The sequence below is a fragment of the Peribacillus sp. 05N428 genome (genome assembly GCF_056397085.1).
In genome coordinates this window covers 1-47,451 of the sequence record NZ_JBFTMS010000034.1, presented here as the reverse complement: position 1 = coordinate 47,451, position 47,451 = coordinate 1, and the positions used below count along the sequence as shown (strand labels likewise).

General features: G+C 40.6%; 41 protein-coding genes, 1 tRNA gene and 2 pseudogenes. 36 read left to right on the top strand and 8 right to left on the bottom strand.

Translation table 11 applies throughout. From position 1 onward, the window contains the following. The 3 genes and pseudogenes from AC1DIV_RS23165 to AC1DIV_RS23155 form a co-directional block, all read left to right on the top strand. Nucleotides 1-507, top strand: a pseudogene (locus AC1DIV_RS23165) (hypothetical protein); the annotation flags it as partial. A gap of 285 nt (nucleotides 508-792) precedes the next feature. After that, nucleotides 793-864, top strand: a tRNA-Val gene (locus AC1DIV_RS23160). Nucleotides 865-1,298: 434 nt separating this feature from the next. Beyond that, nucleotides 1,299-1,715 carry a hypothetical protein gene (locus tag AC1DIV_RS23155; protein ID WP_054397148.1) on the top strand — a complete coding sequence of 139 codons (417 nt, stop codon included), beginning with the start codon at nucleotides 1,299-1,301 and terminating at the stop codon, nucleotides 1,713-1,715. Nucleotides 1,716-2,483: 768 nt separating this feature from the next. Here AC1DIV_RS23155 and AC1DIV_RS23150 read toward each other — a convergent pair. Beyond that, on the bottom strand, nucleotides 2,484-3,620 hold the full coding sequence (locus tag AC1DIV_RS23150; RefSeq protein WP_323599144.1) for a site-2 protease family protein: 1,137 nt from the start codon (nucleotides 3,618-3,620) through the stop codon (nucleotides 2,484-2,486). A gap of 618 nt (nucleotides 3,621-4,238) precedes the next feature. Here AC1DIV_RS23150 and truA point away from each other — a divergent pair. Both truA and AC1DIV_RS23140 read left to right on the top strand, forming a co-directional pair. Continuing rightward, entirely contained in the window at nucleotides 4,239-4,976 is a 738-nt protein-coding gene (truA, locus tag AC1DIV_RS23145) for a tRNA pseudouridine(38-40) synthase TruA (RefSeq protein ID WP_340875340.1), read from the top strand. 110 nt (nucleotides 4,977-5,086) lie between these two features. Beyond that, the gene (locus AC1DIV_RS23140; protein WP_340875342.1) at nucleotides 5,087-5,611 is read left to right on the top strand and encodes a type 1 glutamine amidotransferase domain-containing protein; all 525 of its coding nucleotides are present in this window, start codon (nucleotides 5,087-5,089) and stop codon (nucleotides 5,609-5,611) included. 101 nt (nucleotides 5,612-5,712) lie between these two features. Here the strand turns inward: AC1DIV_RS23140 and AC1DIV_RS23135 are convergent, their stop codons facing one another. After that, nucleotides 5,713-6,405 (bottom strand): DUF421 domain-containing protein, encoded by a 693-nt coding sequence (locus tag AC1DIV_RS23135; RefSeq protein ID WP_340875345.1) that lies wholly within the window; start codon nucleotides 6,403-6,405, stop codon nucleotides 5,713-5,715. Nucleotides 6,406-6,730: 325 nt separating this feature from the next. On the opposite strand from AC1DIV_RS23135, the gene AC1DIV_RS23130 reads away from it, so the two are divergent. The 4 genes from AC1DIV_RS23130 to AC1DIV_RS23115 all read left to right on the top strand — a co-directional run bounded on the left by AC1DIV_RS23130 (nucleotide 6,731) and on the right by AC1DIV_RS23115 (nucleotide 11,700). Next, complete coding sequence (locus AC1DIV_RS23130) at nucleotides 6,731-8,833, top strand: YhgE/Pip domain-containing protein (RefSeq protein WP_340875348.1); 2,103 nt, start codon at nucleotides 6,731-6,733, stop codon at nucleotides 8,831-8,833. Nucleotides 8,834-9,114: 281 nt separating this feature from the next. Next, complete coding sequence (locus tag AC1DIV_RS23125; RefSeq protein ID WP_057278916.1) at nucleotides 9,115-9,957, top strand: ABC transporter ATP-binding protein; 843 nt, start codon at nucleotides 9,115-9,117, stop codon at nucleotides 9,955-9,957. Further along, on the top strand, nucleotides 9,890-10,642 hold the full coding sequence (locus AC1DIV_RS23120; protein ID WP_034314377.1) for an ABC transporter permease: 753 nt from the start codon (nucleotides 9,890-9,892) through the stop codon (nucleotides 10,640-10,642). Before AC1DIV_RS23125 ends, AC1DIV_RS23120 begins: the two co-directional genes overlap by 68 nt. 41 nt (nucleotides 10,643-10,683) lie before the next feature. After that, nucleotides 10,684-11,700: an aliphatic sulfonate ABC transporter substrate-binding protein gene (locus AC1DIV_RS23115; RefSeq protein WP_072272640.1), complete on the top strand. Its 1,017-nt coding sequence runs from the start codon at nucleotides 10,684-10,686 to the stop codon at nucleotides 11,698-11,700. A 116-nt stretch (nucleotides 11,701-11,816) separates the two neighbouring features. Here AC1DIV_RS23115 and AC1DIV_RS23110 read toward each other — a convergent pair whose 3' ends face one another. Continuing rightward, complete coding sequence (locus AC1DIV_RS23110; RefSeq protein ID WP_340875354.1) at nucleotides 11,817-12,755, bottom strand: DHH family phosphoesterase; 939 nt, start codon at nucleotides 12,753-12,755, stop codon at nucleotides 11,817-11,819. Nucleotides 12,756-13,208: 453 nt separating this feature from the next. Here AC1DIV_RS23110 and AC1DIV_RS23105 point away from each other — a divergent pair, with 453 nt between their 5' ends. The 3 genes from AC1DIV_RS23105 to AC1DIV_RS23095 are packed head-to-tail and all read left to right on the top strand — an operon-like array spanning nucleotide 13,209 to nucleotide 15,956. Further along, nucleotides 13,209-14,396 carry a CaiB/BaiF CoA transferase family protein gene (locus tag AC1DIV_RS23105; protein ID WP_034314369.1) on the top strand — a complete coding sequence of 396 codons (1,188 nt, stop codon included), beginning with the start codon at nucleotides 13,209-13,211 and terminating at the stop codon, nucleotides 14,394-14,396. A gap of 14 nt (nucleotides 14,397-14,410) precedes the next feature. Further along, nucleotides 14,411-15,616, top strand: coding sequence for an acyl-CoA dehydrogenase family protein (locus AC1DIV_RS23100; RefSeq protein WP_340878469.1), 1,206 nt, complete (start codon nucleotides 14,411-14,413; stop codon nucleotides 15,614-15,616). A gap of 28 nt (nucleotides 15,617-15,644) precedes the next feature. Next, nucleotides 15,645-15,956, top strand: coding sequence for a DUF3870 domain-containing protein (locus AC1DIV_RS23095; protein ID WP_034315474.1), 312 nt, complete (start codon nucleotides 15,645-15,647; stop codon nucleotides 15,954-15,956). A 238-nt stretch (nucleotides 15,957-16,194) separates the two neighbouring features. On the opposite strand, the gene AC1DIV_RS23090 is transcribed toward AC1DIV_RS23095, so the two are convergent. Then, complete coding sequence (locus AC1DIV_RS23090) at nucleotides 16,195-16,452, bottom strand: hypothetical protein (protein WP_048682991.1); 258 nt, start codon at nucleotides 16,450-16,452, stop codon at nucleotides 16,195-16,197. Nucleotides 16,453-16,549: 97 nt separating this feature from the next. Next, nucleotides 16,550-16,627, bottom strand: a pseudogene (locus AC1DIV_RS23085) (CotG/ExsB N-terminal domain-containing protein); the annotation flags it as partial. Nucleotides 16,628-16,781: 154 nt separating this feature from the next. Here AC1DIV_RS23085 and AC1DIV_RS23080 point away from each other — a divergent pair. Beyond that, entirely contained in the window at nucleotides 16,782-17,873 is a 1,092-nt protein-coding gene (locus tag AC1DIV_RS23080; protein WP_340875358.1) for a CotH kinase family protein, read from the top strand. A 146-nt stretch (nucleotides 17,874-18,019) separates the two neighbouring features. Further along, a complete protein-coding gene (locus AC1DIV_RS23075) occupies nucleotides 18,020-18,991 on the top strand; it encodes a TRM11 family SAM-dependent methyltransferase (RefSeq protein WP_439126800.1) in 972 nt (323 codons plus the stop codon). A 136-nt stretch (nucleotides 18,992-19,127) separates the two neighbouring features. On the opposite strand, the gene AC1DIV_RS23070 is transcribed toward AC1DIV_RS23075, so the two are convergent. Continuing rightward, the gene (locus AC1DIV_RS23070; RefSeq protein WP_063577030.1) at nucleotides 19,128-20,324 is read right to left on the bottom strand and encodes a M14 family metallopeptidase; all 1,197 of its coding nucleotides are present in this window, start codon (nucleotides 20,322-20,324) and stop codon (nucleotides 19,128-19,130) included. A 187-nt stretch (nucleotides 20,325-20,511) separates the two neighbouring features. Then, complete coding sequence (locus tag AC1DIV_RS23065) at nucleotides 20,512-21,477, bottom strand: MBL fold metallo-hydrolase (protein WP_340875362.1); 966 nt, start codon at nucleotides 21,475-21,477, stop codon at nucleotides 20,512-20,514. A gap of 309 nt (nucleotides 21,478-21,786) precedes the next feature. Between AC1DIV_RS23065 and AC1DIV_RS23060 the strand changes: the two genes are divergently transcribed. Beyond that, the gene (locus AC1DIV_RS23060) at nucleotides 21,787-22,764 is read left to right on the top strand and encodes a 2-hydroxyacid dehydrogenase (protein WP_340875364.1); all 978 of its coding nucleotides are present in this window, start codon (nucleotides 21,787-21,789) and stop codon (nucleotides 22,762-22,764) included. 558 nt (nucleotides 22,765-23,322) lie between these two features. Next, the gene (locus AC1DIV_RS23055; RefSeq protein ID WP_439126799.1) at nucleotides 23,323-24,555 is read left to right on the top strand and encodes a multidrug effflux MFS transporter; all 1,233 of its coding nucleotides are present in this window, start codon (nucleotides 23,323-23,325) and stop codon (nucleotides 24,553-24,555) included. 50 nt (nucleotides 24,556-24,605) lie between these two features. Here AC1DIV_RS23055 and AC1DIV_RS23050 read toward each other — a convergent pair whose 3' ends face one another. Continuing rightward, a complete protein-coding gene (locus AC1DIV_RS23050) occupies nucleotides 24,606-25,391 on the bottom strand; it encodes an SDR family oxidoreductase (RefSeq protein WP_340875367.1) in 786 nt (261 codons plus the stop codon). Between the two features lie 206 nt (nucleotides 25,392-25,597). On the opposite strand from AC1DIV_RS23050, the gene AC1DIV_RS23045 reads away from it, so the two are divergent. The 20 genes from AC1DIV_RS23045 (at nucleotide 25,598) to AC1DIV_RS22950 (ending at nucleotide 47,270) form a co-directional block, all read left to right on the top strand. Further along, nucleotides 25,598-26,596, top strand: coding sequence for a Gfo/Idh/MocA family protein (locus tag AC1DIV_RS23045; protein WP_340878470.1), 999 nt, complete (start codon nucleotides 25,598-25,600; stop codon nucleotides 26,594-26,596). A gap of 81 nt (nucleotides 26,597-26,677) precedes the next feature. After that, nucleotides 26,678-26,986: an iron-sulfur cluster assembly accessory protein gene (locus AC1DIV_RS23040; protein ID WP_057278928.1), complete on the top strand. Its 309-nt coding sequence runs from the start codon at nucleotides 26,678-26,680 to the stop codon at nucleotides 26,984-26,986. 21 nt (nucleotides 26,987-27,007) lie between these two features. Beyond that, nucleotides 27,008-28,129, top strand: a complete 1,122-nt coding sequence (locus AC1DIV_RS23035) for an NADH-dependent flavin oxidoreductase (protein WP_340875369.1) — start codon at nucleotides 27,008-27,010, stop codon at nucleotides 28,127-28,129. Nucleotides 28,130-28,388: 259 nt separating this feature from the next. Next, the gene (locus tag AC1DIV_RS23030) at nucleotides 28,389-29,798 is read left to right on the top strand and encodes a GH1 family beta-glucosidase (protein ID WP_340875371.1); all 1,410 of its coding nucleotides are present in this window, start codon (nucleotides 28,389-28,391) and stop codon (nucleotides 29,796-29,798) included. A 493-nt stretch (nucleotides 29,799-30,291) separates the two neighbouring features. After that, the gene (locus AC1DIV_RS23025; RefSeq protein ID WP_260088914.1) at nucleotides 30,292-31,932 is read left to right on the top strand and encodes a SulP family inorganic anion transporter; all 1,641 of its coding nucleotides are present in this window, start codon (nucleotides 30,292-30,294) and stop codon (nucleotides 31,930-31,932) included. A gap of 84 nt (nucleotides 31,933-32,016) precedes the next feature. Then, nucleotides 32,017-32,430 carry a MerR family transcriptional regulator gene (locus AC1DIV_RS23020; protein WP_052137486.1) on the top strand — a complete coding sequence of 138 codons (414 nt, stop codon included), beginning with the start codon at nucleotides 32,017-32,019 and terminating at the stop codon, nucleotides 32,428-32,430. 245 nt (nucleotides 32,431-32,675) lie between these two features. Further along, the gene (locus AC1DIV_RS23015; RefSeq protein WP_340875372.1) at nucleotides 32,676-34,190 is read left to right on the top strand and encodes a carboxylesterase/lipase family protein; all 1,515 of its coding nucleotides are present in this window, start codon (nucleotides 32,676-32,678) and stop codon (nucleotides 34,188-34,190) included. A gap of 32 nt (nucleotides 34,191-34,222) precedes the next feature. Further along, on the top strand, nucleotides 34,223-35,509 hold the full coding sequence (gene kynU / locus AC1DIV_RS23010) for a kynureninase (RefSeq protein WP_340878473.1): 1,287 nt from the start codon (nucleotides 34,223-34,225) through the stop codon (nucleotides 35,507-35,509). Nucleotides 35,510-35,523: 14 nt separating this feature from the next. Further along, nucleotides 35,524-36,873, top strand: a complete 1,350-nt coding sequence (locus AC1DIV_RS23005; protein WP_340875376.1) for an amino acid permease — start codon at nucleotides 35,524-35,526, stop codon at nucleotides 36,871-36,873. 17 nt (nucleotides 36,874-36,890) lie between these two features. Continuing rightward, nucleotides 36,891-37,736 (top strand): tryptophan 2,3-dioxygenase, encoded by an 846-nt coding sequence (kynA, locus tag AC1DIV_RS23000; RefSeq protein ID WP_340875380.1) that lies wholly within the window; start codon nucleotides 36,891-36,893, stop codon nucleotides 37,734-37,736. Between the two features lie 14 nt (nucleotides 37,737-37,750). Continuing rightward, entirely contained in the window at nucleotides 37,751-38,377 is a 627-nt protein-coding gene (kynB, locus tag AC1DIV_RS22995) for an arylformamidase (RefSeq protein ID WP_048682948.1), read from the top strand. A gap of 16 nt (nucleotides 38,378-38,393) precedes the next feature. Then, complete coding sequence (gene nadD / locus AC1DIV_RS22990) at nucleotides 38,394-39,047, top strand: nicotinate (nicotinamide) nucleotide adenylyltransferase (RefSeq protein ID WP_340875385.1); 654 nt, start codon at nucleotides 38,394-38,396, stop codon at nucleotides 39,045-39,047. Nucleotides 39,048-39,314: 267 nt separating this feature from the next. Beyond that, nucleotides 39,315-40,346 carry a sulfate ABC transporter substrate-binding protein gene (locus AC1DIV_RS22985; protein WP_340875389.1) on the top strand — a complete coding sequence of 344 codons (1,032 nt, stop codon included), beginning with the start codon at nucleotides 39,315-39,317 and terminating at the stop codon, nucleotides 40,344-40,346. A gap of 69 nt (nucleotides 40,347-40,415) precedes the next feature. Beyond that, the gene (gene cysT / locus AC1DIV_RS22980; protein ID WP_340875391.1) at nucleotides 40,416-41,255 is read left to right on the top strand and encodes a sulfate ABC transporter permease subunit CysT; all 840 of its coding nucleotides are present in this window, start codon (nucleotides 40,416-40,418) and stop codon (nucleotides 41,253-41,255) included. A 10-nt stretch (nucleotides 41,256-41,265) separates the two neighbouring features. Next, nucleotides 41,266-42,150 carry a sulfate ABC transporter permease subunit CysW gene (gene cysW, locus AC1DIV_RS22975; RefSeq protein WP_340875393.1) on the top strand — a complete coding sequence of 295 codons (885 nt, stop codon included), beginning with the start codon at nucleotides 41,266-41,268 and terminating at the stop codon, nucleotides 42,148-42,150. A 10-nt stretch (nucleotides 42,151-42,160) separates the two neighbouring features. After that, nucleotides 42,161-43,225: a sulfate/molybdate ABC transporter ATP-binding protein gene (locus AC1DIV_RS22970; protein WP_340875395.1), complete on the top strand. Its 1,065-nt coding sequence runs from the start codon at nucleotides 42,161-42,163 to the stop codon at nucleotides 43,223-43,225. Between the two features lie 514 nt (nucleotides 43,226-43,739). Continuing rightward, on the top strand, nucleotides 43,740-45,140 hold the full coding sequence (locus AC1DIV_RS22965) for a C40 family peptidase (protein ID WP_340875397.1): 1,401 nt from the start codon (nucleotides 43,740-43,742) through the stop codon (nucleotides 45,138-45,140). Between the two features lie 198 nt (nucleotides 45,141-45,338). Beyond that, nucleotides 45,339-45,773 (top strand): hypothetical protein, encoded by a 435-nt coding sequence (locus AC1DIV_RS22960; protein WP_340878474.1) that lies wholly within the window; start codon nucleotides 45,339-45,341, stop codon nucleotides 45,771-45,773. Then, nucleotides 45,761-46,060, top strand: coding sequence for a YxcD family protein (locus AC1DIV_RS22955; protein WP_340875400.1), 300 nt, complete (start codon nucleotides 45,761-45,763; stop codon nucleotides 46,058-46,060). Before AC1DIV_RS22960 ends, AC1DIV_RS22955 begins: the two co-directional genes overlap by 13 nt. A 235-nt stretch (nucleotides 46,061-46,295) precedes the next feature. Then, the gene (locus tag AC1DIV_RS22950) at nucleotides 46,296-47,270 is read left to right on the top strand and encodes an aldose 1-epimerase (RefSeq protein WP_340875403.1); all 975 of its coding nucleotides are present in this window, start codon (nucleotides 46,296-46,298) and stop codon (nucleotides 47,268-47,270) included. Nucleotides 47,271-47,451 lie beyond the last annotated feature (181 nt).

Sequence of the window (47,451 nt, the reverse complement as noted above, 5' to 3'; positions counted from 1 at the left end):
GCAGCGTTAACTCCCTCTGTAAAAGTTTTATTCCAAACTGAACAGTTTGATTTAGCAGATGAATATAATCCGCACATATCAACATTTATTCCAACTAAGGATGGAATTTATGAGATAACAGCAAAAGTCTCGTTTTGTCCGTCAAAAAGGAAAAGCGATGATTCCTCAAAAAACAAAAAAGATAATTGCAAATGTGATTATTGCAGTAAAAATAGTTGCAACTGTGATTATTGCAGAAAACATCATTCTTCAAAAGACAAAAAAAAGAATTCTTCAAAAGAAGGATATGTCGCATCCATTTCCATTAACGTAAATGGAGATAATTTAGATATTGTTAATGACTTCTTGGAAAAATCAAGACCTATTGGACTATCGGTTACTACAATCCTTCAGTTACAAGCAGGAGATCGGGTACAAGTATTATTTAGCGCAGATGCAAACGGAGAAATTTTAGCAGAAGCATCTTTAACAAACTTTCAGGCTGCTAGATTCCCTTCTCCAATGTAAAGATCTTTCTGCTTTAGTCTTAGATTGAGTAAATGGACATCATATTTGTTAATTAAAGTTGAGTAAATGTATGATTAGGAGCCTTTGATTCTATTTCGAGAAATTTTTGGGGTAAGAACGAACTTTCAGGGATTAACTTCTAAGACCGCACTTTACGGAAAAAAACTTTTTTAGCAAAACTACTTGTTTTATTTTGAATACCACTATATAATAAATCTTGTTCAGAAAAGAAGTCAGCAACTAAGTAAGTTTTAAACCAAGCTCTAAAGAGCTTGATTTACATACGACTTGTTAGCTCAGTGGGAGAGCACTTCCTTGACAGGGAAGGGGTCGTGGGTTCGAATCCCTCACAGGTCATCAACTAACAAAGGCTTAAATCCTTGATATAACAAGGATTTGGGTCTTTTTTTTGTTTACACAGATATAGTTCATTATGTATTAATTACTTAATTGGTGGCGGATAGAGAAGGATTTGAACGTACTACAGGTCAATTATTTGTAATAATTAATATTTCAAGGAACTGTAGGTAAAGCCTTTTGCATATTCAGCTAACGATGGAGGTTAAAAACAAGACCGTATTTTTGGCTTTTCTTTAAAAGGTACATAATTATATTCTTCGGTAAAACCCACTTTACTATAATGTGTTGGATTACTCACTACCAAATACCATGCACGGGAATTTTTAAATGTGTGATTTTAATACCTCAACAGTTTATTATATTGATAAAGGATGAAGAATTTAATCTGCTACTATAATTTGGTAAGTCTTTAAAAGGGAAGTGATTGTTAAATGCTTTATATAAGCGATATCGAAAAGATAATTAATAACACATTAAATGAGCACAATTTGGATATTATTTATGAATTTGACAATAATCTAAGTGCACCTATGAGTTATAACGTATCGACCAATACTATAAAATTCAATTACCTTCAAGTTAACGGTTATAAAGGGAAAATTAGAATTAAAGAGACTGAGGAAGACTTTGTTAAAATTATTCTTTATCGTATGATTGGTTATTATTTAGATTTTAAGAAAAACAAACATGATTTAAGGATTTTAATGTATGGTCACGAAGAAGAAAAAGAAAAGCTGAAATCTGAAATAGAAACTAATGCTTGGGATTATGGGAGAACATTAATACCTGAACAACTATTGGAGTCATATGATAAAGTTCGTGAATTGGACAAAATGTTAATAAATTAATGTACTCTAAGAAAATGGAGACCCGACTTTAAACTAAAACAAGAAAAAGAAGCCTCCTTGGAGAATCTCTCTGGCTGAATTTTGAGTGAGAAATTAAACTGATATCCAATAAGACAAGACCCAGAGAAAGAGGAGTTGTCTTAGAAAGATTGATGAATAAACAAATAGAAAATCAAGTTCAAAGTTCGTGCTCGATTTTTAAGAGATATCGATTACTTGACATAAGAAATTCACTGGACTGAACATACTTCTGAAGAAAGGTTTTAATGAACAACATATACTAGATAAAGAGGAAAGAGATTATTGGTAAAGCGTCTCCAAAGAACGATTGCGTAGATAAGTATTATGACCTGCTCATCCAACGATTTGTTCATGGCAGTAACATAATTACGATGTTTTTATCCAACCAAACTTGAAGCAATTTAATCGAGAACAGTTTCTTGCTATATATGATGGTATTAATAGAAACCGTCAATGGTATGGGGATAGATTTGGATGCTTAGTGCTATCATTGTAATTTTGGTTTTATTAATATTTCCTTTTGTATATTTGATTTTAGGAACTGAGATATTTGGTGTTTAATTTTTGATAATCCTGATGATCTTTCTTCGATTAACAGGGGCTTTAGTTCTATAGGGTGTAATAAAAGAGAGTACAAGAAGTAGTCTCTTTTATTTATACATAATTAACATTAATGTTTCACAAGCCTAAATAAATGGACAGTCAAAGGGGGGAACTCATAAAGTGAGGTCCCCCTTTCATAATGTATTACGGTAATAAAGTTTTATATTGTTCCATTAAATCACCTGCATATAAGCTAGTTATCATTAAGAAAATGGCAAGCCCAATGTATAATGAGAACCAGATGACTTTTGTTTTGAGACTCGATGAGTAATAGGATTTCTCTTTATCCCTAATTTCAGTTTGTTCTTGCACTTCTTTAAAGAACTTTGCTGCTATTCGTTCATACGTGCCTATATTTTCAAAATCGGTCGGTCCGTTCTGGTATTCATTCGAATTAGCAGCATCCATTAAGGATCTATAAATACTTAATTTTACCTCGGTCAGCTGTTTTTCTTTTAGCTTATTATCATCAAATAGCGGGATATGCCAACTCTTCATGTTGTTAAACTTTTCATATTGTTGGCTTGATTCCATATTCCAAATATTAACCAGGCGAATTTTTTCTTCATCTGTTGCAGCTGCATATTGTTCTAGTTGCCTTAATCCAAATTGATTCAATTCAATGATGATGTCTCTTTGATTTCTGGTTGTCTCGCTACGAATTTCTTTCCACCACTTAGAAATACCCAATAATAAGAAAAGAATTAAGAATGGATTTGGATGGAGAAACAAATATACAACCATCCCGATAATCCCTACTACCCAAAGCTTTGTGGAGATGACTCCCACTATACGTCCTCCATCAAGAGGATGCACAGGCATTAGATTAAATAGGTTAATCATGGCTCCCAGTGTAATAACTAAAAGCCAAAATGGATTTTCCGTCATCATAAATAGGGGGATGGCTGGTAGAAATGCTAATGTACCTAATAAAGGACCACCGAAGGCAAGATAAGCTTCTTGGTTAGCATTCTTGGGTTCTTCTTTAAGGGCAATTAATGCTCCGACAAAAGGGATGAAAATGGCATTGGATGTTTTGATGCCTTTTCTCTTTGCAGCAAGTAAATGCCCCATTTCATGGATGTAAATTAGATAGACTAGGGCTACGGCAAATTTCCAACCGTAAACCAAGGCATACGCACCTAATGAAACGAAAATAGAAATCAGGGAACCTACTTTTGCTATTTTCAATAGCGCAAACAACCATTTCATTTTCCCCAGGAAAAATAACCCGATGGCCCCCAAACTTAACCATCCTTTTTTCGATATAGATTCTTTCAAAATGTACCTCCTAGAGTAAATGGGAAAACAGATGACCCCAGTGACACTATGTCTATCTGAGCTCCTTCTTGATTTATCATCTTGCTAATATCCTTATTATATCGTATTAGATCATACATTTCTTATCATATTAGTAATATTTTTCTAGAATATTAACTTTCAAGTATTACATTTTTTTATAATTAAGATAGAGTTCTGTCCTTAATATTTAGGGCCCTCACAGGTCATCAACTATCAAAGGCTCAAATCCTTGATATAACAAGGGTTTGGGTCTTTTTTATTTTTAATTTCCATTTATCATTCCTGTGTGTTTTTACGCAGTGCATAGAAACTGCATGTGAAGGTGAATCGTTCGTTGCATGACGCTAGCCACTTTGGTACACTATGCAGAAGTGCATTTCAGCTAGGATTTACTATCGCATGTAGATAAGATGCTATCGTCTTTACATAATTTGGTCTTTGTAAGCGATGGGGTGCTCCCGAACGAAATATGGTACAAAACTTTAACAATATAAATGTTTTTCTAGGAAGACCATCTGTCCCCTCATACAGCAGGAGTTGTATGGGGGCTTGTATTTTACTGAGAATTTTCTGTTTAGATGAAATAAGGAGGAAGCAATGAACAATTATAAATTGACCATTCAATATGATGGCGGGCGCTATAAAGGCTGGCAGCGGCTTGGTAATAGTGATGATACGATTCAAGGGAAAATAGAAAATGTATTAACGGAAATGGCAGGGGAAAAAATCGAGATCATCGGATGCAGCAGAACGGATGCCGGTGTTCATGCCCTTGCTCAAATCGCCAATTTTAAGATCGGTGAAAATCTGACTGAAGTTGAAATCATGAATTATTTGAATAGATATTTACCAAGAGATATCAGCATTGTCGAGGTTACGCTAGTCCCTGAACGTTTTCATGCCCGTTATAATGCTAAGGATAAAACCTATTTGTATAAAATCTGGAACGAGCCATATACAAATCCTTTCATGCGAAAGTACAGTATGCATGTAGAGGAAAAGCTGGATATCACTAGAATGAAAAAAGGATGTCAATATTTTGTAGGTGAACATGATTTCACTGCTTTTTCAAATGCAAAATCCAAGAAAAAATCCATGGTACGTGAAATATATTCCATTGATATAGAAGAAGATGCCGGTTTCATCGAAATTACAGTACGAGGCGATGGATTTCTTTATAATATGGTTAGAAAGATTGTCGGGACGTTGATAGAAGTTGGGTTGGGTGAAATAGATGCTGAAAATATACCAAGTATTATTGAGTCAAAAGAAAGAATCCAAACGGGCCGTATGGCGGAGGCAGCTGGGTTATACTTGGTAAAGGTTGATTTTTAGACCGGTTATTGATGCATGTGTTAATGCATGTAATGTGTACAGGCAGTAGAAAAAGGGAAGTAATAGGGAAGAATGGTAAAGCGGAAAGTACGAAAGAAGGAGAGATTTTCATGAGATTAGCAGGAAAGAAAATAATCAGTCTTGTGCACCATGATTTTGAAGATTTAGAACTCTGGTATCCGATTTTACGTTTAAAAGAAGAAGGGGCGATTGTTCATCTCGCCGGAGAAAAGGCGAATGAAACATACATTGGAAAATATGGTGTACCAGCCATATCTGATTATGAGTATGGCAGTATCAAAGCTGAAGAATATGATGCCATTCTTGTACCAGGCGGTTGGGCACCCGACAAAATTCGCCGGTTTCCTGAAGTGATAACGCTTATCCAAAGCATGGAAGAAAATAAAAAACCCATTGGGCAAATTTGTCACGCTGGTTGGGTGTTGATATCCGCGAAAATTTTACAGGGGAAGAATGTAACGAGTACACCTGGCATTAAAGATGATATGGAAAACGCAGGGGCAACTTGGATAGATGAGCCCGTCGTCGTAGATGGAAACCTTGTGTCAAGCAGACGTCCACCTGATCTGCCGGATTATTTAAGAGAATTGATAAACGTGATTGAAAAGGGTTAAATCCATAGTACGGTGAAAAAGTGGTTTTTCCTTCTGGAAAAACCACTTTTTCTATCCATACCCGAATTTATTTTTTAATGCTGATTTTGAAATGCTAAAGATCATACCCTTGATTGATCCTTAATCAAATCAATATACAAATTTCCTTTTGTCCCTACGACAGCATACGAGATATCAAAAACAGCAAGGTTTCTTTTTTTGAGCTCAGCCATCAGCCATTCGTCATTGTAGGTTTCTTTGGATAAGTTATCATATAAGATCTTCCCCTCATAGACCAGTTCAATCGGTACAGAACCTGCTGGGGGCAGTATTGGTAAATCCTGCTTGGTAGCATTTTGGTATTGTTCTTTTTTTAATACAGAGAGTGAGCCATTTATCTCTAAAATGGCACAATCAACTTCATCTATGTTGAAAATATCTTTTCCCCGCAAAGCCTGTTTAAGAGAATCCAGTGAATACCCCATCCGTTCCATTGACTCTTCGAGAATCCTTCCTTTTTGAATTAAAGTGGCAGGTTCTCCAGCAATCCATTTCCCGAAACGTGGATTTCGAACCGCTAGATGATTGAGCATGAAAACGATGGTACCCATAATAATGATTGCAATGATAAAATACAGGAATTTAATTTTAATATTGAATGCTAGATTTCCGGCAATTGTCCCCATCGTAATGGAAGCGATATAAAGGTGATAGGTCCTCTGGGCAATTGTTTGTTTACCGAGGAGTTGGACAAATATCCATAATAAAATAAAAGAGGTAAAGGTTCGAAAGATGATTTCAACAGATTCCGACATGGTGATTACTCCCTTACAAAACTCCCGACAGTTCATTTGTGATAGTATGTTCTTGTATCTTGCCGTTTATTCTGTAAAGGAAAATGAGGTAACCGTCTTTGATAAGGGAACCAGTATTACAATTGGTATATTTAATTTAACGGTTACGATAAACAACTTTTCTTATAAAACAGGCATTCATATAAGTGTAATATCAGGAAGCAAGCCGCTCATTACTTGCTTCTTTTTTATTTGGTTTGATGAATCCATGGATATGTTTACTTAGTATCGATTAAGAAATTTCTTCGAATAATAGTATCAAAATACATTTGCACGGGGGTATGTTTTGAGAAATATTCAGGAAATTTTCATTGACGATTTAAAAAGCATTTATAAAAATTTCTTTGTTTGTATCGTAATAGTCTTTCTCATGTTCATTCCTTCCATTTATGCGTGGTTTAATATTGTCGCATCATGGGACCCGTATGCAAATACGGAAGGAATTCTTGTCGGTGTTGCCAATAATGATAAAGGTGCGGAGTTAAATGGCGAAGCCGTGAACATAGGCAAGGAAGTAATGGAAGGGTTAAAGGAGAATAAGGATCTGGGCTGGAGGTTCACATCGGAAAAAGAAGCGATAGAAAAGGTGGAAAAGGGTGATTATTATGCATCCATCATCATTCCGGAGAACTTTTCCGAACATATTGCGACGATCATGACCGATGACCCTAAGAAGGCGGAGATTGATTACTATGTTAATGAAAAAATCAATTCCATTGCTCCTAAAATTACGGCAGCGGGTGCCAACAGCATTGTGGACAATGTGAGCAAAACCTTTATCAAATCAGCCAGTGGGAGTATCCTTGCAATCTTTAATGAACTGGGAATCACCTTGCAAAACGAGTTGCCGACAATTCAAAAAATGAAAAATATGGTTTATTTATTAGAGGCTGAACTGCCTGAGCTTGAACAAAATATCAAAACCGTTCAAACACATGTCAAAAAGGCTGAAGATATCATTAAGAGGGTCAATGATGGCCTGAATTCGATAGAAGGAATAACATCACAGAAGGACAAATTGGTATCGGACGTTTCTAGTTATGTAGATTCAACAAGGCAGGCATTCGAGGGAATCAGTCCCCTTTTGAAAAATGATATTGCGAACATCAGGAGCGATAATGAATCCATTTTAGTGCTGGCAAACCGGTTAACGGGTCAGGATTTACCTGACAATGAGTCGGATCAGCTAGTGGAACAAGGGGTAACGAGGATAAATAAAGAGTTGTACCTTTTGGACAGTATGTATAATTTATTGGTGAGAGTCAATCAATTTAATGAGAAAAACGTTCTTCAGCCAGAAATACAGCTGGTAGATGAACTAAGGGATAATGCTTCGAACCAACTTCAAGCGCTGAATGACCGAGCATACGGCAATCTTATCGAACTTGGCAGGAACAATGATCAAGTCTTGGCAAGCTTCCAGGAGAGCTATTCAAAGGAAACGGGGCCAAAATTCAATGAAATCTGGAATGAAACAGAAGCAATATTGAATAATGTCCAGCTTACGATGGAGGAGGGAACCAAGGTTCTTCCTGAGGTGAGGACGCTGTTGAATGAGACCAATCGAACATTGGAAACACGTACAGCGGATATTGATAAGTTACAGAATAAGTTTCCGGAAATCGAAACGAAAATAAAGGCTCTGGCTTCTAAAATGAGGGAAATTGATAAGTCTTATAATATGGAAGAAGTGATCGATTTCCTAAGGAATGATATTGAACAAGAAAGTGAATTTTTTTCAGAACCAGTTCTGCTCAATAAACACAGTCTCTTTCCGATTCCGAACTATGGATCCGCCATGTCTCCTTTCTTTACGGCACTTTCCCTTTGGGTCGGCGGTACAATATTGATTTCCATGCTTAGCGTGGGTGTTTCTCAAAAGGTCTACAGCCCGTATCAAATTTATATCGGGCGGTATCTTATATTTTTCATCATTGGGGTAATGCAGGCTCTTAGTGTTTCCATTGGGAATATCGTCCTTATCGGTGTTTATGTAGCTGATAAATTTGAGTACATCCTGTTTTCCGTTCTGATAAGTACGGTATTTACACTCATTGTCTACACCTTCGTTTCCGTTCTTGGAAATATTGGAAAAGGGATAAGCGTCGTCTTGATGGTCCTTCAAATATCAAGTTCAGGCGGTACCTTCCCCATTCAAGTCACACCGCCCTTTTTTCAGCATATTAACCCTTTCTTGCCGTTCACCTATGCTGTGGGTTTGCTTCGTGAATCTGTTGGGGGAATAACCTGGAGTGTAGCTGGCAAGGACATTTTTATCCTGATTCTCTTTTTAATAATCACGTTCATCTTAGGTGTCATTTTGAAAAAGCCTCTGCATGCAAGGACACAAAAGATGAAGGATAAATTGTATGGAAGCAGGATTTTTTAAGGTCGGTGCTGGAGACCGCGGTTAACTGAAGTTAAAAATTTATGGATATAATCAGCCTGAACCCTTACAAAGGGCTCAGGTTTTTTTATTTGCTGATTGGGATTTGTTCATTTGTATTTTTGTGTAAGTCTGGAATATTTATCAATACATCGACAATTGAATAGAAAGATACCGATAAATTAGAATTTTTGCATTTTTATAGTTGACAAAAACCATTGGATTAATCATTATTAAGAAATAATGTTTAGTAAATCGATGCGATATAAAAGTGGGGTGACTTTATGTATTTAACAATAGATGGCATTGAAAAAAGTTTTAAGAATGAAAAGAAAGAAAGCATAAAGGTGCTCGATAAGATAAACATAGAGGTCGAGAAAGGAAGCTTCGTTTCGATCGTCGGCCCTTCAGGATGTGGTAAATCCACGCTCCTTTATCTGATTGCCGGCCTTGATAAGGCAGATGTGGGTGAAATACGTGTAGCTGGGAAAAAAGTGGTGAAGCCAGGTCCGGAACGGGTTGTCGTGTTTCAGGAGGCGGGGTTATTTCCTTGGCTGACAGTACTTGAAAATGTTACATACGGATTGAAGATAAAGAAAATGCCCAAAGAAGAGGCAAAAGCCAAGGCATTGGACATTTTAAAGATGGTTCACCTCAGCCGATATGTTGACTCCTATCCTCATCAACTCTCAGGAGGAATGAAACAGAGGGTAGCCATCGCAAGAGCGTTGGTGATGGAACCGGATATCCTGTTGATGGATGAACCATTCTCCGCACTTGATGAGCAAACGAGGATGGTTTTGCATAAAGAGCTGCTCGAAATCTGGAGAAAAACTAAAGTGACGATCTTTTTCGTTACCCATAATATTCGCGAGGCTGTTCAGCTTTCCGAAAAAATTATCGTCTTTGCTACCCGTCCCGGGAAAATCAAAGAGACGATTTCCGTTCCTTCAATGAAAGATGGAGTTATGCCGGATAGTGTAACTTTGCATACAGAACAAAGGGTTCTATCGATTTTGCAGGAGGAAATTGAAAAAGTGCTGAAGGAGGAAATGGGGAATGATTACAGCTTTAAGACGAATCATATTCATCGCGATGATAGCGGGGATATGGGAAGTCACATCTAGACTTTCCAGTCTTCCGGATTTCATGTTTCCGAGCCTGACTCAGGTTTTGGAAACTCTGTTTAAGGGACTGATGAGCGGACAAATAACCGAAGCCATCGGAAAAAGCCTTGGCCGTATCCTGATCGGCTTTATGATTGCCATTATAGTAGGTCTGATATTAGGATATTTCATTTGGCGCTTTAAATTGGTCGAAGACACTTTAGGATTCGTCGTGACGGCATTACAGTCCATTCCGAGTATCGTGTGGTTCCCTTTGGCGATCATTTGGTTTGGATTGAATGATTTTTCGATCCTCTTCATCGTCACCATCGGCGCAACTTGGACGATGACGGTTAATGCAACCAGTGGCTTCCGGAATGTACCCCAGTTGTATCAGCGGGTTGCCAAAACATATGGATCGACCGGATTTCATTTTCTTCGTACCGTGATTTTACCAGCATCCGTCCCGCAAATAATATCCGGTCTCCGAATTGCATGGGCCTTTTCCTGGCGTGCATTGATGGCAGGTGAATTACTTGGCGGGGGAGGCGGTCTTGGCCAATTGCTGGAAATGGGAAGATCACTTGGTCAAATGGATTTGGTCATCTCCGTGATGATCATCATCGCAATCATCGGAACAATCGTGGATAATGTTGTCTTCTCCCGTCTTGAACGTAATGTTCAACTGAAATGGGGAGTGAAGTAACGGTAGTTTAATAAAATAATAGTTATAAAGGAGAGAAAAATATGCTGAAAAAATCATTCTTTGCCCTTATTCTGTCTGTTTTGTTAATCGGAATAGTAAGCGGATGCACTCAATCCAGCAGTAATGATGAAGAAGGGGAAGGGTCCGGGGGGAAATCCGTGAAAATTGGTTATTTTCCTAACCTAACCCACAGTGCAACGATCATTGCACTTGAAAAAGGCTTTTTCGAAGAAGAGTTCGGTAAAGATGTCAAGATTGAAACCAAAACAGTGGCCAATGGCGGATTATTCATGGAAGCAATGGCCACAAACGCCATTGATGTCGGAACGGTCGGTCCTGGTCCATTGCTTAACTTTTACGTAAAAAACCCTGAATACCACCTGATCTCCGGGGCTGTTAATGGAGGTGCCGTACTTGTGGCTAGCGAAGGCAGCAAGGTCACGGATTTAAAAGATTTGGCCGGTAAAAAGGTAGCGATTCCCGTCATTGGAAGCACACAGGATGTCATGCTTAGGAAGGCCCTTCAAGATGTAGATTTAAAACCGACTACAAATGGGGGCACAGTTGAACTGTATGCGGCAGCACCTGCTGACACAACCGCCCTTTTTGTTCAAAAGTCTGTCGATGCAGCAGCGACCCAGGAACCATGGGGGTATGTATTGGAAAACCAGGCAAAAGGTAAGCTGGTGCTTGACTGGGATCAATTTGCATGGGGAAAAGATTCACCTAACACGGTAGTGGCTGCAAGCCAGAAGTTCTTGGATAAAAAGGGGCTCGCTGCTTCCTATTTGAAAGCGCATGAAAAAGCGGTGAAGTTCATACAGGAAAACCCTGAAGAAAGCCAAGAACTGGTTATTAAGCATTTGAAGGAACTGACTGGAAAAGAATTAAGCAAAGAAGAAGTGGCTTCAGCATTTTCACGCCTTGAAGTGACAACAGAAGTTAATGAGCAAGTCATTCAAGAAATGGCCGACATAAGTAAAGAAGCCGGTTATATCCCTAGCAGTGATATAAAAGGCATGATCGATTTATCAATTCTTGAAGAAGTGTCCAAATAACAAGCAAGCGCCTCAGCCATCCTGGCTTTGGCGCTTTTTTTAAAAGGCCGGATTTATCCATTTTAATTAAGCGGGAAATAATCCTGATATAAACACCTCAGGTCATGAACGCCCTGTTATGGACAGACTTGATCCAATGCTTGGATAACATGATCAACCTCCTCCCAGGAATGGATGGTAGCGCCTGAAGCCAGTGAATGTCCTCCACCATTGAATTGACGTGCGACCGATGTGATGGGAATATTCCGTGAACGTATCCTGACACGGATTTCAGAAGGGTATTCGATGAAGAAAGCCCAGATTTTATTGTCCCTGACACTTGATAGCGTATTGACTAAATTCGAAGCTTCGAGTCGATCCACCCCATACATATTTAAAAGCTCGTCCGTAATAATGAAGTAAGCTACCCCTTTATCAGTTACCTTGAAGCTCATGAGAATGTCTTTTTGAAGTCGGGAAGCGTTTTTCGCCTTAACATTAAGGCTGTTATGGATTCTTTCTGGCTGAATATTATAGATTCTTAAGTGCGAAACCATTTTTAATGTCCTGGGAGTGGTATTCCCATTCGTGAAATTCCCTGTATCACTAAGTATTCCTGCATAAAAAGATTTAGCCGCTTCTTTATTCATGATGAAGCCTTCTGGAAATTCCAAGAATAAATCAACAAGCATTTCACTTGCAGAGCTATAAGAAGGGTCGACCCAAGAAATATCACCGAATTGTTCGTATTCGGGGTGGTGATCAATTTTGATCAGCATGTCTCCATGATCATATCGGGAATCACTGATCCGTGAAATGTTGGCAGTATCACAAACAATCACTAAGGCATCTTTGTATTTGTTATCGGAAATGACATCCATATCACCTATGAATAGAAGCTTATCCACTTCCTCGCCTACCGCATAGACTTCTTTAGAAGGGCAGGAGTGCTTCAATAGCTTCTTTAAACCGAGTTGTGATCCCAATGCATCCGGGTCCGGATTTACATGACGATGAATGATGATTGTGTGGTATTTCTTGATCGCTTCGATTATTTCCATTTTTTTATTTTCCATAGCGCCATCCCCTTTTTAACCTTTCCTTGTCTGCCGAGTGACAATTGATAATATGTAAAATTCATATATTGACAGTTATACCTATTCAATCATCACATGCCAAACGAATAAAGGCAATTCCGATTACTTTGGATGGGGGGGGAGTGGAAGTATACGGGAAGTATGCGAAAGAGTATTCCGGGAAATGTAATAAAACACTCAAACAAAATTATTGCAAAATTCAAAAAATGCAACTATACTTAATTTACCAAACCGATGACAACAAGTTACCTTGTTGCATGGCCGGCTTGACATAAAAAACTGGAATCCATAAAAATTGACTTGGTTCACTTGATCTTCCTTTGCAGGAAGACGGTTCGTGGATAAGGGTCAGTGAAACATTCAATGTAATGACATTGTTGGTTTTGCTGGCTCTTTTTTGTGTATCCATGACAGTTTGAAAGGGGTGATGATATGAATGGAGCTTTGGAGGGAGTCAGGATTATCGATGTATCCCGTGTTTTGGCGGGGCCGTTTTGTTCAATGATTCTCGGCGATTTGGGTGCCGATGTCATTAAAATCGAGCATCATGAGTCAGGTGATGAAACGAGAGGGTGGGGGCCGCCATTCGCCGAAGGGGAAAGCGCTTACTATTTATGTGCCAATCGAAATAAGCAAAGCATGACCTTGAATTTAAAATCTGAGGAAGGAAAAGAGATTTTCCGGAAGCTGGTGGCTTCAGGGGATATAGTGATTCAGAATTTCAAGACAGGCACATTGGGAAAACTGGGGTTGGGTTATGAGGATTTAAAGGAAATCAACCCCAAACTGATCATGGCCTCGATTACAGGATTTGGTTTAACCGGTCCTTATAAAGATTTGCCAGGCTATGATTATATCATTCAAGCGATGAGTGGTTTGATGAGCATCACCGGAGAGAAAGATGGGAGTCCCGTGAAGGTCGGAGTGGCCATAGCTGACATATTGACTGGCTTGTATACATGCATTGGCATTTTATCCGCTTTACATCATAGGGATAAATTGGGGGAAGGACAGGAAATTGATATTTCATTAATGGATTGTCAGGTTTCTTCATTGGTGAATGTCGCCAGCAACTATTTATTCAGTGGCTTGACCCCTGAAAGAATGGGGAACCAACATCCAAATATCGTTCCATACCAGACGTTCGGGACAAGGGATGGAGAGCTTGTCGTGGCTGTGGGAAATGATGATCAGTTCAGGAGATTTTCAACCGTTATAGGCAGACCTGATTTAGCGGAACAGGAACAGTTTAAACATAATGAAAAACGTTTGCAAAACAAGGAAGAATTAATACCGATAATAGAGGATTCGTTGAGAGGTAAGACAAAGAAGGAATGGAAAAGGCTGTTTGATGATGCAGGGATACCGAATGGTCCGATTAATGATATAGCAGAGATGTTCGAGGATCCGCAGATCATCGCAAGAGGCATGTTGGTGAGCATGGAACATCCCACAATCGAAGATCTTAAAGTGACGGGATCGCCCCTGAATCTTTCAAAAACACCGGTTACCATGAGAAAGCATCCGCCACTCTATGGCGAGCATACCGATTCCATTTTGGCTGAAATAGGATATAGTCCAGATCAAATAAGCAAATTCAAGGAAAATAAAATTATTTAGGAGGAATTTTAATGATGAATTTCGAATTAACAGAAGAGCAGCAAAGTGTGAAGAAAGTGGTAAGGAAATTTGTGGATAAGGAAATTATTCCATATATTCAAGAGTGGGATAGGCAAGGTCAATTCCAGCCGCATATTTTAAAAAGGTTAGCTGAATTGCAGTTGATGGGCGTGTGTATACCCGAAGAGTATGGCGGGGTCGGAATGGATTATAATACCCTAGCCATCGTTTGTGAAGAGCTGGAGCGAGGAGATACGGCTTACCGAACTGCAGTTTCTGTACATACAGGGTTGAATAGCATGACCCTGCTTCAATGGGGGACGGAAGAACAAAAACAGAAATATTTAGTACCCCAGGCAAAAGGAATTAAGATTGGTGCTTTTGGGCTGACTGAACCGAATGCAGGGTCTGATGTAGCGGCAATGAAAACAACGGCAAAACGTGTTGGGGACCATTATATCTTAAACGGGTCAAAAACATGGATTTCGCTCTGTGATTATGCAGATCATTTCCTCATTTTCGCCAAGACGGATCATGATGCCGGTTCAAGGGGAATCACTGCCTTTATCGTGGAACGGACTTTCGAGGGAGTGGAGTCGAAAGCCATTAAAGGGAAATTAGGAATTCGTGCGGGGAATACAGGCGAGATCTTTTTAACGGATGTAAAAGTTCCGGTGGAGAATAGGCTTGGTGAAGAAGGTGAGGGCTTTAAAATTTCCATGTCGGCATTGGACAGCGGCCGATTTACAGTTGCCGCAGGTGCTGTAGGGTTAATTGAAGCAAGCCTGGAAGCAAGCTTGAAGTATTGCCATGAACGAAGCACATTCGGAAAAGAGATTGGCAGGCATCAGCTCGTTCAACAGATGATTGCCAAGATGACAGCAAATTTAGAGATTTCCAGATTGCTGGTCTTTAAAGCGGGCACCTTGAAAAATCAAGGAAAAAGGAATACGAAGGAAACATCACTTGCCAAGTGGATATCATGTAATGCTGCTAATGAAGCGGCCAATGATGCTGTTCAAATTCATGGTGCCTATGGCTACTCGGATGAATATCCAGTCGAACGTTTTCTGCGGAATTCAAAAGCTCCGGTCATTTACGAAGGGACCCGTGAGATTCACACTGTAATGCAGGGTGAATACGCACTTGGCTATAGACAAGATAAAGAGCTTCGCAAGCAATTGCCTGCATGGCCCTTCGAGCAAGTTTCCGTACATTAACTATAGATAGAGGAGATCAGAACAGATGATGAACACATACTTTATTGCAGGGCATGCAAAACTTCCTCAAGGGATGGCAGCGAGAAATATATATGATTCAATCACGATCACGGTGGAGCTTGACTTTAAATATGGAGTAATAGTCGAGGCTTCCTGTACGCTTGCTACAGAGCATGGCAGGGAATTCATCCGTCAACTGCTGCGCGGTTATTGCCTGAAAGATGGTATCGAAGAATTGATTGATCGTGTGCAAATTCATTATCGTGGAAAGGCTGGTCAAGCCATTCAAGCAGGGCTGAAGGATGTGTATGCACAGTTCGAATTGGTCTCCGTTAAATAAGTGAAACCGGAAGGGTCCTACCGTATGTAAGAGGGTAGGATCCTTTTATTATAGGTACAGGTTCTAAACAGGATTATGCTAGAGTCGGAATAACCGTTGCAGGTAAGGAGAGACATTTAGATGGTTATAACTGTACGTGATAATTATAAAACACAAAACTCGTCATTATACGACGAGTTTTGTGTATTTAAAATGTTAAGGTAAAGCTTAATGACCAGTGAAAAATATTGATTGTGCATTAAAACGGATTCGAGAAGCTAGAAGCACCATTTCCGTTTATTGCGAAAGTTATTGCAGCAGAGCCACCTGCAGTTGTTGGAGGAGCACCGGTTTCTGCTTGTGCGCCTTTGTCTGCTGCATGTAGATCTCCTTTTCCAGCAAGAGCCCCTTTGCGTTCCGGAAGTTGATCGTTTCCAGCAAGAACCCCTATGAGTATTCCTGCTTGTGCGCCTTTGCGTGCGGCAAGTGGAACTGCTCGTGCGCCTTTGAGTGCCACGAGTGGACCGATTCCTGCCCATGCAACGTTTAGTGCTGCAAGAAGAGCACCCTTTATTGTTATTTGTACGTGAATGTCTGCCTATTGGATGTGGGTCATTAAACATGAAATCGCTTAACCCCATGGAATTGGCTCTATCCACCGCATTTTGTATGTCACGAATGATGTCTGACATATATAATCCCCCTTTCTATACATTAAACTATGTTGCTTGTACGTGATGTGCTAAAGATAATCCCCAATCTTTTTAAAAATAGTGTTTTTAGGGTGACACCCCTCGCTTTTTTTCCATAATTTAATAGGAAAGTGAAAGGGAAGGGTTAGGTTATATGAATGCTGACAAGAAGCTGCCTGTGTATCAGCTTTTTATTCCACCAGTTAATTTAATGGAGCTTCGCAGAGATATATGGTGCAATGATCCTTTACCTGCAAAGTTAACGATCAACAAAAAAAAACTTGATATTGATATTGTTTACCGTGGCTCACATATCCGAAGTTTTCGGAAAAAATCCTATAATGTAGTCTTTTATAAACCTAATACTTTTAAGAATGCCAAGGAAGTTCATTTAAATGCCGAATATAAAGATAAATCTTTACTAAGAAATAAATTATCTTTAGACTTTTTTGCGGATATAGGCACCTTGTCACCGAACTCCCAGTTCGTTTTCCTGAATATGAACGGAAAGGACGAAGGGATATACCTCGAATTGGAATCGGTGGATGAATATTATTTGAAGAAAAGGGGGCTCCCCAAGGGTGCCATTTTCTATGCAGTGGATGGTGATGCCAATTTCTCATTGATGAGCGATTTGGATAAAGGAATCAAAAAATCATTGGAGATGGGCTATCAAAAAAAGTGCGGGACAGAAAAGGAGGAATTATATTTACAAGAGCTGATCCTCCAAATCAATACAATTTCAAGAGTGGATTTTGAAAAGGAAATCGTAAAATATGTCGATGTGGAAAAGTACCTGCGCTGGCTGGCCGGTGTCATATTCACGCAAAACTATGATGGGTTCGTTCATAACTACGCTTTGTATCGAAATGGAGATACCGGTCTATTTGAAATGATTCCATGGGATTATGATGCGACATGGGGCAGGGATGTTAACGGGAAAGTGATGGAAGAGGATTATGTGGGAATCGGTGGGTTCAATACATTGACTGCTAGAATCCTTGATGTAAGGGGATTTCGTGTCAGGTACCAAGAACTTCTTAAGGAGATTTTGAACAATCAATATAACGTGGCCTATATGAAACCTATCATTCAGGAAATGCATGATCAATTAAGACCTTATGTATCAAAAGATCCATATATCAAGGGGAATAAGGAGAAATTTGATGATGAGCCCGAATTCATCCTGAAATTCATTGAGGCCCGTGCGAAGTATATAAATAGCCACCTGTATAAATTGGATTAATAATTCCTTTCGTTTAGAGATGGAACAATGAAAAATATAGTGGCAGGAATGCTGAATAAAAAGCATTCCTGCTTTTTTCTGCACGATTCCATTTGCTTTTCTATACTATTACAGCTATGTTTGATAGAAAGGTATAATCTAAAGTAATGAAGGATGGGAATGGATTGACTAATCATAGCCGCAAACCGGCATATATATATACATTTACATGCACCCCTGACGAACGCTCATTATCTAAAATGGAGATGCGTTCTTTCTTTGGCTTTGAGACTTCAGGGGATATTTTGAAAAGTGATATAGCCATTGAACCGAGCAGGAGCCCTTTTATAAAAGGGCGGGTCGACATCATGTTTGAAGGGGAAAGCATATCCGAAATTGTTGATCAAGTTAAGGATATTCATTTGCCTGATTCGACGTTCAAAGTATTATTCGTGAAAATTAATGATTTGAATAAAGAAGAAAAAATAGATTATGATGGACAGCGTGAAATTGAACGGGAGATTGGCTGGCACATTCAGGGAAATGCCGATGTACGTAATCCAGATCAGGTCTTTGGAATCGTGACGCTTGGCGGTCGTTGGTATTTTGGGAAGTATGTCAAACCTGAAGCGGTTTGGTTAAAACATATGAAGAAGCCCCGTGAATATTCAACTGCGCTTAGCACGAGAGTGGCGAGGGCCATTGCCAACATTGCCGTTCCACATCCGGATGGGGTGAAGGCAATTGATCCATGCTGCGGAATTGGAACGGTATTGGTGGAAGCCCTTTCGATGGGGATCAATATTGATGGCCGGGATATCAACCCGCTTGTTACCGACGGTTCAAGGGAGAACATTGCCTATTTCGGACTCGAAGGTGATGTAACTACAGGTCCGATTTCGGAGGTCACCAGTAAATATGATGTAGCGATTATCGATATGCCTTATAATCTATATACACATGCGACGCCGGAGGATCAGCTATCAATCCTTAAGCACGCAAGGAGCTTTGCTGATAAGGTCGTCGTCGTAACGATCGATACGATGGATCATATGATTGAAGAAGCTGGATTTGAGATTGCTGATCGCTGTGTTGCCAGGAAAGGCATTTTTTCCAGAGAGATTGTCGTGTGCGTGTAAGTATCTTCAGCAAGAAAAGGCTGAAATTTCAGTGTCAATTAGACAAATAAAAAGGGCTTTGCTGCCATCTGGCTTCGATATTCAACCGATGCCAGATGGCGGACAAGTCCCCTTTACAATTAAGTTTCAAAATTGACTAGATTCCGGGTGTAGATGAACTTTCAGGAATTTTTTCATAGTCTGATGGATTAAGATTATGAACCGATCCATCTGTTACGCCATTGATAATACCCATTAGCCCCGTTTCAACCGTTTTTACGAGCTGGCCATTCTTTTTTTGCCCAAAGTTTTGTGTTTGACCACTAACTTCAAATAGAACCGTTCCACTTCCGTTTAAAGCAAACGTCCCTAAAGCAGTTCCTGGCAGGTCAATAGATTGATCATATAATGAAATATTTGTAAAAACTGAATTCCCTTTTGCTTGCAGTGCATTATACGCAGTAAGTGTTAACTGACGAGAGAAATCATATTTGAAATCATCTGCATACTCTGCATATTTAGCACCTTCTGGAGTGCTTGGGTTAGGAACGAATTTACCTGATATTGACATAGTTGCACGCTCATCAGTTCCTTCGAGATATGGGAATCCTTGATGATGAAGATCGATAAAAACATCCACTTTCCCGAATTTCGATTTTAACCCTTTATATGTGTCACGTAGCGTTTGCGCTTCGGGGGTAATAAACCAGCCTGGCTTTTCAGATGCCCCCGGGAAGTCTTGAGGTTTTGGTACATAATTTAGGTCTGGATTGAAGTCACGATTAACATCAAATCCTGGTTTGCTAGCATAGTCGTCTCCTGATCTGGGAGTAGTGTAATAGTTCCAAGTAGGTTTTGCATTAGAAAGTTGGGGGAATTTACCTACAACTTCAGACCATTTCATCTCATTTCCACGACGATCAAGCTCTGAGCCGTCTACGTTCATCATTGGAATGGCAACAATTGTTAGTTCATCAAGAACTTTCTTTACCTCAGGCGAGTTACTTTGACCAAGGTTTTTAAGAATGTTCAATAACGCGACAGTTCCTGTTTTTTCATTTCCATGAATTTCACTTTGAATAAGAACGACTTTGTCACCATGACCGACAGTCACTTTTTGAATGGAACGACCCTGATTCGTTTTTCCGGCCACTTCTACATTGACTATCCCTGCACTCGCTTGCTCAAGTTGATTTAATTCTTTTACAAGTTCGTCATAATTTAGGAATGCTTCGGTAGAAAGGTTCGTTCCGCCTGTCGGATTTGGTCCTCTTTCAGCTAAGCTGACATTTGGGCCAAGTAATGTTGCGGCTACTACTGTTGAACTTAAAACCTTTAAAAATTTTCTTTTCACATCAAATCCCCTATTCTGAAAATATTTAATATTCAGATAATAAATTCTTCACTTTCTAATCGATTTCCTGTTAGATTCATTAAAACACCCAAAAAGGCCTATGTATTTCAGATTCAATTATTTTGTACATTTTCCATGAAAAAGTCCCTACTAAGTGGGGACTTTTTCAATTCAGCCTTTTTTGATGTCATTTAGCTTGATAATGAACTACATTTTCAACGAGTTGTTTCGTGACCTTCGCCTGATATTCCAAATAATCCAAATGGCCGATGATTTCTGACATGACGAGCGGGAATTCTGCTATATACTTTTGTTTGTAAAACTCCTTTGCCAGTTCATTGCCTGTAGAAATTCCGGATTCTATCAAGGCCAGGATCTTTTGTGATTTCCTCTCTATGCTGTTGAGTCTTTTTTCAATCAGATGACCGGGTTGTTCAATCACGTTACCATGACCAGGAAAGAGGAGATTCACCTGTAATGCTGAACATCGTTTTAATGAATCGATATGATCTACAAGAGTCAGCATTCTATTACCGTTTTCATCAGGTTCGATCAAGGCATTGCTTGAGATATGTTCAATCAATAAATCACCGGCAAGAAGCCGTTTCCCTTCTCGGTCAAGGAATGCAATTTGATCCGGGGCATGCCCGGGAAATTCGATCACCTCAAAATTCAGCCAGTGTTTTTCCGTGATTGCGATGATGTCCCCATTCAGTTTTTGATCTTTATTATTATCGACCGCGTTGAATAGGTAAGCCACTTGTTTATCTCCAAGTTCACCACAGCCCATCTCAAGGTATAGCTGTTTATAAAATTCAATTCTCATACTTAAGAAGTCAGGGTCCCTTTTTAAACGGGGAATGGATTTAGAATGGGCATAAACGGGAATCGGATGGAGTTCGGTAATCCGGTTGACCAAACCAACATGGTCTCCATGGTGATGGGTTAACAAAATTTCCGTGATGTCCCCAACTGTAAATCCATTTTCATTTAATGTTTGCTGCAGTGCATTCCAGCAAACGTCATCATTCATACCTGCATCAACTAATGTTAAAGATTCATCCTGTTTAACTAAATAAAAGTTTATACTTTTTAAAGATAAAGCGCTTGGAGCTATAATTGGATAAATTTTAAATGTTGTATTCGTTTTCATGAACGTCCCATATCCTCCTAAATCGAGATATACTTCATCTGGAAAATTGCGATATTACTAAATGACCGAATAGATGTAAAGGGTTATTATTCTATGATTGGTTGAATGAACTGAAACTGTCAAGCGGAAGCTTCCAGGCAATCAAGAAATTTAATAGTAAGATTGTTTGGAAATGATGGTCTATTTATCTAGTTTATTTTAAAATTGAATAAACAAGCTAGTCATTTAGCCAATATTCTTTAAATTTAATTATTGTGTAATGAAAACTGAATGTGTTCCATGGAAAGAAACGGTATAGGAGGTTATGGTTTGAAGCCAAAAATTTATATTACAAGGAAATTGCCAGAACAAACCATCGAGGGTCTTAGTTGGAATTATGATGTCAGGATGTGGGATCAAGAGGATATACCGGTCCCTAGAGAAGTCCTTGTAGAAGAAATGAAAGAAGTCGAGGGGCTGCTTTGCTTATTGACGGAACAAATCGATGAGTCACTGATTGAACAGGCACCCAATCTGAAAATCATCGCGAATATGGCAGTGGGCCATAATAATATTGACGTTCAAAGTGCAACAAAACGGGGCATCATGGTAACGAACACACCGGGGGTTTTAACGGAAACGACAGCTGATTTAACCTTCGGCTTACTGCTTGCAACGGCAAGGAGGATGATGGAGGCAGAAGATTATTTAAGGAGTGGAAAGTGGGAAACATGGTCGCCGATGCAGCTGACAGGACTAGATGTACACGGTGCAACGCTGGGTATCATCGGGTTAGGCAGAATTGGGGAAGCCCTTGCAAAAAGAGCTAAGGGATTTGATATGAACTTAGTTTATTTTAATCGAAGCCGTAAATATGAACAGGAAAAAGAGTTAGGAATCGAATATCAGCCCCTTGAAAAATTGCTCCAAATCTCGGATTTCGTTTGTGTCATGCTGCCGCTCACAGCGGAAACGGCTTATATGATTGGCAAGGAGCAGCTGGAATTGATGAAAGGGACGGCTGTGCTCATTAATACCGCAAGAGGCGGAATTATCGATGAAAAAGCGTTGTACCAGGCGCTGGAAAATCGAGAGATTTGGGCGGCTGGATTGGATGTATTCGAAGAAGAGCCGGTCCCTCTGGACCACCCGCTGCTAACATTGCCCAATGTGGTTACTTTACCGCATATCGGGAGTGCTAGCATTGCCACAAGAATGAAAATGGCAGCTCTTGCTGTACAAAACTTGGTGGACGGATTATCTGGGGATACTCCCCGTAATTTAGTATTGTTGAATAAATCAAAATGACGCTAAAATGGGATTCGGAATGGTTTCATCCCGAACAAAGATTTTAAAACAAGAATAGATTATCCTTCATGTTTTTTTACTATAATCCTTATTGGATTGAAGAAATTTGCGACACTCCTGCCGAATAACTGGCTTGCCGAGACCCCACAGACGCTTGCGTCAAGGAGGCTTGGCAGACAGTCGGCGGAAAGGGAGCGGATTTCTGAAATCACCGGCAACCTTTTTTAAATAAAAAAACTGCAGGCAAGCTCTCTTCACTTCAAGTTTGTCTACAATCTGAAATGACCCCAAAAATGGGGTCATTTTTTATGGGGAATGTTGGACCTTTAATAGTTTTTCTTTGGTTCGCAGTATTCTCAAATGATATTTCCTGAAATATGATTTGTCCTTTTTAGAAGATTTCGGAGTTTTGATGCACCTGTGCTTACCTGAGTGCCGAAAGGAAGAATCCCATTCAAGTGGAGCATACTTATCGTAAATTGTTGCGATCTTTTGTAAAATAAAGAAAGTCGAGTTTTATTTAGGAAGAACAATTAGTTGAAAGGAATAGGGTTAATAATGATTGAAATGAAGGAAACGATATCATCAGGCAACGAAATGACTAAATCCAAAAGGCTGTTGATGGCTCTTATGCTAGGGTCTTTTGCAGCGATTGGACCACTGTCACTTGATATGTATTTACCAGGTCTCCCCACACTGGCAGAGGATCTGAAAAGCAGTACGTCATTAGCGCAGCTAAGCTTGACTGCCTGTTTGTTAGGATTGGCTTTGGGCCAAATTTATTTAGGGCCTCTAAGTGATGCAAAAGGAAGGCGTTCACCGTTAATCATATCTTTATCCATTTATTGCATTTCATCTCTGTTATGCGCTTTTGCCCCAACCATTGAATTGCTTTTATTATTACGTTTTATCCAAGGTATTGCGGGAGCGGGAGGCATTGTCATTTCAAGGGCCATAGTTCGTGACCTTTTTTCAGGAACGGATTTGACCAAGTTCTTCTCCATGTTAATGCTGGTGAATGGGGCGGCACCGATATTGGCTCCGGTTTTTGGCGGTCAACTTTTGCAGTTCACTTCTTGGCGGGGCGTTTTCATTGTCATTTCAGTATTAAGTATCATTATGGTTGCGGCTGCATTTTTTGGGATAAAGGAAACTTTATCGTCCAATCACAGGAGTGCTGGCGGGGTAAATGATACAATCAGGACTTTTGGGAACTTATTGAAAGATCGTGTGTTTATGGGCTATGCTTTTGCACAAGGATTCATAAGTGCTGCAATGTTCGCTTATATTTCCGGATCGCCTTTTGTTCTCCAGAACATTTATGGGGTTTCCCCACAGACCTTCAGCCTGATTTTTGCAATAAACGGGGTTGGGATCATCATCGCTTCACAAGTTGCCGGGAAGCTGGCAGGCAAGGTTAAAGAAGAAAGATTGCTTCAAATGGGGTTATGCCTAGCTTTGTTTGGGGGAATATTACTTCTTGCCTCAGTCCTTCTCGAAATGGGCTTGACCGGAATCTTGGCCGCTTTATTCCTCTCCGTCTCCAGCGTCGGTATTGTCGGTACAACGAGTTTTTCTTTAGCGATGCAAAATCAGAAAAAAACGGCAGGCAGTGCTTCGGCTTTAATTGGCTTGCTTCCCTTCATATTAGGATCGCTAATGGCTCCCCTGGTGGGGTTAGGTTCAGGTGAGTCGCCCTTGCCGATGGGAATTGTGATGGTAAGTTGTCATGTCATCGCCATGTGCGCTTATTTACTCCTTGCCCGTCGCGGGTTAAGGCGAGTTGCTTAAAAAGAAAAGCTGAAATCCTGATGTGGATTTCAGCTTTTTGCCTTTTTGATTCATAATAGTGATTCCGCTCCATCGATATAAACTTCCGTGCCCGTAACATGGGAGGACATGTCTGATGCTAGGAATAATACGAGATCACCAGCTTGTTCGGCAGTCCCCGCTTTCCTTGCCAGGGGCTGGGAGCCTTCGGGATATTCAATGGGAATCCTGATTTTTTTAAGGTTTTCTTCTTCCGGGAATGTGTTATTGTCAATGTTCGTATCGATGGAACCGGGACAAATGGTATTTACCCTGATTTTATATCTTGCCAATTCGAGTGCGGCCATTTTACCGAAAGCGACTTGACCGGCTTTGGATGAACTATAAGCGGAAAAACCAAAATTCTTGAAATATCGGTTTCCGTTGATGGAGCTGTTGATCACGATGCTGCCACCCGTTTCCTTCATGTAAGGAATGGCGTATTTGATGGTGAGAAAGGTGCCTTTGAGGTTGATGGTATGTGTCTTATCCCAATCTTCTGGCTTTATGTCTTCTATAGGGGCAATCACTCCGTTGATGCCTGCGTTTGCAAATACAAAATCAATTTTCCCAAAATGTTCATGGGCTGTTTTGTAGGCAAGTTCAACTTGCTCAGCCTTGGAAACATCCGTTTTAATGATTAAAGCCTCTCGACCAAGGTTCTCGACTTCTTCCTTCACTTTTTCGGCATTTTCGACTGTACGGTCAAAAAAGACGATGTTCGCGCCGTTTTCAGCTAGTTTCAGTGCGGCACCCCGGCCAATTCCTGATCCCCCACCGGTAATGATGGCAACTTTGTTTTTCATTAATTCTGTCATACACTTCACACGCTCCTTTTAAGTTTTCTTTCCCATTTTGGGAGTATGTAGAAACATCATGGCAGTTGTAATATAGAAAAATTATAAACGAATATTGCCTAAAAAATCCAATTTAAGCAATTGCGAGTGTTCAATATACTTTGTTTTTCAGTGAAATGTCTGTATATTGAGGACATGATAAAGTTAGCTTGAAAGGGGATAGGATGTTGATAAGATTAGGGGTAATAGGTACAAATTGGATCACGGAACGATTTTTGGAGGCTGCAAAGCATGTAGAGGGTTTATCCTTAACTGCCGTGTATTCACGTACAGAGGAGAAAGCGAAGGAATTTGCCAATAAATACGAAGTACATACGACTTTTACGAATTTAGAAGCAATGGCCAGCAGCGATGAAATCGACGCTGTGTATATAGCAAGCCCTAACTCCCATCATTGCCGGCAAGCCGTGTTATTTTTACAAAATAAAAAACATGTATTATGTGAAAAACCAATGGCCTCGAATGCGGCTGAAGTAAGGGAAATGATTGAGGCTGCAAAACAAAATGATGTGCTATTGATGGAAGCGATGAAATCGACCATCATGCCGAATTTCGAAAGTATAAAGGGCAATCTGGATAAAATCGGGAAGATACGGCGTTTCTCGGGAAGCTTTTGCCAATACTCATCACGATATGATTCATATAAACAAGGAACTGTGCTGAATGCATTCAATCCTGAATTCTCAAGTGGCTCTTTAATGGATCTAGGCATTTACGTGCTCTATCCACTTGTTGTACTGTTCGGTAAACCGAATAAGGTGCAGGCATCAGGAACGATGCTCGAATCAGGAGTTGATGGGCAAGGTACGATTCTGCTTTCCTATGATGAAATGGAGGCAGTCGTCATGTTTTCCAAAATTACTGAGTCCAATTTGCCATCGGAAATTCAAGGTGAAAATGGAAGCATCATCATTCAGAAAATTTCAGGACCGCAAGCGGTGGATATTCAGTATCGGGATGGAACCACTGAAAATATTTCCGTTAAACAGGATATGCCTACCATGTATTATGAAGCGAAGGAATTTGTTGATTTGATACAGCAGGGGAAAATGGAATCCGATATAAATACATATTCGAATTCACTGTTGACTATGGAAATCATGGATGAAGCAAGAAGGCAAATCGGCATCGTCTTTCCTTCAGACCGCGGACAAGGCCAATCATGAAGGGGAAAAATGGATGTTACTGATAACCCTTAATTGGGTAGAACTCAGTACAGGGATAATTTTATTGTTGGAGGAATGGACATGAATTGTAAAATAAATCGCAATGCAGCAAAGGTCTTACAAAAAATGCTGAGCACTGAAGAAGCCGAAGGGAAAATGATTCGTGTATATATCACCCATATGCATGGTGATCATGCCCATTATGACATGAAGCTGGATACACCGGCAGAATATGATGAAATCGTAAAAACAGATAAAGATATCGATATTTTGCTTGATTCACGTGAAGAATTTCTGGATGGTGTCTGGATTAAATATTTTTATGTTCCAGAAGAAGGCTTTGAAATCACGAATCCTTCTAAAGAACCGCATGGACATCATCACCACTAATAGTAAAGGGGGAGGATTGGCATGAATCAAAAATACGAAAAGATCTTTCAACCATATATATTTCCATCAGGGGTAGAAGTGAAAAATCGTATCATGATGGCTCCTATGACCACTTATTCTTCGGATGACCAAGGGGTTGTAACCGATGATGAACTGGCCTATTACGCTGAGCGCTCGGCTGGTGTAGGTGCGGTTGTCACGGCATGTGCCTATGTATCTGCTGGAGGCAAGGGATTCCCAGGCCAACTAGGTGCAGATGACGATTCCTTTATCCCATCCTTGAGAAAACTAGCTGAAACGATTCAGTCCAACGGGTCAAAAGCAATCCTGCAAATATATCATGGAGGCCGTCAAAGTCCGCCGGAATTATTGCCTGATAACCAACCTGTTTCTGCAAGTGCCATTGCTTCCAGCGAGGAAGCACCTGTACCGCGGGAAATGAGTGAAGATGAAATACAAGACGTTATTAAGGCATTTGGCGAAGCAACAAGAAGGGCCATCGAAGCAGGTTTCGATGGTGTGGAAATCCATGGTGCCAATACTTACTTGCTTCAACAATTCTTCTCGCCACACTCGAACCGCCGTACAGATAAATGGGGCGGAACATTGGGAAAACGATTGATTTTCCCGCTAACCATTGTGAATGAAGTCGAGAGAACGGTTGCCGAGCATGCAGAAAAGCCGTTTATAATTGGCTACCGCCTTTCTCCTGAAGAAGGCAGCAATCCTGGAATCACTTTAGATGATACGATTCAATTCGTTGATAGATTAGCGAATCAAAACCTGGATTATCTACATATATCGGTAGGTCACTTCTGGAATGGCTCATTCCGTGAGAGTGATAGGACAAAGTCGCGCATCGTTAAAATTTACGATAAAGTAGGTAATCGTATCCCGGTGGTCGGTGTAGGATCACTGCATGCACCCGATGAAGTTGCAGAAGCCATGGAAACGGGGGTCCCTTTTATCGCCCTTGGCCGTGAACTTCTTATGGAACCGCATTGGATTGAAAAAATCAGGTCTGGAAAAGAAGCGGAAATACGGACTACCCTCTCAAAAAAAGATCAGCATGAACTGGTCATTCCAGATCCGCTTTGGGAAAAGTTGATCGGGATAAAAGGCTGGCTCCCGGTTGTGGAATGATTGCTAAATCTTTAATATGTGTAACCCGTCCCTCAAAAGGTGGACGGGTTTTTGTATGTTCATATGCTACTAAGTATCGATCATCTTTTGCTAGAAAAAGAGAGATTGATTCAGCGGAATTCTGGATTTAATCATTCCGTGATAGTAAATACTATCTATAAGGCTTATGTTTTACGTGAACTAAAAATAATATTTGTACCAATGAATAAAATATATTATTATCAATTTAATAAGCAGGTATGAAAAGGGAGGGTTTTTAATGAAATTTCCACACGATTTTTTATTCGGAGCAGCTTCTGCTTCTTTTCAAATAGAAGGAGCATGGGATGAAGATGGTAAAGGCATAACGAATTGGGATGTTTTTTCAAAGATTCCGGGGAAAACATTTGAAGGTACAAATGGGGATGTAGCGATAGACCATTATCATCGTTACAAAGAAGATATTAAATTAATGGCAGAGATGGGACTTGAATCATATCGCTTCTCCATTTCATGGGCCCGTATTTTGCCAACAGGTGATGGGGAAGTCAATGAAAAAGGCTTGGAATTTTATAATAATGTGATTAATGAATGCTTAAAATATGGGATTGTCCCATTTGTTACGCTGTATCATTGGGATTTGCCTTTGACGCTTGAACAAGATGGGGGATGGACGAATAAGCGAACAGCTGAAGCATTCGTCAAGTATGCGGAGATTTGTTTTCGCGCATTCGGAGACCGCGTCAAACATTGGATCACGTTTAATGAAACGGTTATGTTTTGCGGTTTAGGGTATTTAAAAGGAGCGCACCCGCCTGGAATCCAAAACGATGAAAATAAATACTTTCAAGCGACACATTATGTTTTTTATGCACATGCCAAAGCGGTAGAGGTATACAAGGCACTGAATCATTACGGTGAAATTGGGATTACCCATGTATTCCTGCCAGCTTATAGTACTGATGACAAACATGAGAATGTATTAGCTGCTCGGCATGCCAATGAATATGAAACCTTTTGGTATTATGACCCAATTTTAAAAGGAGAATATCCAGCTTATGTGGTTGAGCAATTGAAGGAGAGAGGCTGGACACCAAGTTGGACAGAAGAAGAACTGGATACGTTAAAAAGGAATGCGGAGAAAAATGATTTTATTGGACTCAATTATTACCAGCCCATTCGGGTGGAAAAAAACCTGGAAGCCGTTTCAAACATGGAGCATTCAAGAGAAACATCTACTCTGGCTCCAGGGAACCCGTCTTTTGATGGCTTTTATCGGACCGTGAAAATGGAAGATAAAACCTATACAAAATGGGGCTGGGAAATCTCACCCCAAGGGTTTTTAGATGGCTTGCATATGTTAAAAGAACGTTACGGTGATATTAAAATGTATGTTACAGAAAACGGACTTGGTGATGAGGATCCGATTATCGATGGTGAAATAGTGGATGTTCCCCGTATTAAATATATTGAGGAGCACTTAAAAGTGATTAAACGTGCAATCAACGAAGGCATCCATTTAAAAGGGTATTACGCATGGTCTGTCATTGACCTTTTAAGTTGGTTAAACGGGTATAAGAAGCAGTACGGATTTATTTACGTGGATCATCATGATCAGTTAAAACGGAAAAAGAAGCTGTCGTTTCATTGGTATAAGCATATTATCGAGACGAGAGGAGAAGAGCTGTAACTGAAAGTGTGTATTAGGGCAAAGCATGTTTTGAGCAATCTTCCTCAAAACATGCTTTTTCCATTGTTCACTGATTAAGTTTCCGGTATGAGGAATTAGTCCAAAGTTCAAACCTCCTGATTCGTAGTCTGAATCTCCGGCTTCAAATTAACTAGACTGGAAAAATGGTCCCGGATTGTAATGTTAATGTAAAAATATGCAAAAAGTTGTAAACAAATGTTAACATTTCTAACAATGTACAGTTTTACGTTTTACTGTATAATGTTGAAGCGTGGTCGAGACCATGTCAAATAACCTTACAAAAGGAGATTATATATGACGATTATTTCTTAGTTTTGAAAAGTCCCCCGCTTAGATTGTCCCGTTGAAAAATGCCTACAATAATTAGATTAATTTCAAACAAGTAACTCCCTCTAAAATGAAAGAATGTCATTTTCGTGATGATGCTAGATTCCAATCTTAAAAAACGACTAAGGATGTGAGTTTGAAAAAGATGATAAAAGATTCTAGATTTCAAGGATATAACATGAAGGGTTTTCAAAAAGACGTGACGGCAGGATTGGTCGTAGGGGTTGTAGCCATTCCTTTAGGGCTGGCTTTTGCAATTGCTTCAGGCGTCGAACCGATATATGGGTTATATACGACCATCATCGCTGGTATTCTCATTTCGATTTTGGGTGGCTCCAAATATCAAATTGGAGGGCCGACCGGGGCGTTCGTTCCTTTATTATTTGGAATCGTTATGCAATATGGGTATGAAAGCCTGCTTATTGCCGGGTTTTTAGCGGGGATCATGTTAGTCCTGATGGGTCTTCTTAAGTTAGGTAATTTGATGAAGTTCATTCCCCGTCCCGTCATCATTGGATTTACAACAGGAATTGCGATAATAATCTTTTCAGGGCAAATTGCCAATTTCTTTGGTATGAAAGTGGAAAAACATGAAGCGTTCATGGATAACATGAAGGAGCTGGTGATTAAAGCAGACACGATCAATCTATACAGTGTGATCGTTGCGATCATATGCTTTGTCGTCATACTGCTGGCACCTAGGTTTGTGCCACGAGTGCCAGGACCGCTTCTGGGTCTGCTAATATCAACAATGGCAGCTTACCTTTTATTTCCCGATAAGGTGGCTACGATTGGTTCCACGTATGGAGCGATTCCGAGAGGTTTTCCGGAATTCCAAGCACCGGAGCTTTCAGTGGAAGTCATTATCACACTCCTTCCCGTTGCTTTTACAATTGCCTTGTTAGGCGGTGTCGAGTCATTGTTATCCGCTACCGTGGCGGATAACATGGGCGGTACCAAGCATGATAGTAACAAAGAGTTGGTTGGGCAAGGAATTGCGAACATCGCGACCCCATTCTTTGGCGGGATACCTGCAACAGGAGCAATCGCCAGGACCGCTACCAATATAAAAAGCGGGGCAGCCTCCCCGATGTCCGGAGTCATTCACGGAATTGTCGTTTTACTGGTTTTGCTGGTGCTTTCCCCATATGCAGCGCATATACCGTTGGCTAGCATGGCACCCATATTGATGTTTGTTGCCTGGAATATGAGTGAAAGAAAGGAATTCGCTCATGTATTGAAAACAAAGACGGCGGATTCTGCGGTTTTGCTAGTCACCTTCCTCATCACTGTCTTCACTGATTTAATCATGGGAGTGGGAATCGGCTTATTGATTGCATTCATCACCTTTATTGCAAAAATGAGCCACACGTTAAAGGTTAGGGAAAGAAGTCATGAGATTACCGAGATTGTTCCAATTGATAATTCGGATTCAAAGATCAATGTGTATAACTTGGAAGGACCTCTTTTCTTTGGTTCGATAGACGTCCTGGAGTCATCGATATTGGCTAACTTGGATAATAAGACGAAAGTGTTGGTATTAAGCATGCGCCGGGTAACATATATGGACACTTCAGCAGAGGCAGCACTATTGGCGATCGTTAATCGCATTCGAAAATATAAGGGGAAATTGATCATTTCCGGAATTCAGCAGCAACCAAAGGAATTGTTACTCAGCACTGGGTTGTATCATAAAATAGAAAAACAGCACTTTTTTAAATCGAAAGAAGATGCCCTGTATTTTGCCAAGAACCAGCTGAAGGGCAATTCGGATAAAGTAGTCTAATAGTTTCATCTTGAAGTCACCTTTTTGGATAGATGTGTTATAGTATCGTTAACAGTAGATTTTTTAAAGAAGGTGACTATCTGGGTGAATGTATATCGGATTGGCCAGCTTGCTGAACTTGCGAATGTTTCGAGAAGAACCATTGACTATTACACACAATTAGGAATGCTGAACTATGAAAAAACTGGGTCAAGATATCGGTATTACACAGAAGATGCTTTAAATCGACTTCAAATGATTAATCGGTATAAAGAACAGAATATGCCTTTGACTGAAATCAAGGAACGGTTACAAGTCTTGTCTGAAACCACTGTTGATTCTGAGCAAGTGCTCTTGATGGTGGACAAGCTATCTACAGACCTTAGAGGCCTGGAGAATGAATTGCTGGAATTAAAGCCTTTATTGGAACAGCTCGATGAACAGCAATTAACATATGCTGCACAGCAGCTTTCCGTTCGGGGCAGCTCTTTATTGAGTATCCTTGCCATGCTTGCCTAAGATTTTTGCCGAGTTCAACAAAAAAGACCTGATTGGGTCTTTTTTTGTTGAACGGGTCATTTGAAAACCATTATTTAAAATAACAATTCAAACTCCTGAGGATAACCGGAGCTTTATATACAATGGCATTCCTTTATTTCGGATGAACGGACTCCATAGATCTTTTTTCGATAAAGATGAAGGATATAAGGGAATGGAAAAAGAAGAACTTACATATCTACTACTATATGAAGAGGTGAGTGGGAATGATTGGATCAATAGTTACGACGGTAAAAGGACATCTTCAAGGTACTATGGAAAACGATATATGCGTTTGGCGTGGAGTCAGGTATGCGAAAGCGCCGATTGATGGACTGCGTTTCCGTTCTCCGGAGCCAGTTGATAATTGGAGCGGTGTCATGGATGCAGTGGATTTTGGTCCCGTTCCCCCGCAGCCGATGGATCGTGCGGTAAGAACAGGAATGAGCGGAAATGAAAAAATGGATGAGGATTGCTTGTTCCTGAATATTTGGTCGCCTAGAGCTGATGATAATAAACGCCCGGTCATGGTGTGGATTCCAGGAGGAGCATATATAACAGGAGCTGGATCCCTTGATATGTACAATGGTCACTTACTGGCTAAAAATGGAGATGTAGTCGTGGTAAGCATCAACTATAGGCTGGGGGCACTGGGATATCTGGATTTTACCGAGTTGGCAGGTGAAGGGGAAATATTTGAAAACAATTTAGGTTTACGTGATCAAGTTGCGTCTCTGAAATGGGTTAAAGAAAATATAGAAGCGTTTGGCGGCGACCCTGATAATGTTACGATATTTGGTGAATCAGCTGGCGGTAATGCGGTGACGACTTTACTTACTGTACCTTCAGCGAGGGGGCTTTTTAAACAGGCCATTGCAGAAAGTCCTGCTCCGACATCTGTTTACGGAAAAGGATTTGCGCGCCAATTCAGTGAAAGGTTCCTTAAGATATTGGGCATTGGAAAGGGTGAAATCCACCGATTAAAAACACTACCAGTTCAAGAGATTGTCGCTGCCTCCCACCAACTCTTGCAGGAAAATTCACAGGAAATGCCGGGCTCACTAGCATTTGGACCAGTCGTAGATGGTGACTTCCTGCCCGATTATCCACTTGATTCGATTCGATCGGGAAGAGCAGGGGGAATACCCTTGCTTATAGGAACAAATAGGGACGAAGCGACATTATTCGATCAGATGGACCCCCCGTTAATCCCAACTAATACGGCGATGATTCATAAAATGTTCGAAAATACTGATCCGAAGGCGAAAGAGCGAATTACGAATGCTTATACAAACTACCCAGAAAAGGAAGCTGTACTAGGCATTGGCCGTGATGCGACATTCCATATTCCCTCGGTTTGGTATGCGGAGGCATACAGCCGCTTTGAAAAAACATGGATGTATCGTTTTGATTATAAAACGGCGGCCATGCGCATAAGTAAATTAGGGGCGACACATGGTATGGAAATCCCTTTTGCTTTCCAGACCTTCGACTCGGCATTCGGGAAACGGATTGTTTCATATGGTTCAAGGTCAGCTGCCCTAAAGGTTTCCCATAGAATGCAGGGCCATTGGGTCAACTTTGCGAAATATGGAAACCCCAACCCCCCGGAAGGTGAAATTTGGCCGAAATATGATGAAATCAACCACTACACAATGATTTTTGATAAAAAGGATTATATTGAAAAAGATCCTGACAGAATGATAAGGTTGGCATGGGAAGGGGTAGGGATTTACAAGTGAAAAAAAGTGGATTGGAAGGAAGCGGGGAGAACATGGATATCAATAATTTCATGTCAACGAAAGAGTATGCGAAAACGTTGGATCAGGAAGATCCATTAGTTTCTTACAGAGAGGAGTTCTATTTAAACCCCGGGATGATTTATATGGATGGCAACTCATTGGGACTTTTATCGAAGCGGGCTGAGAAAAGTTTAATGAAGTCATTGGAAGATTGGAAAAAGTATGGGATCGATGGCTGGACGGAGGGTGCAGAGCCCTGGTTTTACTTTTCTGAGAGATTGGGTGAATTGAGTGCCCCGTTGGTAGGAGCTTTAGAGGATGAAGTGATAATGGGAGGGTCGACAACGGCTAATCTGCATCAGCTTGCAGCCACTTTTTTTGAACCGAGAGCTGGCAGGAATAAGATTTTGGCGGATGAACTGACCTTCCCAAGTGATATCTATGCACTTCAAAGCCAGCTACGATTGCATGGGCTTGACCCTTCGGCACACTTGGTTCAGGTGAAAAGCCAAGATGGTAAATTCCTTGAAGAAGATGACATCATTGCAGAGATGAACGAGGAAATAGCGTTGATTGTACTTCCGATGGTTTTATATCGAAGCGGTCAGATCCTTGATATGGAAAGGTTAACGAAGGAAGCGCATGCGCGTGGAATCATGATAGGATTCGATGCCTGTCATTCTGTGGGTGCCATCCCGCATTTGTTTGACAATTGGGAGGTGGATTTCGCTTTTTGGTGTAATTATAAGCATTTGAATGGCGGACCAGGATGTGTAGCGGGGTTATATGTGAATCGGAAGCATTTCGCAAGGAAGCCTGGATTGGCTGGATGGTTTGGCTCGCGGAAAGATAAGCAGTTTGCTATGGAACATACCTTTACCCAGGCCAATTCGGCAGGTGCCTTTCAAATTGGAACTCCCCATATATTAAGCATGGCTCCCCTTTTAGGCTCGCTTGAAATGTTTGCGGAAGCGGGGATAGAACAAGTTCGGAAGAAATCCTTGAGGCTGACTCAATATCTTATGGATTTAATACAATCGGAATTAACGGGATATGGATTTGAAATTGGGAACCCAAGGCATGAATCAAAAAGGAGCGGTCATATCATCCTTGAACATCCAGAAGCTGCGAGAATATGTAAAGCATTGAAACAAGAGGCCATCATTCCCGACTATCGTGAACCGAATATGATTCGTTTAGCACCTGTCGCTCTTTATACCTCTTTTCAGGAAGTCTATGAAACTGTACAGGTACTCAAGAAGATCATGGACGGCAGATTATATGAAAACTATGAAAATAAAAGGGGAATCATTGCCTAGAATGGGAGCAACATATGGAGAAAAATAAGCTGCAACGTGAATTATCATCGAATCAAATCACTATGATAGCCATGGGGTGTGCAATTGGCACCGGGTTATTTTTGGGCAGCGGCCTTGCGATTTCAACGGCTGGTCCAAGTGTACTTATCAGCTATGCAATAGGTGCATTCATTGTCCTTCTGCTGATGGGATGTTTGGCGGAAATGACTGTAGCCTATCCAACATCGGGATCCTTTGGAACCATTGCGGAAAAATATATAAGTCCATTTGCGGGTTTTGTTGTGAGGTATTCCTATTGGATAGCGAATGTACTTGCCATTGGTGTCGAAGTGAGTGCCATCGCTGTTTATATGAAATATTGGTTTCCAGGTGTGCCTGGAAGCATTTGGATTTTCCTTTTTGCTGCACTGCTAATCTATGTAAATGCGACGAGTGTCAATACATTCGGCAATTTTGAGTATGTATTTTCAATGATCAAGATAAGCGCCATTGTCATATTCATTCTACTGGGGGCCTATGTGGTGATTGGCGCCGAACCTTCAAGCGGGATCGGTGTAGAGAACTATGCCAATGATGGAGGTTTTATGCCTTTCGGATTTTGGGGGCTCTGGGTCGCCATATTCATTTCGCTCTTCAGCTTTTTAGGAACTGAGCTGATTGCGGTGACGGCGGGGGAAGCAAAGGACCCGGATATAGCCGTACCTAAAGCTTTGAAGGCAACTGTCTTCAGGCTTGCCACTTTTTATGTACTGACTATCGGGATCATGTTAATGATTGTTCCCTGGCAAGCTGCCGGTATTGATAAGAGCCCATTTGTCAAGGTAATGGAAATCCTGAATGTCCCCGGGGCATCTGGGATAATGAATTTCATTATTTTAACCGCTGCTTTATCTGCAATGAATAGTCAATTATATGCCTCCACCAGAATGATATATTCATTATCCGAGCAACATCAGGCTCCAGCCCTATTTCAAAAAGTGAGCAGGAAAGGTGTCCCGCTAAGGGCCCTTCTCATATCCACTTTAGGAATATTTCTTGCTGCAGGAGTAAAAGTCCTGCTTCCGGATACTTCATATGCATTCATGATGGGGATATCGATGTTCGGAGCCATTCTAACCTGGTTCATGGTGTTCATTTCCCATTTATATTTCAGGAAGAGGTGGGAGAAATCAGGGGGCCGCAAATTACCGGTTAAAATGTATGGATTTCCATATCTAACGATTCTTGGTGCATTTCTTTTGTTTGCATTGACGGTATCCACCTGGTTCACTGGCCCATTTAAAATCGTGCTCCAGTTCGGGGTTCCTTGGCTCATCTTTCTTTGCATCGTTTATTTATTGATGTCGAAATTCAAAAGAAAGTAAAGGGAAAGAGGGATGGTATGGATAAGGGTCCAAGAGATGAACATCGTTTGGAAGAAAGTATGGTAACTGATTTTGAAAAAGATATGTCCTATGGGGACTATCTGCATTTAAATCAAATTTTATCAAGTCAGCATCGGCTTTCCGGCCATCACGATGAAATGCTGTTCATCATCATTCATCAAACAAGTGAATTATGGATGAAATTGATCATCCATGAATTGACTGCGGCAACTGATCATATTGTGGCAGGACATTTGGAGCCGTCCTTTAAGATGCTATCCAGAGTGGCCAGGATCCAACAGCAACTAGTTCAATCCTGGAATGTGCTTTCCACCTTGACGCCATCCGATTATATGGAATTCCGGGAGAAACTAGGAAACTCTTCAGGGTTTCAATCATTTCAGAACAGGTTGATAGAATTTGCGATGGGTCAAAAGAATTCGCAAATATTGGCCGTTTTCCGTCATCAGCCTGAGCTTCATGAGTCGATGATGGCAGCCTTGAATAAACCTAGTATTTATGATGCGGCTATAGGGGCTTTGGCTGCAAGGGGGCTTCCCATTGATCAATCGGTATTGAACAGGGACTGGTCTGTCATTTATCAGGAAAATGCAAGTGTTGAAAGCGCGTGGCTGACCGTTTACCGTGATGTGCATAACTACTGGGATTTGTATGAGCTGGCCGAAAAACTCGTTGATATTGGAAGTCAACAACAATTCTGGAGATTCAATCATATGAGCACCGTAGAACGTATCATCGGCAATAAAAAGGGAACTGGCGGATCGTCCGGTGTAAGTTATCTGAAGAAAGTGGTCGAACAGCCATTTTTTCCTGAGCTTTGGACATTAAGGACCAAACTGTAAGGAGGGGTGAACACATGAATCAATGGTTAGATATTTCTCAGCGCCTCAATGAAAATACGCCATACTGGCCAGGAGATACGCAATATTCATATCGGCTGAATTCATCAATGGCTGAAGGGTCTTCCGTCAATGTAGGGGAAATCCGGATGAGTACACATTTAGGAACTCATATTGATGCTCCCTATCATTTTGATGAGAATGGAAAAAAAATCATCGAACTAGATCTTGATTTATATATTGGCACTGCTACCGTAGTAAAGGTGGATGCAGCTGAAAGCATTGGCATTAAAGCTTTTGAAGGCATCGAATTGACAGGGGTCCGGCGGTTGTTGGTGGCAACAGGTCAATGGAAGGACCTTAGCCGTTTTCCGGAATGGATTCCACCGGTTGAACCAGATTTAGCTCCCTTCCTTGCAAATAAAGGGGTTAGGCTCCTTGGGCTTGATTTACCTTCAGTCGACTGTCTCGACAGCAAAGAATTGCCTGCCCACAATAAACTGTCAGGCTGTGGAATTCATATCCTCGAAGGGCTGGTCCTTGATGGACTGGAGCCTGGGCTGTACGATTTGGCTGCATTGCCGCTGGCATTGGAAGCAGGGGACGGGAGCCCGGTCAGGGCCGTGGTGAAAAAGAAAGGCTGATGAGGGGGATAATAGGATGGGCAAAATTGGGATTTACGGATCTTCCTTCGATCCGGTCACGAATGTGCATTTATGGACAGCATCCACCATTGCGCATCGTGCTAAGCTGGACAAGGTGATTTTTTTACCATGCGCAAATGGCCGTATCGATAAACAGATGAAAACAAGCAATGAACACCGTTGGCAAATGCTCGAGCTGGCAATAGGGGGCAACCCGATATTCGAAGTCAGTGATTATGAAATGAATGAACGTGCCGGAACGGGTAAACAATATACTTGGTATACGATGGAATATTTTAAATCACAATTTCCAAAAGACGAAGTTTACTTCATAATGGGTGCAGATTTACTTGAAGATATTGATAATCAGGAGCTGCCGGTACACTTACGATGGAAATTCAGGGAAAAATTGATTGCCAATCATAAATTCATCGTCATGGCTCGGAATGGAATCGATATGCTGAAAATCATATCCAAAAGTCCATTGCTAAGGAATTATGATGATGGCAATACATTTCACCTTATTGATAAAGGCCTTTCCATGGAAATCAGTTCTACATATATAAGGGATGAATTTGCAATGGGCGGGGAACCACGATATTTACTGCCCGATAAGTGTTATCAGTATATCGTGGAAAATAAGCTTTATCAAAAATCATCAAATTCATAATTGTTGGCAAAGTATTAAAAAGGGTTCGATCTCCCCGGTGGATCGAGCCCTTTTCGTTTAGGGAATTTTTCAACCTGCAAAATGTGAATGAATTTAATTAAAGGGACATGCAATACCTAGTTGACAACTTGGTAAACTTTGCTTTATGGTAAGGATATACAAAAATCAAAATAATTGCTGATCAGAGAACTGAAGGCATACTATCTCCCGAAAAATAATTGAAGGGAAATAGAATGCCTTTTTTGCTGTAAAAAGAGGGGGAAGCTCATGAAAAAGTTGATGTTATTGACAAGTTTGATTTTAGCCTTCGGTGTACTTGCTGGATGCAACTCGGAAAAAACGAAAGGGGACGGAACATCGAAGTCAGTAGAGCTTTTGAATGTGTCATATGATCCGACAAGGGAATTGTACCAGGAATTCAATGAAGCGTTCGTGAAGCACTGGAAAGAAGAATCAGGTCAGGATGTAACGATACAACAATCACATGGCGGATCTGGTAAACAGGGCAGGGCTGTCATTGACGGATTGGAGGCGGATGTCGTTACATTGGCATTGGCTTATGATATTGATGCCATTTATGAAGCTAGTAACCTATTAGCGAAGGATTGGCAAAAACGTTTACCGGAGAACTCGACACCATATACATCAACGATTGTGTTTTTGGTGAAAAAGGATAACCCTAAAGGCATTAAAGATTGGGATGATCTGACTAAAAAGAATGTATCCGTCATTACGCCAAACCCAAAGACAAGCGGAGGGGCAAGGTGGAATTACCTGGCTGCCTGGGCTTATGCGGAGAAAAATTTCGATAATGACGAAACAAAAGTGAAGGATTTCATGAAAAAACTTTATCAGAATGTTGAAGTCCTGGATTCAGGGGCCCGCGGTGCAACGACCACTTTTGTGGAAAGGGGAATCGGTGACGTACTGATCGCTTGGGAGAATGAAGCCTATTTAACACTGGAAGAATTCGGTGATGACAAATATGAAATCGTCAACCCTTCAATCAGTATATTAGCAGAGCCACCGGTAGCTGTTATCGATGAAGTGGTCGAGAAAAAAGGAACAAAGGAAGTGGCCGAAGCCTACCTGAAATATCTGTATACGGATGCCGGTCAGGAAATTGCCGCGAAAAACTTCTATCGTCCAAGGGATGAGAAGGACCTCGCTGAATATGGAGACCAATTTGCCAATATCGATATGGTGACTGTTGATGATACATTTGGCGGTTGGAAAAAAGCCCAGGAAACACATTTTAATGATGGTGGCACATTTGACGAGATTTACCAACAGCAGTAAGCATGAAGGAGAAGGTGTGGCTTTAACATCTTCTCCTTCATAAATCAGAAAAAGGGTTGAGGCGAAGCGATGAATATAGTGACTGAAGGTAAACAGACGAAAAAGAGGACCATACCCGGTTTTGGATTGACGATGGGTTTTACGCTGCTGTATCTCACCATCATCGTTTTGATCCCGTTATCGATGGTTTTTCTAAACACATTTTCAATGGGGTTCCAGGATTTTTGGGCGACCATAACTGAACCGAGGGTTCTCGCTTCTTATAAATTGAGTTTCTTGACAGCGTTAACTGCGGCCATTGTTAACGCAGTTTTTGGTGTATTGATTGCCTGGGTGCTTACTCGTTATGAGTTTCCCGGCAAAAGGATCATCGATGGACTGGTTGATTTGCCTTTTGCCCTCCCGACTGCCGTTGCAGGGATTACGTTGACCACCTTGTATTCACCGAACGGATGGATCGGGCAATTTTTCAGCTTTAAAGTCGCTTTCACTCCCGCAGGGATCATCATCGCCCTTATATTTATCGGTCTGCCATTCGTGGTGCGGATGGTTCAACCGGTGCTTGAAAATATCGAAAAAGGGATGGAAGAAGCATCTGCCTCTTTAGGGGCGAATCGAATGCAGACATTCATTAAAATCATCTTCCCGGTATTGATCCCTGCGATATTGACGGGTTTTGCCCTTTCTTTTGCGAGGGCACTTGGAGAGTATGGATCCGTTGTCTTCATTGCAGGAAATATGCCATTTAAAACGGAAATTTCCCCGCTGATCATCATGACAAAGCTTGAACAGTATGATTATGAAGGTGCAACAGCTGTTGCAGCCGTCATGCTCATTATTACATTTATAATTTTGTTCACCATCAATATCTTACAATGGTGGACCGGCAAAAGATATTCAGGGAAGTAGGGGGGATATGATGGAACATGATAATTCAGTGGTTGCAAAAGCGAATCACCCAGTCATTATTACGAGAAACGCAACTAAAGAGCCTAAATCCATACAGTGGATCCTCATTTCCATTGTATTGCTATTTCTCACTTTGTTTTTAGTAGTCCCATTAATCGCAATCTTTGTAAAAGCCTTTGAAAAAGGTGCCGAAGCTTATTTTGCGGCCATCGCCCATCCTGATGCCGTGGCTGCGATTAAGTTAACATTGATCGTTGTCCTCATCACCTTGCCGCTCAATGCCATATTTGGAGTGGTTGCCGCTTGGACCATAACAAAATATGATTTCAAGGGAAAAAACTTCTTAATAACATTGATAGATTTGCCTTTTTCCGTATCACCGGTCATTGCCGGGTTGATTTTTGTCCTTCTGTTCGGCTTACATGGGGCACTTGGTCCACTGCTGCAATCTTTTGACATTAAAGTGATCTTTTCAATACCAGGGATTGTCATCGCCTCCATTTTCATTACCTTCCCATTCATTGCACGCGAATTGATCCCGCTCATGCAAAGTCAGGGGACGTCTGAAGAAGAGGCCTCACTCACGCTGGGTGCGGGAGGGTTCAAGACATTTTGGTATGTGACGCTTCCCAATATAAAATGGGGACTTCTATATGGAATCATCCTTTGTAATGCCAGAATAATTGGGGAGTTTGGAGCTGTATCGGTCGTATCGGGACATATACGGGGCATGACCAATACGATGCCGCTTCATATTGAAATCTTATACAATGAATATCAATTTTCGGCCGCTTTTGCTGTTGCATCCCTGATGTCCATCTTTGCAATCATAACGTTGATCATTAAAAGCTTCATAGAATGGAAAACGGACTATAAATCGACCAAAGCAAGTTAGGAGGAATGAAATGAGTATCATCATTGAAAATGTTACAAAATATTACGGGTCCTATCAAGCACTCCAAAACATCGATTTGGAAATAAAGAGCGGTGAACTCGTAGCCCTGCTTGGCCCTTCCGGATCTGGAAAAACGTCATTACTGCGTATCATCGCGGGCCTTGAACTGGCAGAGAGCGGAAAGATCCTCTTCAATGAAGAGAATTATACGCATAAGCATGTAAAAGATCGAAATGTGGGTTTCGTCTTTCAGCATTATGCCCTTTTTCGTAATATGACGATTTTTGATAATATCGCCTATGGATTAAAGGTTCGCCCCAGAAAAACAAGGCCCAGTAAAGAAGTTATCGAACAAAAGGTTACCGAATTGCTTCAGCTCGTCAAGTTGGAAGGATATAAAGATCGTTATCCATCGCAATTATCAGGCGGCCAGCGCCAGCGTGTCGCATTGGCAAGGGCACTTGCCGTTGAACCGAATATCCTTTTGCTTGATGAACCATTCGGTGCATTGGATGCCAAGGTTCGCAAAGAACTTCGTCGTTGGCTAAGAAGACTTCACGACGAATTCAATGTAACGAGCGTGTTCGTGACACATGATCAGGAAGAGGCGATGGATGTTGCTGATCGGGTCGTAATCATGAATGAAGGGAAAATTGAACAGATTGGAACCCCGGAAGAAGTATATGATCACCCTGAAAATCCCTTTGTTTATGATTTTCTAGGCAGTGTCAATTTATTCAAGGGCAACGTGCATAAAGGGAAATTGGTTACTGGCAATGTAGAAATGAATGCCCCGGGCAGTGAAGATGGAGCGGGCACCGGTTATGTAAGGGCTCATAACTTTATCATAGAAAGAGAACCAGCGGAAAAGGATTCGATCGCATCCATAATTGACCACATCCATACAATCGGCCCCATCGTCCGGATAGAAGTCATTCGTCAGGATACAAACGAACCGCTTGAAATCGAACTGACGAAGGAACAATATATGAATCTGGAAATAAGCAAAGGGGAAAGGGTATTCGTCCGACCGAAAGAATTGAAAGTTTTTGTCGACTTTATGGCCGGAATTTAAGGGTGGGTCGAATATTGTCGAAAAAACCGCTGATGAGCGGTTTTTTTTATGGGACTGCCAGCGGACCTTCCCGTATGGAGGGTAAATGAACTGTAATCTGTTCCAAAAGGGCTACCGTGCATTCACAGGTGGTAAGTTTTTGTCTGCCAATAGTCCATGGTCCCTTGGTGCTAAACACTAGATAGAAAGTCTTGCATCAAAATTTGAAGGTGATTATGTAAGATATTGGATGTTTTATCACGTGAAAAAGTCGAATCTTTATGTTTAATGTTAAAATTGAAATATAATTGTAATATTGTTATCACGTATTTGACAAAATCTGATGATATACTACGACTTAGATGAAAACATAGTAGAGTTTAAGAAATGTATTTAATATTATCTCAACCTTAGAAGATTACATAAAGAGTAAAAAAAATAGAGAAGAGTTCCCAGCAATTTATTTTGACTAATCATTTTTCATAGAGAAAAAGAAGTAGGTCGATGGAAATGCAAGGGGAGGAAAGCAGGGGAAATGAGTTTGAAGAAAAAACTTATCGTATTGAACACGACAATTATGCTTGGATTAGGAAGCGCTTTTGCCATACCGTCTGTAAAAGCTGAATCTATCACGGATATTCAATCGCAACGTACAGGAATACAATCAGATATTTCAGAGGCAGAACAAGTTATTCAGCAATTGAAAAAAGAACAATCGAAAATGAATGCCCATATTGCCCAGATCGAATCGGCAATGAAAGAAAATGATCAAAAAATCAAAGATACTAAACAAGAAATTAAAGACACCGAAAAAGACATAGAATCTTTAAAGAAAGAAATTAAAGCGTTGGAAGAAAGAATCGCAAAACGCGAGGAAGTCTTGAAAGAGCGCGCACTTTCTTTCCAAGAGAGCGGCGGGGACGTTGAGTACCTGGAAGTTGTTTTAGGTTCTAAAAGCTTTGGTGAATTCGTTAATCGTGTTGGGGCGGTAGCCACTATCGTGGAAGCTGACCAACAGATTCTTAGCGAGCAGGAAGCGGATAAAGCTGACTTAGAGAAAAAACAAGCGACCGTTGAGAAGAAATTGCAAAGCCTTAAGGATATGGAAGTAGAGCTTAAAGGCATGCAATCGCAAATTGAAGATCAAAAAGCTGAAACTGTCAATATGAAGGCTAAGATCGAAAAGAAAGAATCTGAAACAGAGGCGCTTAAACAATCTTTAGAGAATAAAGATGCTGGTCTAGAAGCACAAATAGCTTCCATTCGTGAAAATATCAAAAAAGAGGAAGAACGTAAAGCATCGGAAAAAGCAGATCTTGACCGTGCTGCTGAAGAAGTGAATTCTTCAAATGCTTCCAGTGAAGAATCATCAAGTTCTTCCAGTGAAGGATCATCAAGTTCTTCTAGCGAAGAATCATCAAGTTCGTCTAAAGGAGAGGCTTCGGCAAAAAATTCGTCTAAAGCTGAATCATCTTCAAATTCTTCTAAAAACAGTTCTGCAGCTAAACCTGCAGCAAGTAAAACTGAAGCATCAAGTAAGCCAAGCAGTGCAAATACAGGCTCTGCCATTACAGCAGGTTATAAATATATCGGTAACTCCACGTATAAATTTGGTGGCGGAAGAACGGCATCCGATATCGCTAACGGTCTTTTCGATTGTTCAGGATTCGTTGCATGGGCTTATAAACAAGCTGGTGTGAACCTTCCAGCCAGTACGGATGCATTGAAAGGTGCAGGACGTCAAGTATCTAGCAGTCAAAAACAACCTGGAGATTTAGTATTCTTCAATACCTATAAAACTGATGGGCATGTCGGTATTTATGTCGGCGGCGGCAAATTTATCGGTTCCCAAAGTTCAACAGGTGTTGCAATTGCCAATATGGATAGCGGATATTGGGCAAGTAAGTTCAACGGCCGTGTCGTTCGTGTAAACTAATAGTTCAATAATAAGCAGGGGAGAAAATGCCCCTGCTTATTTTTTTGAAAAAAATCAAAAAAAAATGAAACTTATTTTGAATTTCAACGTAAATACTATAAGATAAAACAAGGATAGGTGATGTGGACTTTCAGTTAATCTGGGAAAAGATATAATGAAACAACATTCCATACTATTAAACGGAGGCAAAAAAACATGATGAAAAAATTTATGGCTGCATTACTTACAATTACACTAGCATTCTCGCCAGTCGGCACGTATGTATTCCAGGATCATACGGAGTCAGTCGATGCAAGGGGTTACAAGTCCGGAAAAAGAAGCTTTAACAGCAACAACAATAATAATTCGAATTTCCAAAATAAAGAAACGAAGAAATCCGATGCCACTACTGCCAATAAAGCCAAGAGTGGAAACACATTCGCAAAAGGCGGCTTAATGAAAGGACTTATGCTAGGAGGATTGGCAGGTTTACTTTTTGGTAGCCTATTTGCCAATATGGGAATGCTTGGTTCTATACTTGGTCTATTAATCAACGTGATGGCGATTGTAGTATTAATCGTTGTAATCCGTAAAATATTCACATATTTCAAAGATAAGAAGAAGAAAGAAGATCCAAACCCATGGAGAGGCTAAAAATTTCCGAACAAGATATCATCAATGCGGTTTGTGTTTACATTGCCCGTAAAAAGCAGGTACAACCTAATGAGGTGGAAGTGGAGTTAATGTATGATGATGATTATGGCTTTTCGGCGGAAACGTTTGTCGATGGCCGGAAACAAGTGTTAATCACCATCAACTTGATAGAAGCGCTTCGTTTATGGCTGGATGAATATATGAATAAAGATCCATACTCAGGTATTGAACTTGTTTTGGATGATGATGAAGGTATAGTGGCTTTGGTAAGTGAAAGTAATAGATAAGTAAAAAAGGATGCCGTTACGGCATCCTTTTTTATTTAAAAAGTTACAATTCGTCCGGGAGAAGGAAAAGGATAAAAGAAAAATAGAAAAATAGCAAAGCAAATTAAGCAAAATCCTCGATTACACATAATTTCAAACTTAGAAAGATTAAGGACGAAATATATTTTCCATTTGTTGCAAAAAATGGTCCGTGGAAGTAGGATGGATATATGTTCAAGTCAAAGGAGGAGAATAAGTGAAAGGGTACATAGAAGATATCACTTTTTTAAATGAAAAGGCCATAAAGTTCGGCAATGAAAAAGTGGAAGCGATACTTGCGCCATCTTTAGGAAGCAATCTGCTTTCGTTTAAGTACAAGCATAAGGATATTGAGGTGCTGCGAACTCCAGTTAGTCTGGAAGAATATAAAAAGGCTCCTATTTTATACGGAATGCCTATCCTGTTTCCTCCTAATCGAATTGAAGATGGTCAATTTACATATAAGGGGACTGTGTATAAGTTTCCGGTCAATGAAAGGGGAAAATTCAATCATATACATGGTTTTTTGCATGACAAGCCTTGGCAAGTGTGCAAAAAGGAAGTGAACGGGAAAGAAATCGTCATTAATACTGAATTTTCAAGCAGTGAATTTGATCTAAAAGATAGCTTTCCACAAGATATCACTGTGAATATGTCTTTATCTTTAAGGGCTGAAACATTGGAAATACAATTGGAAATCACCAACAAAGGCATTGAACCTTTTCCGTGGGGAGCAGGTTATCATACTGTATTCAATTTTCCATTTGGAGCAGTGAGTAAATGGGAGGATTGCAGAATATCCCTTCCCGTCAATAAACATTGGGAGTTGAATGAAAGATCATTGCCCACAGGTGTAATTCATGAAACGGCCAATACATTGGAAATCCAAAACGGTATTAGCTTGGACGGCCGGCAATTTGATGACTTATTTGGCTATGATAAGGAAAGAAATCCGGAAAACGAGTGCTTTCTCACTGATCAAGAGGCTGGCATACAAGTCATTTATCAAGGCGATCAACATTTTAAGTTTTGGGTATTGTTCAATCAGGAGGGGTTCGTTTGTCCTGAACCATATACTTGGGTAACGAATGCTCCTAATTTGGATTTGCCTGCAAAATTGACTGGATTGAGGGAGTTATGCTCAGGGGAAACGGTACAGCTGAAAACCAGATTGATTGTGAAAGAAATATAAAAAACACCTAGGCATTTAAAAATGCCTAGGTGTTTCAGTTTGTAGACAAAAGGGGTTYGGAATTAAAAAATTCCGAACCCCTTTTTGAGATTCCCTTTGAATTTTTGCCTGAAGTTAGGAGATTGGGGCTCTACGAGCCCACTATGTTAGGCCATTTTTGGACCTCGCCATGTCCAATTGG

Bases quoted from the DNA above. Each gene is read 5' to 3' on its own strand.
- AC1DIV_RS23110 (WP_340875354.1), bottom strand. From the start codon at position 12,755: ATGGAAAATAAAAAAATGGAAATAATCGAAGCGATCAAGAAATACCAC.
- AC1DIV_RS23055 (WP_439126799.1), top strand. From the start codon at position 23,323: ATGATTGAAATGAAGGAAACGATATCATCAGGCAACGAAATGACTAAA.
- AC1DIV_RS22960 (WP_340878474.1), top strand. From the start codon at position 45,339: ATGAAAAAATTTATGGCTGCATTACTTACAATTACACTAGCATTCTCG.
- AC1DIV_RS22970 (WP_340875395.1), top strand. From the start codon at position 42,161: ATGAGTATCATCATTGAAAATGTTACAAAATATTACGGGTCCTATCAA.
- AC1DIV_RS23125 (WP_057278916.1), top strand. From the start codon at position 9,115: ATGTATTTAACAATAGATGGCATTGAAAAAAGTTTTAAGAATGAAAAG.
- AC1DIV_RS23095 (WP_034315474.1), top strand. From the start codon at position 15,645: ATGAACACATACTTTATTGCAGGGCATGCAAAACTTCCTCAAGGGATG.
- AC1DIV_RS23100 (WP_340878469.1), top strand. From the start codon at position 14,411: ATGAATTTCGAATTAACAGAAGAGCAGCAAAGTGTGAAGAAAGTGGTA.
- kynU (WP_340878473.1), top strand. From the start codon at position 34,223: ATGGATATCAATAATTTCATGTCAACGAAAGAGTATGCGAAAACGTTG.
- AC1DIV_RS23035 (WP_340875369.1), top strand. From the start codon at position 27,008: ATGAATCAAAAATACGAAAAGATCTTTCAACCATATATATTTCCATCA.
- AC1DIV_RS23050 (WP_340875367.1), bottom strand. From the start codon at position 25,391: ATGACAGAATTAATGAAAAACAAAGTTGCCATCATTACCGGTGGGGGA.
- cysW (WP_340875393.1), top strand. From the start codon at position 41,266: ATGGAACATGATAATTCAGTGGTTGCAAAAGCGAATCACCCAGTCATT.
- nadD (WP_340875385.1), top strand. From the start codon at position 38,394: ATGGGCAAAATTGGGATTTACGGATCTTCCTTCGATCCGGTCACGAAT.
- AC1DIV_RS23015 (WP_340875372.1), top strand. From the start codon at position 32,676: ATGATTGGATCAATAGTTACGACGGTAAAAGGACATCTTCAAGGTACT.
- AC1DIV_RS23105 (WP_034314369.1), top strand. From the start codon at position 13,209: ATGAATGGAGCTTTGGAGGGAGTCAGGATTATCGATGTATCCCGTGTT.
- AC1DIV_RS23030 (WP_340875371.1), top strand. From the start codon at position 28,389: ATGAAATTTCCACACGATTTTTTATTCGGAGCAGCTTCTGCTTCTTTT.
- AC1DIV_RS23005 (WP_340875376.1), top strand. From the start codon at position 35,524: ATGGAGAAAAATAAGCTGCAACGTGAATTATCATCGAATCAAATCACT.
- kynA (WP_340875380.1), top strand. From the start codon at position 36,891: ATGGATAAGGGTCCAAGAGATGAACATCGTTTGGAAGAAAGTATGGTA.
- AC1DIV_RS23140 (WP_340875342.1), top strand. From the start codon at position 5,087: ATGAGATTAGCAGGAAAGAAAATAATCAGTCTTGTGCACCATGATTTT.
- AC1DIV_RS23135 (WP_340875345.1), bottom strand. From the start codon at position 6,405: ATGTCGGAATCTGTTGAAATCATCTTTCGAACCTTTACCTCTTTTATT.
- cysT (WP_340875391.1), top strand. From the start codon at position 40,416: ATGAATATAGTGACTGAAGGTAAACAGACGAAAAAGAGGACCATACCC.
- AC1DIV_RS22955 (WP_340875400.1), top strand. From the start codon at position 45,761: ATGGAGAGGCTAAAAATTTCCGAACAAGATATCATCAATGCGGTTTGT.
- AC1DIV_RS23080 (WP_340875358.1), top strand. From the start codon at position 16,782: ATGAATGCTGACAAGAAGCTGCCTGTGTATCAGCTTTTTATTCCACCA.
- AC1DIV_RS23065 (WP_340875362.1), bottom strand. From the start codon at position 21,477: ATGAAAACGAATACAACATTTAAAATTTATCCAATTATAGCTCCAAGC.
- AC1DIV_RS23075 (WP_439126800.1), top strand. From the start codon at position 18,020: ATGAAGGATGGGAATGGATTGACTAATCATAGCCGCAAACCGGCATAT.
- kynB (WP_048682948.1), top strand. From the start codon at position 37,751: ATGAATCAATGGTTAGATATTTCTCAGCGCCTCAATGAAAATACGCCA.
- AC1DIV_RS23040 (WP_057278928.1), top strand. From the start codon at position 26,678: ATGAATTGTAAAATAAATCGCAATGCAGCAAAGGTCTTACAAAAAATG.
- truA (WP_340875340.1), top strand. From the start codon at position 4,239: ATGAACAATTATAAATTGACCATTCAATATGATGGCGGGCGCTATAAA.
- AC1DIV_RS22985 (WP_340875389.1), top strand. From the start codon at position 39,315: ATGAAAAAGTTGATGTTATTGACAAGTTTGATTTTAGCCTTCGGTGTA.
- AC1DIV_RS23155 (WP_054397148.1), top strand. From the start codon at position 1,299: ATGCTTTATATAAGCGATATCGAAAAGATAATTAATAACACATTAAAT.
- AC1DIV_RS23120 (WP_034314377.1), top strand. From the start codon at position 9,890: ATGATTACAGCTTTAAGACGAATCATATTCATCGCGATGATAGCGGGG.
- AC1DIV_RS22965 (WP_340875397.1), top strand. From the start codon at position 43,740: ATGAGTTTGAAGAAAAAACTTATCGTATTGAACACGACAATTATGCTT.
- AC1DIV_RS23025 (WP_260088914.1), top strand. From the start codon at position 30,292: ATGATAAAAGATTCTAGATTTCAAGGATATAACATGAAGGGTTTTCAA.
- AC1DIV_RS23115 (WP_072272640.1), top strand. From the start codon at position 10,684: ATGCTGAAAAAATCATTCTTTGCCCTTATTCTGTCTGTTTTGTTAATC.